General features: G+C 45.3%; 42 protein-coding genes (1 of these 42 only partly in view). 37 read left to right on the forward strand and 5 right to left on the reverse strand.

All coding sequences use genetic code 11. The annotated features are described in order from the left end of the window. The 17 genes from BUB85_RS01415 to BUB85_RS21355 form a co-directional block, all read left to right on the forward strand. On the forward strand, positions 1-183 hold the end of the coding sequence (locus tag BUB85_RS01415; RefSeq protein ID WP_084533870.1) for a VOC family protein. Its footprint begins 267 nt before the window's first position; 183 of the gene's 450 nt are visible here — the last part of the coding sequence; its start codon lies beyond the left edge, outside the window; it ends in the stop codon at positions 181-183. 400 nt (positions 184-583) lie between these two features. After that, positions 584-802, forward strand: coding sequence for a hypothetical protein (locus tag BUB85_RS01420; protein ID WP_073104066.1), 219 nt, complete (start codon positions 584-586; stop codon positions 800-802). A 521-nt stretch (positions 803-1,323) separates the two neighbouring features. Then, a complete protein-coding gene (locus BUB85_RS01425; RefSeq protein ID WP_073104067.1) occupies positions 1,324-3,306 on the forward strand; it encodes an ATP-dependent DNA helicase in 1,983 nt (660 codons plus the stop codon). Positions 3,307-3,478: 172 nt separating this feature from the next. Further along, positions 3,479-4,603, forward strand: a complete 1,125-nt coding sequence (locus BUB85_RS01430; RefSeq protein WP_073104068.1) for a tyrosine-type recombinase/integrase — start codon at positions 3,479-3,481, stop codon at positions 4,601-4,603. A 6-nt stretch (positions 4,604-4,609) separates the two neighbouring features. After that, positions 4,610-6,370: a tyrosine-type recombinase/integrase gene (locus BUB85_RS01435; protein ID WP_073104070.1), complete on the forward strand. Its 1,761-nt coding sequence runs from the start codon at positions 4,610-4,612 to the stop codon at positions 6,368-6,370. Continuing rightward, on the forward strand, positions 6,360-7,877 hold the full coding sequence (locus BUB85_RS01440) for a tyrosine-type recombinase/integrase (protein WP_073104072.1): 1,518 nt from the start codon (positions 6,360-6,362) through the stop codon (positions 7,875-7,877). Before BUB85_RS01435 ends, BUB85_RS01440 begins: the two co-directional genes overlap by 11 nt. After that, a complete protein-coding gene (locus BUB85_RS01445) occupies positions 7,843-8,226 on the forward strand; it encodes a DUF6262 family protein (RefSeq protein WP_073104081.1) in 384 nt (127 codons plus the stop codon). Before BUB85_RS01440 ends, BUB85_RS01445 begins: the two co-directional genes overlap by 35 nt. Before the next feature lie 154 nt (positions 8,227-8,380). After that, positions 8,381-8,662, forward strand: coding sequence for an ATP-binding cassette domain-containing protein (locus BUB85_RS01450; protein WP_330392198.1), 282 nt, complete (start codon positions 8,381-8,383; stop codon positions 8,660-8,662). A gap of 12 nt (positions 8,663-8,674) precedes the next feature. Continuing rightward, positions 8,675-10,468, forward strand: coding sequence for a peptidoglycan DD-metalloendopeptidase family protein (locus BUB85_RS21940; RefSeq protein ID WP_242945307.1), 1,794 nt, complete (start codon positions 8,675-8,677; stop codon positions 10,466-10,468). Next, on the forward strand, positions 10,359-10,754 hold the full coding sequence (locus BUB85_RS01465) for a YbaN family protein (protein ID WP_242945316.1): 396 nt from the start codon (positions 10,359-10,361) through the stop codon (positions 10,752-10,754). Before BUB85_RS21940 ends, BUB85_RS01465 begins: the two co-directional genes overlap by 110 nt. Next, positions 10,751-11,185, forward strand: coding sequence for a nitrous oxide-stimulated promoter family protein (locus BUB85_RS01470; RefSeq protein WP_242945309.1), 435 nt, complete (start codon positions 10,751-10,753; stop codon positions 11,183-11,185). The genes BUB85_RS01465 and BUB85_RS01470 overlap by 4 nt, the downstream gene beginning before the upstream one ends. Continuing rightward, positions 11,182-13,017 carry an ABC transporter ATP-binding protein/permease gene (locus tag BUB85_RS01475; protein ID WP_084533871.1) on the forward strand — a complete coding sequence of 612 codons (1,836 nt, stop codon included), beginning with the start codon at positions 11,182-11,184 and terminating at the stop codon, positions 13,015-13,017. Before BUB85_RS01470 ends, BUB85_RS01475 begins: the two co-directional genes overlap by 4 nt. Continuing rightward, the gene (locus tag BUB85_RS01480; RefSeq protein ID WP_073104085.1) at positions 13,014-14,744 is read left to right on the forward strand and encodes an amino acid ABC transporter ATP-binding/permease protein; all 1,731 of its coding nucleotides are present in this window, start codon (positions 13,014-13,016) and stop codon (positions 14,742-14,744) included. Before BUB85_RS01475 ends, BUB85_RS01480 begins: the two co-directional genes overlap by 4 nt. Before the next feature lie 335 nt (positions 14,745-15,079). Beyond that, positions 15,080-15,397 carry a helix-turn-helix transcriptional regulator gene (locus BUB85_RS01485; protein ID WP_073104087.1) on the forward strand — a complete coding sequence of 106 codons (318 nt, stop codon included), beginning with the start codon at positions 15,080-15,082 and terminating at the stop codon, positions 15,395-15,397. A gap of 3 nt (positions 15,398-15,400) precedes the next feature. Next, complete coding sequence (locus BUB85_RS01490; protein ID WP_073104089.1) at positions 15,401-15,979, forward strand: cytochrome P450 family protein; 579 nt, start codon at positions 15,401-15,403, stop codon at positions 15,977-15,979. A 244-nt stretch (positions 15,980-16,223) separates the two neighbouring features. Next, on the forward strand, positions 16,224-16,769 hold the full coding sequence (locus BUB85_RS01495) for an ABC transporter permease (RefSeq protein ID WP_143160642.1): 546 nt from the start codon (positions 16,224-16,226) through the stop codon (positions 16,767-16,769). After that, positions 16,766-16,924 carry a hypothetical protein gene (locus tag BUB85_RS21355; protein ID WP_159434600.1) on the forward strand — a complete coding sequence of 53 codons (159 nt, stop codon included), beginning with the start codon at positions 16,766-16,768 and terminating at the stop codon, positions 16,922-16,924. Before BUB85_RS01495 ends, BUB85_RS21355 begins: the two co-directional genes overlap by 4 nt. Before the next feature lie 172 nt (positions 16,925-17,096). Here the strand turns inward: BUB85_RS21355 and BUB85_RS01500 are convergent, their stop codons facing one another. From BUB85_RS01500 to BUB85_RS01510, 3 genes are all read right to left on the reverse strand, one after another. After that, positions 17,097-17,717 carry a DUF1269 domain-containing protein gene (locus BUB85_RS01500; RefSeq protein WP_073104093.1) on the reverse strand — a complete coding sequence of 207 codons (621 nt, stop codon included), beginning with the start codon at positions 17,715-17,717 and terminating at the stop codon, positions 17,097-17,099. A 39-nt stretch (positions 17,718-17,756) separates the two neighbouring features. Next, positions 17,757-18,335 carry a hypothetical protein gene (locus BUB85_RS01505; RefSeq protein ID WP_073104095.1) on the reverse strand — a complete coding sequence of 193 codons (579 nt, stop codon included), beginning with the start codon at positions 18,333-18,335 and terminating at the stop codon, positions 17,757-17,759. Positions 18,336-18,515: 180 nt separating this feature from the next. Further along, complete coding sequence (locus BUB85_RS01510; protein ID WP_073104107.1) at positions 18,516-19,082, reverse strand: TetR/AcrR family transcriptional regulator; 567 nt, start codon at positions 19,080-19,082, stop codon at positions 18,516-18,518. 316 nt (positions 19,083-19,398) lie between these two features. Here BUB85_RS01510 and BUB85_RS01515 point away from each other — a divergent pair, with 316 nt between their 5' ends. Beyond that, the gene (locus BUB85_RS01515; protein ID WP_073104109.1) at positions 19,399-20,091 is read left to right on the forward strand and encodes a flavodoxin family protein; all 693 of its coding nucleotides are present in this window, start codon (positions 19,399-19,401) and stop codon (positions 20,089-20,091) included. 57 nt (positions 20,092-20,148) lie between these two features. On the opposite strand, the gene BUB85_RS01520 is transcribed toward BUB85_RS01515, so the two are convergent. Together BUB85_RS01520 and BUB85_RS01525 are read right to left on the reverse strand one after the other, a co-directional pair. Then, positions 20,149-21,783 carry a GGDEF domain-containing protein gene (locus BUB85_RS01520; RefSeq protein WP_073104110.1) on the reverse strand — a complete coding sequence of 545 codons (1,635 nt, stop codon included), beginning with the start codon at positions 21,781-21,783 and terminating at the stop codon, positions 20,149-20,151. 119 nt (positions 21,784-21,902) lie between these two features. Beyond that, positions 21,903-22,751, reverse strand: a complete 849-nt coding sequence (locus BUB85_RS01525; protein WP_073104112.1) for a tocopherol cyclase family protein — start codon at positions 22,749-22,751, stop codon at positions 21,903-21,905. 12 nt (positions 22,752-22,763) lie between these two features. Here BUB85_RS01525 and BUB85_RS21360 point away from each other — a divergent pair, with 12 nt between their 5' ends. From BUB85_RS21360 to BUB85_RS01615, 19 genes are all read left to right on the forward strand, one after another. Then, a complete protein-coding gene (locus tag BUB85_RS21360) occupies positions 22,764-22,937 on the forward strand; it encodes a hypothetical protein (RefSeq protein WP_159434601.1) in 174 nt (57 codons plus the stop codon). A 123-nt stretch (positions 22,938-23,060) separates the two neighbouring features. After that, complete coding sequence (locus BUB85_RS01530; RefSeq protein ID WP_073104114.1) at positions 23,061-23,969, forward strand: LysR family transcriptional regulator; 909 nt, start codon at positions 23,061-23,063, stop codon at positions 23,967-23,969. Between the two features lie 315 nt (positions 23,970-24,284). Further along, positions 24,285-26,060, forward strand: a complete 1,776-nt coding sequence (locus tag BUB85_RS01535) for an ABC transporter ATP-binding protein (RefSeq protein WP_073104115.1) — start codon at positions 24,285-24,287, stop codon at positions 26,058-26,060. A 2-nt stretch (positions 26,061-26,062) separates the two neighbouring features. Further along, complete coding sequence (locus BUB85_RS01540; RefSeq protein WP_073104198.1) at positions 26,063-27,793, forward strand: ABC transporter ATP-binding protein; 1,731 nt, start codon at positions 26,063-26,065, stop codon at positions 27,791-27,793. A 178-nt stretch (positions 27,794-27,971) separates the two neighbouring features. Continuing rightward, entirely contained in the window at positions 27,972-28,592 is a 621-nt protein-coding gene (locus BUB85_RS01545) for a TetR/AcrR family transcriptional regulator (RefSeq protein ID WP_073104116.1), read from the forward strand. Between the two features lie 124 nt (positions 28,593-28,716). Beyond that, entirely contained in the window at positions 28,717-30,462 is a 1,746-nt protein-coding gene (locus BUB85_RS01550; protein ID WP_073104117.1) for an ABC transporter ATP-binding protein, read from the forward strand. Positions 30,463-30,485: 23 nt separating this feature from the next. Next, on the forward strand, positions 30,486-32,213 hold the full coding sequence (locus BUB85_RS01555; RefSeq protein ID WP_073104118.1) for an ABC transporter ATP-binding protein: 1,728 nt from the start codon (positions 30,486-30,488) through the stop codon (positions 32,211-32,213). 143 nt (positions 32,214-32,356) lie between these two features. Further along, on the forward strand, positions 32,357-33,523 hold the full coding sequence (locus BUB85_RS01560; protein ID WP_073104119.1) for an alanine dehydrogenase: 1,167 nt from the start codon (positions 32,357-32,359) through the stop codon (positions 33,521-33,523). A gap of 79 nt (positions 33,524-33,602) precedes the next feature. Then, complete coding sequence (locus BUB85_RS01565; RefSeq protein ID WP_073104123.1) at positions 33,603-35,003, forward strand: Na+/H+ antiporter NhaC family protein; 1,401 nt, start codon at positions 33,603-33,605, stop codon at positions 35,001-35,003. A 330-nt stretch (positions 35,004-35,333) separates the two neighbouring features. Continuing rightward, positions 35,334-35,951 carry a TetR/AcrR family transcriptional regulator gene (locus BUB85_RS01575; protein WP_073104125.1) on the forward strand — a complete coding sequence of 206 codons (618 nt, stop codon included), beginning with the start codon at positions 35,334-35,336 and terminating at the stop codon, positions 35,949-35,951. A 212-nt stretch (positions 35,952-36,163) separates the two neighbouring features. Further along, positions 36,164-37,906 carry an ABC transporter ATP-binding protein gene (locus BUB85_RS01580; RefSeq protein ID WP_073104126.1) on the forward strand — a complete coding sequence of 581 codons (1,743 nt, stop codon included), beginning with the start codon at positions 36,164-36,166 and terminating at the stop codon, positions 37,904-37,906. Next, complete coding sequence (locus BUB85_RS01585; protein ID WP_073104127.1) at positions 37,906-39,651, forward strand: ABC transporter ATP-binding protein; 1,746 nt, start codon at positions 37,906-37,908, stop codon at positions 39,649-39,651. The genes BUB85_RS01580 and BUB85_RS01585 overlap by 1 nt, the downstream gene beginning before the upstream one ends. Positions 39,652-39,836: 185 nt before the next feature. Further along, positions 39,837-40,553, forward strand: coding sequence for an ABC transporter ATP-binding protein (locus tag BUB85_RS01590; protein WP_073104128.1), 717 nt, complete (start codon positions 39,837-39,839; stop codon positions 40,551-40,553). Next, complete coding sequence (locus BUB85_RS01595; RefSeq protein WP_073104129.1) at positions 40,543-42,132, forward strand: hypothetical protein; 1,590 nt, start codon at positions 40,543-40,545, stop codon at positions 42,130-42,132. The genes BUB85_RS01590 and BUB85_RS01595 overlap by 11 nt, the downstream gene beginning before the upstream one ends. A 136-nt stretch (positions 42,133-42,268) precedes the next feature. Beyond that, positions 42,269-42,634 carry a hypothetical protein gene (locus tag BUB85_RS01600; protein ID WP_073104130.1) on the forward strand — a complete coding sequence of 122 codons (366 nt, stop codon included), beginning with the start codon at positions 42,269-42,271 and terminating at the stop codon, positions 42,632-42,634. Positions 42,635-42,771: 137 nt separating this feature from the next. Further along, a complete protein-coding gene (locus tag BUB85_RS01605) occupies positions 42,772-43,761 on the forward strand; it encodes an FUSC family protein (protein WP_073104131.1) in 990 nt (329 codons plus the stop codon). 19 nt (positions 43,762-43,780) lie between these two features. Then, on the forward strand, positions 43,781-44,704 hold the full coding sequence (locus BUB85_RS01610; protein ID WP_073104133.1) for a dipeptidase: 924 nt from the start codon (positions 43,781-43,783) through the stop codon (positions 44,702-44,704). A gap of 60 nt (positions 44,705-44,764) precedes the next feature. After that, a complete protein-coding gene (locus BUB85_RS21365) occupies positions 44,765-44,908 on the forward strand; it encodes a hypothetical protein (protein WP_159434602.1) in 144 nt (47 codons plus the stop codon). A 321-nt stretch (positions 44,909-45,229) separates the two neighbouring features. Next, positions 45,230-46,072 (forward strand): Rpn family recombination-promoting nuclease/putative transposase, encoded by an 843-nt coding sequence (locus BUB85_RS01615; RefSeq protein WP_073104135.1) that lies wholly within the window; start codon positions 45,230-45,232, stop codon positions 46,070-46,072. Positions 46,073-46,132 lie beyond the last annotated feature (60 nt).

Here is a 46,132-nt window from a genome sequence, read left to right on the forward strand (position 1 = left end):
AGCAACATGTTCTTAAGTGCATCCTATAAAGAGTACGACAAGGCAAAAAAGGTATTTGATTTCTTAAAGCAGGATGGTGAGGTAGATGTTCCTTTCACACAGACGGGTGTGGATAAATATTATGGAATATTGGAAGATAAGTTTCATGTGCAGTGGATTATTAATGCACAGTTGAATTACTGACGCACAGGGCATACCAGATAAGGTTCTGTGACGCCAGAAGCGCTGCAGATACTTCAGAAGAATAGGAATTTAAGATGTATATTTAAAAAAATGAAAATAATATTAAGTGGGACAGTAGCTAATCATGAAAAACAGGCTGCTGTTTTTTTGTGAGAAAAAACGAAGGAGATCATGAAATGACAGACATTTCGACCAGTACATTTTGTGAGAGTGGAGGACAAAAATTTCTTCACAAGAGAGCAGTGTATTTGTATAATAAGAAATTCCTCCATTCGGAGGAATAGAGAATAAAAATGCCCGCGTTTGCGGGCATAGCAACAGTAAACGATCCATAGTAAGTGATAAAGTGGATCAAAATTGAATGTTATTCAACAACTTGCACAGCAGGATAGAAAAAGCGATGGAAGATATGAATGCTCTTTTAAACTGCATGGGAAACCCGCAGCTTTTACATATCCTGCTGACAGCGGATAGGAAAATGCAGGAGATCCTTCTTTTACGGATGCAGGGATATCAGAGCAAAGAGATCGACGCAATGACAGGGCCTTCAGAACAGACTCTCTATACAAGACTGAACCGCCTGAAGAAAAAAATAAAAAAATTGTTAGAAAGTGAATAAAAAAGACGAAATTAAACGGCTATATTTATATAAGGGAGATTTTTCTTCCTTCGCTCCTTGATAACTTCATACCAGCATTATAGGTACGTTCCCATAAGTCGTAGCGTGACAGCATAAACGCCAGGACAGACGAAACCAGCAGGATGTACGGTTTTGTCTTGAGCGATTTTTTATAGCTGTGAATAAGCCCTGGCAGGCTTTTCGCCATGAGGATGCGTGGGAGATAATGATACGTTTACTAGCTATAGAGCAGAAGATGGACATTGGGTTGTAATCAGCAAGACCCTTTGGAAATCTGCGAATGACATCTGGCCGGATGTCTGCCTGTAATGTTCCCAATAGAAACATTGTAAAGGTTTTCGGGGGTGCGGGGTCAAATACGGAACCAAAAGTAGTAGAAAAAGAAATTAATAGAAATCAATAGAAATGTGTTGTTGATATCAGATACATGCGGCCGTGGGGAACCATGGCCGCATTGCTGTGATATCAACTCCATAACTGGAACAAAAAAGGATGAGCGTATGTTTTATCGAAAAGAATATGAGAAAAAAGCGCATAGGGAAATTGATTGTGTTTTCAGGGAACTTCTTCCCCAGCATGGATTATGCGTAAGAGAAGCACAGATCCGGTTAAGCCACCAGATGCTGGATACCCTGTTGGGAAATAAAATTGCACTCTGCGATGCCGGGGTAGGCATTGGAAAGACCTATGCGTATCTGACAGCCTGTCTCATTATGAAAAAGTATGCAGCTGCTATCGGCCGGTTTTCTCCTTATGACCACCGGCCGATGACCATATCAACCTCAAGTATTGCATTACAAAAAGCGATCCTGCAGGAATACCTGCCGTTTTTGTCGAAGATATTGCTAGAGGCCGGAATCATACAGCAGCCGATTCAAGCGGTACTGCGGAAGGGAAAAGAGCATTTTGTCTGCGACAGCCGATTGGAATTCCGCTTGCAGGCAATTGCGCATAAAGAAAAGAACGCGCAGCAAAAAGATGCAGTCCTGAAATTAAAGGAAACCTATGACATGGACAGCATCCACGGACTGAGCAGCTTTGACCGCAGACAAGTATGTGTTCCGAAGTTCTGCCCGTCAGACTGTCCGGGGCGAAAGGACTGCCGCTATCAGAACTATTTAAAGAGGGCAATGGGCAGTGACATCTGTTTCCAGATCTGCAACCATAATTACCTGTTGGCAGATGCCGTCCACAGATCCAAAGACTATAAAGCATTGCTGTCAGATTACCGGGCATTGGTGGTAGATGAATCCCACAAGCTTCCGGAGGCCGCAAGACAGATGTATGGAAAATCCCTATGTGTTTCGGATATTGAAGAGATTGCAAGGAATCTGGACAAGGAGTTTCAAAGAAAAGCAGCAAAGAGATTAAGGGAAAGCTGCCATGCTTTTCTGGATACTTTTAAGAATGAAACAATAGATGAAAAAATAAAAAAGCGAAAACCAGAAGAACCTCCTACGCTCCTTTCCGGACAGCAGCGGGAGGCCCTTTCAAATTTTCTTACACAGCTTGGGAAGATTCAGGGAGAACTGGCAGGGGACAGCCCCCGGTGGGTGCAGAACCGGCTGGAAGAGGCCGGGCAGGTATTGGCAGCTTTCTTTGCACAGGACAAGTACTATATTTTATATGTGGAGCGGGACAAGGATCAGTACCCGATCTTCTGTGCAATCAGCCGGACGATTCCGAAGCGGTTAAAAGAGACGCTATGGGAGCAGGGCTTCCCGGCTATTTTGACCAGCGGCACTTTAAAGGCAGGAAATGGATTCGAACGGACCCGCCAGGTCACAGGACTTCTGGAAGAAGCAAGGGTGCAGGAATATGTGGCGGAATCGCCCTTCCATTATAAAGAAAATTGTCTTTTATATTTACCCAAGACTTTAAAGCCAATGAAAAAAGACAGCCCCTTAGAGGTGAAGATGATAGCAGAACATATAAAACGGCTGATACAGGCGACCTATGGACATACATTGGTGCTGTTTACCTCCTATGCACTGATGGGAAATGTGCGCAGACAGCTCCAGGAGGATCTGCCGTTTCCATTCCTGGAGGTATGGCGGCACTCGCAGGAAGAGATCCACCGATTCAAGACACTTAAGAATGCAGTCCTGTTCTCAGCGGGTTCCTGCTGGGAGGGTGTGGATTTCCCGGGGGATATCGTATCCTCTCTGATTCTGGTAAAGCTGCCCTTTGCGGTCCCTGACCCGGTTGGGGAGGCAGAGAAGGAGCAGTACGGACATCTGGAGGAGTATATCCGGGAGATCATTGTGCCGGATATGCAAAAGAAGCTCCGACAGGGATTCGGACGGGCAATCCGGACAGAACAGGACACCTGCGTGGTATCAATCCTGGATTACCGTGCGCTGCCGGGGGGCAGGTATCATCAAGACGTCTTGTGTGCGCTGCCATCATGCCAGATGGCTGGTTCCTTGGAAGAGGTGGAGCGCTTCATCCGCAGCCGGAAAGGAACGGAATACTATATGTAAAAGCAGCTATTTAAGAGTTGTTGGTAGTGCTTTGAACAGACCGTAAAGGGAAGACAATGTTTGGTGAGATTTAAGGGCTTATTTTACACGAATTGTTGGTATTTGTGAATAGATATCCGGGCATGAGTTGGGTATACTGTCTATGACGTCAGAGGAAAGGAGTGGGAGCAGGATGAGGAATTATAGAGTCGGTATGGCAAAAGACGCCTCCACAAAGTATTATTTTATCCGGAATACGGATACGATGAAGATCGAAGTGCTCCCCACGAAATATCTGACGCACATGACAAGGGCGAACCGTTCTCCCAATACGATCCGAAGAAGTGCTTTCGCCATCTGTTATTATCTGGGCTATATGGAGGAAAAGCAGATGGCATTGGAAGATGTCTATGCACTGGACTACGAAAAGCAGTATGAGCACTTTACGGAATATCTGAACTGGCTAAGATCCGGAAACCATAAAGAGAATAAAGTGAAATTACCAGACAATGGAACCTGCAACGCATACTTAAAGGATGTGTTCCGGTTCTATCTTTTTATGGAAATGCAGGAGGCACCGGACACTCAGCTATCGGTATTAGCGTATAACCAGATCACAATCGCAAATGCGGCAGGGGTCAAAAGGACCCTGCGTTCCAAATCATTCAAGGGATATTTGAGGGAAGAAGAACGGAAGGTCAGGGCAGCCGAGAAGTGTGAGATCGTGACGATCCTGGAAGCATGTACGAACTGCCGCGACCAGGTACTGATCCTTTTGACCTCCGAGCTGGGTTTTCGGATCGGGGAAATACTCGGTATTGATTATACAAGAGATATCGATTATGAGAGCCATGAGGTCAAGGTGGATTTCCGGGATGACAATGAGAATGATGCCAGAGCAAAAAATGCGGAGGAACGAAGGGGGAAGATCAGCATGGATACCTTTGACTTTCTGCTGTACTACCTGTCCGAATATTGGGATGTGATCCAGAAACAAAACTACCTGTTTGTCAACATCCAGGGCGAAACAAAAGGAAGACCAATGAAAGTGGACAGCGTTTACGATATGTTCGAACGGATGGAGAAAAAGACCGGGATCCGGATCACCCCGCATATGCTGCGGAGGTATTATGCGAATACCAGGTGGGACGCGGACTGGCCGCTGGAGATGATCAGCCAGGCACTTGGACATAAGCATCTGGATACGACGGTACGCTACTTAAATGTCATGGATGACAAGCTAAAAGCAGCAAGCCAGGAATTCTATAATAGATATTCCAGCCTTTACGGTGTGCAAAAGCTGCTGGAAGGGAAGTGATAAAAGATGCCAGCCTACCGTTTACAGCCAAAGGAACGAAAGGAAGCTTTACTGCAGGACCAAAAGGAGCTGCGGAAACAGTTAGGCCGGGAGATTGATTCCTGTATGGAAATAAAGAGTACACACAGGAATAAAGCAAAAAAAATTTTAGCGGACATGGAAGTCTGGCATATAGCAGACATTGACTATGAGGTCAGGTCCGCTTATGAAGATTACCTGACACGGGAAACTTCGATGCAAGCAGTCACAGTCAGAGCGTATGTAAGAGGGTTAGACCAGATGAAACGCCATGCCCTCCGGGAGCAGATGCAGACGTTAAAAGGAAAAAGGGATGCTCTGGAAAATCTGGATAAGCAGATCCTATTCCTGCCCTACCACCCGGAACAGGAAATCGCAAGCCAGTTCGAACGGTTCGTCTATCCGGAAAGCCTGGTATGGGATTTTAGGCAGGATGCTTCAGGAATCTTAAAAATACAGATCTTTGATGTGCTGCATGCGCTGTTAAGAAGTGGGATGAATACCTCTATAAGAAATGGGAAGCTCGAAGCATTAAAAACACTCTATGCGTTCTGTATCAGGGAGCAGGTGCGTGATCTGGAAGGTCTGGAACAAAAGCATATCGCAAGATTCCAGGCAGGCATTGCACAGAAACAAAAACAGGCAACGGCCATGCAGGTATTGGATCAGAGCAGAAAGATCTTATTTATGGGATCAAAAGAGATCAACTGGAATGCGAATGTCTGGTATCTGGAACGCTTTCATTTTGAAAAGACAAGAACGAACCCGACAAATCCTGTCAGGACGTTTTCATTCCTTGAAGTAGCGCACAGGCAGAATAAAAGATATCTGCAGCAGTACATGAAATATTGCCTGGGCGTCACACATCTGGCAGTAAGTGTCATCCAAATTGAACTTATTTTAGTACGAAATTTCATAGTATGGCTGGAACAGAAAGAAGTGCATAATGTCTGCTGTGTTGCCGAAGCTACAATCGAACGGTATTTTAAAAAGCAAGAGCAGTTGGATATAAAAGAAGCGGCATTTAACAGGAAGGTCACAAGCATCCTACATTTTTTTGATTACTTGAAAGTTCGTGGTTTTATTACAAAGATCCCCCTTTGTGCACAATATTATAGGAAGAAAGAGATCCTAAAGCACCATGACCGATGTGTCGGGGTTGATGTATATACAGAGCTCCTTGGGAAACTTCAATTTTTCCCGGAAAATCTGCGGCTCATGTTCCTGCATCTGTGGGGAATCGGCCTGCGTGCCAGCGAGGTCTGCAGCCTGAAAGGAAATGCTTATTCTATACAGGGCAGGGATGCCTGGATACAGGTATATCAGATAAAAATGCAGAATTATAAGCGGATCCCGATACCCTGGGCATTATACAGGCTGATGAAGGTCTATCTGGAAAAGTACCAGATCGGTCCGGAGGCATATGTGTTTCAGAACAGAAAAGGCGGTGCATATTGCTATACCACCTTTCGGAAGAACATGTTGAAATGCTGTGAAGAACGTCAGATTGCAGATGGAGGGTACCTGTTCAAATCTCATGATTATAGGCATACGGTGGCAACGATGTACTATGACAATGACGCATCCATTCAGAGTGTTAGGGATTATCTGGGACATGACCATGAGGAAATGACGCGACAATATGTTGACTATATGCCGAAAAAGATAGCAAAAGCGAGTGAAGAATACTTCAGCAAAAAAAATAACAGCTTGGCTGTTGGAATAAAGAGGTGCAAACGTGGAACATAAAATTCATTTGAAGCAGATGGAATCTTATCAGCATGCAAGTGAAATGGCAAAGAAACGAATGGGAAGAGATCCGTGCTTTGACTTAAGCCTGCTGCCAACAGAGGTCATGCAGGACGAAATGCGGACCTATATCATACAACGCAGCGAGGGACTGTCAGCGGAAAATTTATACATTGAAAATCGATTTTATCATCATCTCTGCCAGCTTATAAAGGAAAAGGGCAGGCATCTGAATAGTTTTCGAGATTGGGGAAGGGAAATGTGGGTGCGGCAGATGAAAGGATGGATGCTGAAACAGGGACTTTCGTTAACACTCAGAGAAAAAGGATATCGTGGGGAAGAGAGGATAGGCAATGCACCGACGATCCGATATATAAACAGACTTTTCAATTTTTTGGAACTGAATAACGGACAGGATGAAACAGACAAGGATATATGGGATTTAGGAAGGCTTGATATTGAACTCCGGGTGGATTTGACCAGAACGTGCAGGACCCTTCGTTTTACTAAGATCGTGCAGTCCGATATTCGCCAAGAACTAAAAAAAGCAATCTTTTTTCACCTGAAAACAGAAGCTCTTGGATGTGTGCAAAAAGAAATGACCGCAATGCGCAGATTTTCAAAATATCTCTCGGAGAAATACCCTAAAATAGAATCTTGCACAGACCTGGACAGAAGGATATTTGAGGAATATCTGATCTATTTGAAAACGGAAGATACCGGAGTAAAACAGTTTCGGGCGGAGCTGACAAGGCTCAGAGCTTTATTGGAAACAATCGGGACTATATACCAATACCCGAAGCTTCGCACCATGATACTGAACCGTGATATTCCGCCGACACAACGGGCAGAATTTAAAACATACTCGGATGCAGAACTAAAGAGGCTGAATGCTTTTATTGTGAAAGCAGACGAACAAACTGCACGGCTTATGATCATACATCAAATGCTGGGCACCAGAATTTCAGATACACTTACGCTGGCAATGGACTGTCTGTCAGAGAAAGACGGTACACCCATCATTCGAATAAAACAGATGAAAACACACACTTATGAAAAACCGATCAGTCAGGAACTGGCAGCCCTAATAAGGAAAGCAATCCAATATACAAAAGAACGATACAAGGAGAGCGAATACCTATTTGTGAGTGAAAATAATCCACTGAAACCCTTACAATATGGAACCTTACAGACGCGGATCATGCGGCTTATTAATAAAGAAGATATCCGGGACGATCATGGAAACCTGTTCGGATTCGGCACTCATATGTACCGCCACCATTATGGCGTGAAACTGACGGAGATGCATCTGGATGACTGGACGATTGCAAGACTTCTCGGACACAGCAGTTTGAAGAATGTAAAATATTATCGGAAAATGAGCAACCAGATGCTGGCAGATGAAACCCGGAGAGTGCGGAATATGATCTCAGAGATGATACTCGCAAATTTAGATGGGTGGGGTGAAGAATATGAGCAAATACGACAAGATGATAACCTTAAATAAAAAAACGAGCGAGGAAAAGATTAATAAAGCAGTAGGGGCCATCCATAAAATGCTGGAGGAAGGAGAGAAGGTGACAGTTCCAAAGCTGATCAATAAAACAGGATTATCACGAGGATTTTTTTATAAGAATTTGATTGTCCGCAGAGAAGTAGACCGTGCCTTAGAACAACAAGTAGGCATGATCGACCCGAAACGCTATATTGGAGATATGGTGCTGAAAAGAAGGATTGAATTGCTGGAACAGCAGATGAAAGAACTGCAAAGGGAAAAAGAGGAATTGATAAAAAAGAATCGGAAACTGGAACAGGCACTGAATCGGAAAGATTTGACGATGATTAAAAATTTATAATGAAGATGAAAATAAACTACAAACAGCTAGGCGAGCGGTGAAAGCAAGCCTGGCTTTTGTAGTTGGACTATATAGAAAAAGATGACAGAAAGCACTCGTTTGTATACCGTTAGAGCCAGTGAAATCAAGGCATACCGGGAGGGTGCCCCATTTTATGGATGAGCCGACCACCTATCTGGATATCCGCTATCAGATCGAGATTCTGGAACTGATAAAAAAGCTGAACCGGGAATATGGCATCACGATCATCATGGTGCTGCATGACATCAACCAGGCGATTCATTTTTCAGACCGTGTGATCGGTCTTTCGGAAGGCAAGATAATCGTGGAGGGCAGCCCGTCTGAGGTGATCTCTACGGAGAGCATCCAAAAGCTCTATGGAATTAAACTGAACGTAGCGACAGTGGAAGGACAGAAATTTGTCCTGACGGTGTAGAAGGGATTACATATGAAACACAAAAAAAGAATACGGCCGATGGCACTGGCTCTTGCAATGTCGATGGTGCTGTCAAACCAGGCGTTTGCAGCGGAACTTCCGGATATGACAAGAGTCATTACCGTGTTGCAGGAAACTCCGGCAGACTTTGAACTGCGAACGGGATATCAACTCGCATCAGGATGGCATTATGTCCTGGATGGCGAGTGTGTGCAGGTGTACGAAGATGAGACACCTGTCATTGAAGCTGATGAGGTGGAAGATGAAACTCCTGTGGATAACCAGACACCAGCAAGTGACGAAACAACGGTTGAAGAGCCGGCACCGGCAGATGGTGACACGACCGAAGATAAACAGCCGCATACAGGCAAAGATGAAAGCAGTGAAGATACACAGACACCTGAGAATGGAGATATGGAAGAAGACACACAGAAGCCGGCGGACGAAAATACAGAAACAAAGAATCAGACGTCTACAGAGAGTGAAGCAAGTGGGACACCGTCTGATAGTGAGAATGAACCGACAGACGATTCAGAGGAGCAGGAGAGTGCAGAAGCATCCTATCTGACCTCGGAACAGTTTTCCAATATTGCAGAGCGGATTCAGTACAATGTGACAGTGCCGATCGAAGGGCTGCCATCATTCATCACACAGGAGATGGTGGTGGGCGCATTAAAGGCACAGGATGAGAGTGGTTTCCCGGCATCGGTTACTATTGCACAGATCATTCAGGAATCAGGGTTCGGATCATACGGTCCGGGTGGCGAGGACGGCAAAGGTTTGTCTTATCTGGCATACCAGTACTGCAACTTGTTTGGAATCAAGGGAACCGGCAGTGCAGGCAGTGTGAGCATGAGCACTGGCGAGATGACAGGCACAGGGGCATCCTATACCATCAATGCTGGCTTTCGTGCTTATCACACTTACACGGAGTGCATCATGGATCGAACAGAGTTACTGCAGAAAGTCTACAGCGATCTGACAGAAGGCACAAGTGACGCAAATACATTTGCCGTACAGATCGGGAAACGTTGGGCAACGGATATCTCCTACGGACAGCATTTAATTCAACAGATGGAAAAATATGATTTGTATCGGCTGGATGACCTGACGCTCATGGATTTTAATTCCATGATTGGACGATTTGCAAATCCGTGCCCGGGAGCTACGATTTCCAGCACGTTCGGCTATCGTGATTTTGACCATAGTGTGCATAAGGGACTGGATCTGGGAACCGGAAGTGAGAACCTTCCAACCTATGCGGCAGAAGCAGGAACCGTTGTCACAGCGGGATGGAGTGACAGTGCCGGCAATTGGATTGTCATAGACCATGGAAACGGATTAGTTACAAAATACATGCATCATGCGGAGATCTATGTGCAGACAGGAGATCATGTGGAAAAAGGACAGCAGATTGGGCTCAGTGGAACAACTGGAAATTCCTCAGGAAATCATCTTCATTTTCAGGTGGAAGAAGATGGAACCGCAGTAGATCCGATGCCTTATCTGTATGCAGAGACTACGACACTTGCAATGAGTCAGACAGCAAAAGAAGCATCTGCAGCCTGGTCCAAGTCAAAGTCTCTTTCAAATGGAACTAAAAAACTGACAACACAGACCGTACAGACACCTCGTCTGCTGGCTGAATTAAGAGAGGTACAACATGAAAAGAAATCCGTTAAAAGTCTTGTGGGTGGTGCTGGGATTTTTGAGTCTGGCACTGGGCAGTATTGGAATTGTATTGCCAATACTGCCAACCGTTCCGTTCTATATGCTGACAGCCTTCTGCTTTGCAAAAAGTTCTGAGAAGCTGCACACCTGGTTCGTGAATACAAAAGTGTATAAAAAGCATTTGCAGAGCTTTGTGGAGAAAAAAGCGATGACCATGAAAACAAAGCTGACAATTGTGGGAACTGTAACAGTGGTTATGGCTCTTGGCTTTGTTATGATGAGCCGGGTTCCGGTAGGGCGAATCTGTATTGCAATTGTGTGGGTTTGCCATCTGCTGTATTTCTTCTTCCGTGTAAAGACGCTGAAACCGGAGGATGCACGCACTGTGAAGGAGCCACAGAATATTGTGACAGAAGAATGAAAGAGAGTAGAAAAATCAATCATAGTATGACCGCGAAGAAAACATCAGCGGTTGACAGGAAAAGAAAAAGAGAAGAGCGGGTGGTGGAGGAGATGATTGTATTATATTGTCAGAAGAACCATCCGGCAGAGGACAGAGCCACAGATCGCGGGACAGGCAGCGGTCAAAGGCTCTGCCCCGTCTGTCAGAAGCTCCGGGACTATGCGGTAGCCAGAAGTGAGCATTGCCCTTTTATGGAGCAGAAGACATTTTGTGCAAACTGTAAGGTACATTGTTATAAACCGGAAATGAGGGAGCAGATTCGTAAGGTCATGAAGTTTTCAGGACCGCGGATGCTCTTTTACCATCCTGGGATGGCTCTCTGGCATGTCGTGTGCAGCTTGCGGGAAAAGAACAAAATGAAGGCGAAAGAGAAGGAAACGAATACATGATTAAAAAGAGACTGGTGGGGCTGTTGTCCCATGCAAAAAAATACATAGTCTACAATGTGCTCTGGCAGTGGATGGCGCTGCTTGCCCAGGTGATCGTGGTGTTCACGATCACTGGGCTGCTGCAGAAGACCATACAGGGAACGGCAGGGGCCACGACAATCTACGGCTCAGCGGCGGTCATTGCCTGTGCGATGGCGTTGCGGTATGTATGCGATAAGATGGCATCAAGAGCATCTTATGCAGCGAGTGTGGACGTGAAACGGATTTTGAGAGAGAAGATTTATGATAAACTGCTCCGTCTTGGAGCGGCGTACAGAGAAAAGACATCCACGTCCGAGGTCATACAGCTAAGCACAGAAGGAGTGGAACAGTTAGAGACCTATTTTGGAAAATACCTGCCGCAGTTGTTTTACAGTCTGCTGGCTCCGCTCACGCTGTTTGTCATTCTAGCATTTGTCAATGTCAAAGCCAGTGTGGTGCTGTTGATCTGTGTGCCACTGATACCGATATCCATTATGGCAGTTCAAAAGTTTGCCAAGAAACTTCTGAATAAATACTGGGGCATCTACACGAATCTTGGAGACAGCTTTCTGGAGAATCTGCAGGGACTGACAACACTGAAAATCTATCAGGCAGATGAGAAGAAAGCGGAGGAAATGGATGAGGAGTCACAGCATTTCCGCAAAATCACCATGAAAGTCCTGACCATGCAGCTTAATTCTACCAGTGTAATGGATATTATTGCCTATGGCGGAGCAGCGGTCGGGATGATTGTCGCGCTGACAGAATTTGGCAAGGGAAATATCACGCTGGCGGGAACGCTGACGATTGTTCTTCTGGCTTCGGAATTTTTCATCCCGCTGCGAATGCTTGGCTCCTTCTTTCATATTGCAATGAACGGAATGGCAGCCAGTGACAAGATCTTTGCATTGTTAGACCTTCCAGAGCAGGAAGAAAAAAAAGGAGAGATTGTGGGAGAGAGCATCGATGCATCGATGGAGCAGGTACATTTCTGCTATGAAACAGACCGCGAGATCCTAAAAGGTGTGGACTTGTCCTGCCCAGCAGGTACGTTTACTGCATTGGTGGGAACCTCCGGCTGCGGAAAAAGCACGATTGCAGGAATCCTGATGGGAAGAAATCGAGGTTACAGCGGAACAATTACCATCAATGGACAGCCGCTTTCGGAAATTAACGAAAGCAGCCTGATGTCACACGTAACACTGGTAACCCATAACAGCTATCTCTTCCAGGGACAGGTGGCAGACAATCTGCGAATGGGAAAACCGGACGCCACAGACGAGGAACTCTGGGCAGTGCTTAAAAAGGTGAATTTGGACGGCTTCTTAAAGAGTCAGCAGGGACTTGAGACCACGGTGCAGGAAAAAGGCGGAAATTTCTCCGGCGGACAGTGTCAGAGACTGGCGATTGCAAGGGCACTTCTTCACGATACACCGATGTATATCTTTGACGAGGCGACCTCGAATATTGATGTGGAAAGTGAAGAACTGATTATGAATGTAATTCATGAACTTGCAAAGACAAGAACTGTCATTATGATTTCCCATCGTCTGGCAAATGTGGTGCAGGCAGATCGGATCTATATGTTAAAGGACGGCAGGATCATGGAACAGGGGAAACATGAGGAACTGATGCGTGCAGAGGGCGCATATTATGAGCTGTACCAGTATCAGAGCGGCATGGAGCAGTATGCGGCAAAGCAGCCGGAGAAGTTTCAGGACCAGAACGAGGATATGCAGCCGGAAATGAAGATACACACAGATAGAGAGAAGCAACAGGACACAGAAGTGAGAAAGGTGGTGAGCGCATGAGCAAGGAGACAGAAAACAGACGCAGTGGATTTCAGATCATGAAATCTCTGATCACACTCGTAAAACCACTTCTTCCGGTGATGTGTGTGGCGGTATTCTTTGGAGTCATCGGCTATCTGTGTGCAATCTTTCTCACCATACTGGCAGGGTACGGAATCATTCATACCTTTCTGGAAAATATGGGAGTGACCGTGATGTTCGCAGGCGGTGGACCGCTGCTTAGCATGAGCCTGCGCCGCCTGTTTCTCCTGCTGGTGGTACTGGCAGTGTGCCGGGGGATTTTCCATTATGCGGAGCAGTACTGTAATCATTTTATTGCATTCAAGCTGCTGGCAATCATCCGAAATAAAGTGTTTGCGGCACTGAGAAAGCTGTGTCCGGCAAAGCTGGAGGGCAGACAAAAGGGGAATCTGATTTCCATTATTACAACGGATATTGAGCTGCTGGAAGTGTTCTACGCACATACCATTTCGCCCATTGCCATTGCAGTTGTCACCTCGGTGATTATGACCATTTTCATTGGACATTACTCCGTATGGGCAGGCGTGATTGCGCTGTTGGGATACCTGGTGGTCGGTGTTGTCATTCCACTGATGAACGGGCGTGACGGCGGTGAGAAGGGCATGAATTTCCGAAATGCTTTTGGCGCTATGAACAGCTTTATGCTGGATTCCCTGCGTGGACTGGATGAGACGATCCAGTATGGCAAGGGGCAGGAGCGAAAAGAAGCAATCACCGGACGTTCCAGACAACTGGGAGTGATTCAGGAAGATTTGAGTCGGCTGGAGGGCGAGCAGAGATCTTTCACGAATCTGGTGGTACTGCTGTTTTCCTTTGCTGTATTGTTCCTGATGATTTTTCAATACCAAAATGGGAATGTGGATTTTATGGATCTGGTACTGGCGGTGATTTCGATGATGGGCTCCTTTGGACCGGTAATCGCACTGTCCAATTTGTCCAATAACCTGAATCAGACACTGGCAAGTGGAGAACGTGTGTTGTCTATTTTGGAGGAGGAGCCGTTAGTGGAAGAAATTGCAGATGACAAAACCAGTGATTATCAGGGAGACAAAGCATTTCTCGGGGCAGGCGCAGAGCATGTTACATTTGCCTATGATGAGGAAAAGATTCTGGAGGATTATTCGCTGCAGATTGAGCCGGGAAAGATCACAGGCATTCATGGCAGCAGCGGCTCCGGGAAATCGACCTTGTTAAAACTGCTTATGAGGTTCTGGAATGTGGACGATGGTAAGGTTCTGGTATCCGGCAGTGATGTGCAGGAAATACCAACGAAACGCCTACGGGATACAGAAAGTTATGTGACACAGGAAACACATCTGTTCCATGATTCGATTGCGAACAATATTGCGGTGGGGAAGCCGGGAGCAGGCAGGGAAGAGGTGATAGAGGCGGCGAAGAAAGCTTCGATCCATGATTTTATCATGAGTCTGCCAAACGGGTATGACACGGAAGTAGGAGAGCTGGGAGATACACTGTCTGGAGGGGAGAAGCAGCGAATTGGAATCGCGCGGGCATTTTTACACGATGCGCCCTTACTGCTCATGGATGAGCCAACCAGTAATCTGGATTCATTAAATGAGGGGATCATCTTGAAATCGCTGAAAGAAGCGTGTGAGAGAAAGACAGTTGTGTTGGTGTCTCACAGAAAATCCACCATGAATGTGGCGGATGTTGTGTGGGAGATGGAGAGCGGCAGGATCTCGTAGAATTGTAAATGAAATAGTGCAAAAAGATTGTAATACAAAAAGTCTTTTTTTGCACTATTTTTTTCTGTTATTAAAAAAATGTTGTATATGAGTGTTACTTTAAAAATCTTTTATTCAATGCGGGTGAACTCTTTTGGTTTGTAATAAAGTCTGTCTAATACCCGTTTTATAGTATTACCGGGGTTGCGAAAAATAGAAGCAGTTCATAAGTTCTTTTTGATGATTTATTTGAAAACAATGAGGGTATACTAAAAAGATAAAAGTGATTATAATGTTTAATAAAATTGACAAAAATGTAATAAAAGTATATTATATTAAACATAAGAGGTGAACACATGAGTAAAAAATCAGTGGCAATTATGCCAGATACACAAAAAAATTTAGAAGTAATGGGAGAACAGATCAAGTTGGCCAGACTGCGTCGAAATCTTTCGACAGAATTAGTTGCGGAAAGAGCTGGAATCAGCCGGGGTACCTTGTGGTCCGTAGAAAAAGGAGCGCCAACGGTGGCAATTGGAACCTATGCAGCAGTATTACACGTATTGGGTGGTTTGGACAAAGAGTTTACTCTAATTGCAAAAGATGATGAATTTGGAAGAAGGCTTCAAGATCTGAATTTGCCAACACGAAAAAGAGCAAAAAGGAGTGAATAATAGATGGGTCATGTGAATGAAATATATGTGTATGAAAATTGGAAAGCAGATACTCCCACGCTTATGGGAACATTATATGTGGATGGCGGAAGAGGAAAGCAGGTAGTATCTTTTGCATATGCGGACGAGTGGATAAATGATTTGACCAATACGGCTAAATTAGACCCAGATCTGGGGATTTTTAAGGGGCGTCAGTATGTGCAGTCAGAAAAGTCAATGTTTGGCGTTTTTTCAGATTCATGTCCTGACAGATGGGGACGTCTTCTCATGAAGAGACGTGAAGCACTTCTTGCAAAAAAGGAAGAGAGAAAACCAAAAACACTCACGGAAATTGATTTTTTGTTAGGCGTTTATGATGAGACAAGAATGGGTGGGCTAAGATTTTCAACAGAAAAGGGAGGCTTATTTTTATCAAATGATAGAGAACTAGCAACGCCTCCATGGACAACTCTGCGCAAGTTAGAATCAGCGTCGTTGGCATTTGAGAAGAATGATGATGGAATGGAAGAGAAATGGTTAAAGCAACTGATAGCCCCAGGATCTTCATTAGGCGGAGCAAGACCCAAAGCATCATCTAATTGACTTTGGACTGGCATTGTCAGTGTCAAAATTATATGATTTGACGGAGTCGCAGGCAGTGGAAGCGTTAAATGAAATAAAAAATGTCGTAGAGTGTAATTGGAAAAGGCTTGCGCAGCAATATGGATTGAGCCGAAGCGAGATAGAAGATATGTCCCCGGCGTTTGATATGGCATTTAAGTCGTAAGTACTATATCAAATTCTATCATGGAATGCTGCACAAAAGGTGATAAGTGATATTGTGGCAATGAATAATAATATAAGTCTAGGCGACAAGATATCATACAAGATTCAAGATAAGGATGGGGGTGAAGTTAAACTGGAAGTAGTTGGAATCCATTCAGATGGAGATGAGTTCAATGGAAATGCACAGGGATATGCAGAGTCTATGAGCCAGGAAAATCTGATTTTTGTTCCTATGGGATATCTTACATCGCTGGCTTCGGGTGATTCTATTAATCAGATCAGCGGGCGAAGAAAACAGTTCGGGATTCTGCTTTCTATGGGCGAGTCAAAAGGAAGTGTGATAGCACAGCTCCTGTTTGAATTGTTGATACCATTTGTAATCAGCATTCCGCTGGGGATAATAGGAACCAAAGTCGTATTGTCAAAGATCCCAATTCCTGATCTGATTTTGCAGTATATAGGCAGTCAGCCGGGATTTGGCAGCCGTGATTTGATATTTGCACTGGTTATGGGGGTTATCATGATATTATGTGCAGTTGTTATGATATCCATCATGATTTTTACGAAATCACCAAAAGATTTAGTAAGGGGGCGAGACGCTATATGAGTAATATACTGGAAGTAAAAGCATTGACTTTTAAATACAAAGGAAAAGATTCTATTTCGGTATTAGATAATATGAACGATGTTTTTTCGTCGGGAAAGCTATATGCGATACTGGGTTCATCCGGAAGTGGAAAAAGCACGTATAATTGTTTTTAAGAATTGCACATGAGGATGAGAAGTGCGTCATATTGGTCACGCACTCGAAACAATTAGCAAGCAGAGCGGATGTTGTGGTTCATATAAGAAAGAATTCAGTATAAATGGATATATAGGGTAAGTAATCCCCCCGCTTCAAGTACAAGAGAGTACGAAGCGAGGGGATTAAACTTTATTTATTAAGTTCGCGTTTCAGCGTGTCAAAATTTCCGGCTATCTTTGCACGGATTTCTTCGTATTTGGCCTTACTTTTATCGGCTTTTTCCTGCCGAAGTGCAGCCCTGGCCTGCTTTTCCATTTCCTTTTGCGTTTTTTTGGCTGCGTCAAGTTCTGTTTGGATTTCAGCTGCATCATACCGGGTAATTGCAGCATTGTATTTTTCAAACTTACTGTCTATTGCGGCGTTGCCTTCCTCTTGGGCAAGGGCGAGAATCGCCACTGTTCCATCGGTCAGATCTGCGGAAACCTTTTCCAGCATGGAGCCGTTTTTTGCGATATCGCCCGAATCAGCAACGGCACCTGCAAGGCTGCCAATGCCTGCCCCCAACAAAACGCCAAGGGGACCTCCGAGAATACCTACAAAGCTGCCGATTAGTCCGCCCGTCATAGTGTCATCTGTGGACTCAATTCCGGTGTCAAAAGATTCGCAAGTGGTAAGTTCATTTCTTTCTCTCTTCACAAGAACAGCCTGCGATACGAGAAAACTCGTGCCGCTCAAATCGCGTTTGAGTTCTGAAAAAGCCTGATAAGCCTCGCTTTCAACCGAGAATGTTGCCATAATAATATTTTCCATGATGGTTTTCCTTTCTGTGTTTTTATTGTCGTTTTCTGACTACTGCTTTTTTCCACGCTTCAAAGCGGCTTCTACTTTAACCTTGTGCTCGTTAAGCCGCTGTTTCATTGCTTCTGTGGCATTCACTTTTCTTTCTTTGTTCTCTGCTTTTTTTATTTCTTTCATTTTCGTGCGGTATTCCCTGTCAGCAGCTTTGGCTGCCTCTTCCAGTTCAGTACATATGGCTGCAGCAGCCGTGTCCACCGCCACTTCTGTAAAAGCAGCTTCCATGACTGTGGAAATAACCGTGTCGGTAATTTCCGTAATGACCGCCTCAACCTCCGGCCCCTGAATAGCTTCATTGATAACGCCCTGCTGCAAATTGCCGCACAAAATTGTATCGGGAATGTCGTTGCCATCGGTATCGATGAATACCGTGTCAAAATAGCCATCACCAATCGTATCAATGGCAATGGTATCTGCATTGCCATCGCCAGTCACATCAAGAATGGCAATGTCAGCCACCTTGTCGCCGGTGATGTCAAACAGGATTGTGTCCTTCTCTGCGGTCCTAACGAGTGACGATTTGAGGTCACGATCCTTGCGTACAGCTTTTTTGATTTCCTTCATAGAATACATTGTAGTCTACCTCCTGTTATAGTTATATTTGATAATTTTCTTGAATCCGAATTGTCGGTATTGCACATCCTCGTTGTCTTAACTTGACTGAAGTATAGTTTATAAAAAGACAAAAAAATACGGACAAATAAAGTAGTGTGTGGAAATCTGTAACACCTGGCTTCATTTGTCCGTATTTTTTTATTCCTTTTTCAATTTAGCCGCATTCGCAAGAGCAAGTTCGGTAGTTCCCTGCATAACGGCTGTGGCTCTGTCAATCATTGCATTAGGGTCGTCTTTCATTCCGTCACGAACCCATCTGACCAGAAATCCGGCCAATGCAGACGCAGACAGGCTTGCAATGAGATTGAGGTCAGAATCCTTAACCTCCATATTTCCCAGCTTGGCACGTATAGATTTTGGTATCATCTGCATACCAATCTCATATGCAGTCTGTTCCAGCTTGGTATCATCAATCGAACGGTAAATATGTAATACTGCAGTTTTATTTTTCAGCAACTCATTTGCAAGTGCTTTATGCGCCTCTGGCCATTCCACATCTGTGGGAAATGTTTCTTTGATGCGCTCAAGGTCGGCTTTGAACAAGTCATCGATAAGTGCATAAATATCTTGATAATAGTAATAGAAGGTCTTTCTGTTAATGCCGCAATCATCAACAATATCTTTTACTGTGATTTGGCTCAGAGGTCTATCATTCAAAAGCTTCATGAAGGAGGTGCAGATTGCCTGCTTTGTGAACTTGGTCATAGCAAATTTCTCCTTTGTATATTATTTCAAGGATATTATATCAAAAACTTCGCATTGCGACAATAAAATATCTTCTGTCAACCCATCAGGGGAATTTCCCTCAGAGAAAAAATGTGCCAAAGTTATAGATTGCGGAAGGAAGAGTTCTTGACTATTATCAGCGGATAAAAATATAATAGAAATAGATACTTTTTGCAGTATATCTGAATCGGAGGAGCAAAATGCAGAGCATTTTGCGAGGATGTTTCTTGTCCGAAGGGCAGGAAGATAGAGATTCAGAGGATTTTCAGTTTACATAAAGGAGGCAAAAGATAGAATGAAAATAACAATAATCCATGGACAGAGCCACAAAGGCTCCACGTATCATGTTGCCAGATTGCTTGCAGAAAAGCTAGGAGGGGAGATAACAGAGTTTTTTCTCCCGCGGGATTTTGATAAATTCTGTGTTGGGTGTACGAACTGTTTTTCAAAGAAGGAGTCACTCTGCCCGCACTATGAGCAGCTTTTGCCGATTACAAAGGCTATGGATGATGCAGACGTGCTGATTCTGGCAAGCCCGGTGTATGTATTTCATGCAACGGGGTCAATGAAAGCGTTTCTGGACCATTATGGTTATCGCTGGATGGTGCACAGACCGAGCGGAGCGATGTTCAAAAAACAGGCAGTCTGTATTTCAACGGCAGCAGGCGGCGGGATGCGCTCAACAAACAAAGATATGGCCCACAGCCTGTTTTTCTGGGGCGTTGCAAAGGTGTATCAATATGGTGTTGGCGTGCAGGAAACGGCTTTCGAGCGTGTGGACGAGAAGATCAAGGCAAAAATAGACAAAAAAACGACAGCACTTGCAAAGAAAATAAAAGTAAGAAAGCAGCGGCAGGTACAGCCGGGCATTCGGACGAAAGGTTTTTTCTTTATAATGCATCTTTTGCAGCGAAACGGGTTTAATCCGCCAGACCGCGACTACTGGATAGAGCAGGGGTGGACGAAGAATGTGCGTCCGTGGAAGTAAGAGGATATGGCACTTATCTATATTCTTTATCATTAAAAAATGACAAAGAATATAGAATTAAGAAACAGGGGACAGCTGCTTTATAGTGCGCTTGTTCTCATACATACGTGCATCAGCAAGTTCAATGGTGCGGTTTAAGTCACTCTGCGTTTCGCTGGTATCACACACGCCGATGGCGTAACTCAGCGTGGCGGGCAAAGAACTGTCGTAATTGTACGCTTCGGTGGCCTGCTCCAGTGCGCGCACCATTTCGTCGGCCTTTCCGGAGGGCAGACCATCACAGAACACCCAAAATTCGTCACCGCCCACGCGGTAGCACTTTCCAACGGATAAGAACACACGGTTCAACACGTCACCAAACGCATGAATCAACTGATCACCCGCACCGTGGCCGTAGAGATCGTTTGTTGCCTTTAAGTTATTCAGATCCATGAAAAATGCTGTGCGTACAGTTTCCCCACACCACGCGTTCTTGTCCAGCTCAAACGCCGCACGTGAGTAACAGTGCGAAAGTGGGTCCTGCAATGCCAGCGTCTTGTAATAGGATTCCCGCACAGCCTCTGCACTGTGCCGCATGAGTAAGCGGACAAATTGATACATTTGATATAACAAATAAGACAAAATACCAATTTTCAGGAAAAACACATTGTTTTCTCCGACTTCACACAAGAACAAAGTAAGGTCAATCGCACCGGTCAGTGCAATTAGTCCCCCGAAATAAAGTCCACGATTACTCTTTTTACGGATAAGGCCATATACAAGACAGGTAATCACCGCTAAAATTCCCGCAATCTGTACTGCCTGTGTCATCGGCAAAAGCCGTCGCAATTCTATGCCACTGAGCAGCGATATTGCCAACTCCGCTATTGCAACAGTTGCGCCGACTCCTGCAATGAGCCTTAGCAGTTTCCCGCGCCAATCTTCCAACTCCCAGCCAAATAGAGCCAGCAGTGGGGGACCAACCATAGCAAAGGACAGCATGTCCACCAGATAGACGATCCGTGCGTTAGAGGCAAGGTATACGATGCTATAGCTTTCGCACATGAAATATAGTCCGCAGTTAATCGCCAAAAAGCCGCGCAGCAGCATTTTGTATAGGTCAATCCCCTTGCGGGCCATCAGTGAGAGGCCCAGCAGAATCAGCCCACTGAGCAGAATCAGCGTGTTGAGTACAAGAGCCGGAATATCCCGCAGCAGTTGTTGTTTAAGGAAAACCGCCTCATTGGCGATGATCAGTTCAGGCATTGAAACGTGGGTCAGTCCGCTTGCAGGCACGGTGACACGAATTTCCAGATGCCCATCGTTCACTTTCTGCGGCAGGGGGATATGCGTGAAATAGTTGCCCAACGAATACGTCTGCGGTTCAACGTGGTAAAGGACCTCCCCGTCAAGGAAAATCGTCATAAACGTGTGATTGGCCTGCAAAATCAGCGATGGAGTTGTTCGACCGGAAAAGGCGTAATTCAGCGTGAATTGCAGCTGTGTTTCACCCGTCACATCAAAATAGTCAGGAAGGGCAATTTTTGTACGCTGACCGTCGCTGATCAGCTCGCCATCTTGAACGAGCACAATCTGCTCATCGACTGCCTTGGGAAGTGCTGTCGCCTCCCGATTGGAGATGGAAAGCCAGAGCATGGCCAGATACATAACAAGTATGGAGAAGATAAACACAATACACGCTTTTTTTTTCATAGGAGCCTCTTTTCCAGATGATTTCACAATCTGTTTTATCAGTATTTTCCACCATGATGGAATTATCTTACCATATCCAAATTGAAAAATCTATGATAGGGAGGATCCTTTTTGGTGGATCAGGTGGGGATAGCCGGTACGAACTCAAAAGCAGCATGTGCACTATGCAGGTCGATCACCGGCGTGCCATGATTCCAAAGGCACACATGTACACAGGTATTGGTATTTTCACGTATGGTTCCAGACATCTGTCCATTTACGGGGGCACGTAAAGGATGGCTGTTAGCTGGTGATTTCATAGTAATCTTAAGAAGAAGCTTTCCCTGGGAAAGGCAGATCTGTTTGGAATCTGCCTTGTGGATACGGACATGGCGGTAGGTGGCAAGGCGGTACTCGTGACCTTTATATAGGATGGCGCAGATGCAGCCTGTAAAATTGATACTGTAAATTGGTATATGGGCAATAGACACCATGATAGAGCAGGGTTCCGAAAAATCATTGCACTGTAACCAGATATAGGAGCTTGGAAAAGAAGTACCGCTGTCCTTCTCAATATATCCGGTACCATCGTTAAAGCCGTGTATCTGACCATCTATTTTTAAACTGCCGCTGAGACTATGGGCCATGCTGATGACACCGTGGCGGCATTCCATAGGAAGATACCGGAAAGGTCCCATGATGTCTGAGCAGAGAGGTGCAAGCTTCCCATATTCAATTCTGCCACGGATACCAGGCAGATCAATCGTGCAGCCGGAATATGAGAAAAGACAGTTTCCAGCATGGATACCATGGTTGTCTATTGTCAAGTTGGGCACAGGAAACTGCCGTGCCCCGCAGTTTCCAATCATCTGAATAAATGGACCGCTCTCGGCTCTTCCCGGTATAAATGCAATCATCTCGTTTCCCGCCTGGTGTTTAAAATACCAGCCTTCAAATCCCTTGTTCGATTTCCTCCACAAATGTTTCATATCACTACCTCCATGGCAGGTAGTATTGACCGTTTCAAGCAGAATCATGCCGGGAGTGGAGTATTTCTGGATGATGCAATCAAAAGCCGGCTGACTCCGTTGTCTGATCTGGCTCATGATTCGAAGTGGAAAGAAAAATATCAGGTTATTGATGCCAGAGCGTTAATTGTGGTATGGTATACGTGACAACAATAGCAGCAACAGATAAAAGTCCGCGAGCGAGATGAAGCAGAGCGGAATGGAACGAAACTGTGGAGAAAAACTTAGGGGCAATCTTTGGTTTCCCACTTATATCAGGAGGCACGTAAATTGACATTACAACAGTTAAAATATATTGTCACAGTCGCGGAATGCGGTACAATCAGTGAGGCAGCGAAGCGGCTGTTCATATCACAGCCAAGTCTTACCAATGCAATCAAGGACATTGAGGAGGAGATGCAGCTCGCGATCTTTCATAGAAGCAGCAGAGGGGTTGTTGTTTCCAACGAAGGGGATGAATTTTTGGCTTACGCAAGACAGGTTCTGGAACAGGCTGATCTTTTGGAGGCGAAATTCAAGCACACGGACAGAAAAACTCCCAGATTTTCGGTGTCATCCCAGCATTACTCGTTTGCTGTAAATGCATTTGTGGATGTTATACGCGAGTTTGATGCAAATTCTTATGATTTTACATTGAGAGAGACGCAGACATTTGAGATCATTGAAGATGTGAGTCATCTGAAAAGCGAGATCGGTATTCTGTATACGTCCGAAAAAAACGAAGAAGTTTTGAAGAAGCTGATAAAAGCGAATGGACTGCAGTTTGAAAAATTATTCACGGCCAATCCACATGTATTTATCAGTTCCACGCATCCGCTGGCGGGGAAAAAGACGATCACAATGGAGGATCTGGAGGATTTCCCGTATTTGTCGTTCGAACAGGGAGATTATAATTCTTTCTATTTTTCAGAAGAAATTCTAAGTACTCTGGACCGGAGGAAAAATATTAAAGTACGCGACAGGGCAACACTGTTCAATCTGTTGGTAGGGCTGGATGGGTACACCGTCAGTTCTGGTGTGATCAGCAAAGAACTGAACGGAGAAACGATTATAGCCAGGCCGCTTCAGGTAGATGAAAGCATGGAAATCGGAATTATCACGCAAAAGAATATGCCGCTGTCTGCGTATGGAAAGTGCTACATTGAAGCATTGTATCAATATGTTTCTGATTTGAGATAGCTATATACTGTGAGCAACATCTCTGGTGAGAAACGGTGAAGTTGATTTTTGTATCATTCGAGAGATTTTATATTTGACAGCGAATGAAAAGATGATATAATGGTTAGTGGACACTAACTACTGAACGGATTCAAAGACTAAGAGCAGAATCAGGAGTTAGCCTGGCTAATAATGACGGCTGAGTGTGGCGGGAGAAAGAGCCCGCCATATATTTCACACAGCAGTTAGCTGAAACTAACACAAGAAAGGAGAGAGTAACATACAAATAAAAAATAACAGGATTGCAAATATCCGCTTAATGGAGGCGAATGTAAAATGAAAAAAGAAAGTTCTTTGCAGAAATTATTTGATTATGCGGGAAACTACAGGTATTTGACGATATTCTCATGGATATTGTCCGTTATCAGCGCATGGATTGCACTGGTTCCGTTTTATTACATATGGAAAATTGTGGATGAAGTATTGCAGGTGTTACCGGATTTTGGTAAAGCAGTGCATCTGAGTCGGTATGGCTGGAGCGCGGTAGGGTTTGCCCTGCTGTCAATGCTCATTTATATATGCGCTCTGATGTGCTCTCATATTGCCGCCTTCCGTGTGCAGGCAAATATGCGGTCGCAGACGATGCGGCATATCATAACACTTCCGATGGGGTTTATGGATGGAATCGGGAGCGGGAAAATCCGTAAAATCGTCAATGAATCCAGTGAGGCCACGGAAACGTATCTGGCGCATCAGTTGCCAGACCGTGCAGGCGCAATGGCAACACCGGTGGGACTGCTGGTTCTTCTGCTGGTATTTGACTGGCGTCTGGGTCTGTTAAGTCTGGTCCCTGTCGTGATCGCATTTTTAATTATGGGAAGTATGACGGGAAATGAGATGAAGGAAAAGATGGCACAGTATCAGAACTCCCTGGAGGAGATGTCGAATGAAGCAGTGGAATACGTGCGCGGCGTGCCTGTCGTAAAGACATTTGGTCAGTCGGTATTCTCCTTCAAGCGATTCAAAGAAGCCATCGACAGTTATGAAAAATGGGTCATTTCCTACACGAAGGATCTGCGTCTGCCGATGGTCATGTATACGACAATGATCAATGCGGTCTTTGCGGTATTGATCGCAGCTGCGTTTTTGTTTACAGCGAATGGCATTACCAATACGTTTTTACTGAACCTGATTTTTTATATTATGATTACACCGATCATCACGGTCACTTTGAACAAAATTATGTTTTCCAGCGAAAATGCAATGATTGTAGAAGATGCGATAGCAAGGATTGACAGTGTGATGTCGATAAAGCCGTTGGAAGAAACAGAGACGCCGCAGTCTCCGAAAGGAACTTCCATTACACTGGAACAGGTTTCCTTCCGATATCAGGATGCCGCAAAGGATGCAGTTCATAAGGTGTCGCTTTGTATAAAGGAGGGAGAGCATGTGGCGTTTGTCGGCCCGTCCGGCGGAGGAAAAACAACACTGGCCAGCCTGATCGCGAGATTCTGGGATGCGTCAGAAGGAAAGATCTGTATCGGCGGAGTCGATGTGAGGCAGATTGCGAGCAGAGAACTTATGAATACAGTGTCCTTCGTATTCCAGGACAGCAAACTCCTGAAGATGTCTATTCTGGACAATGTCCGAATGGGAAAACCGGATGCATCCAAAGCTGAGGTACTACAGGCATTAACAGATGCGGGATGTGACGATATTCTTGCCAAGATGCCGGAAGGCGTCGATACCATAATTGGAAGCCGCGGAACGTATGTGTCCGGTGGTGAGGCGCAGCGGATTTCAATTGCAAGAGCCATGCTGAAAAATGCACCGATTCTGATTTTGGATGAGGCAACGGCATTTGCGGATCCGGATAATGAAGCAAAGGTGCAGGAGGCATTTGCAAGGTTATCCAAAGGAAAGACGGTCATTATGATTGCGCACCGATTATCAACGATCACGGGTACCGACCGGATCTACGTACTGAAGGACGGGCGGATTGAGGAGCAGGGCAGTCACGATGCGCTGGAAAAACAGGCAGGACTGTATGCGCATATGTGGACAGAATATAACAAATCAGCAAACTGGAAAGTAGGAGGTGCATTATCATGAGTATAAATGAACGATTACAGCATAAGTATGCTCTGTCAAAACAGGGTGCATCGGATATGATGAAAGCATTTGTCAGTGTCACATGCTCCGACATTGTACTAATGTTTCCAGTCGGGCTGCTGTACTATTTGATCAGAGATTTCCTGAACAATTCTATAACGGGAAAACGCATTCCGTTTTATGTGGCCGGATGCATCATTTGTCTGGCACTGATCATCATTACAACGTATATCCAATATAATGCAACATTTTTTGCAACGTATGTAGAAAGTGGAGTCCGAAGAACGACTTTGGCGGAGAAATTAAGAAAGCTGCCGTTATCTTTCTTTGGGAAAAAGGATCTTGCAGATCTGACCAGCACGATCATGGCAGACTGTGCGACACTGGAGACAGCGTCGTCCCACTGGATACCGGAATTGGTGGGTGCAATGATTTCAACCTGCCTGATTGCTGTTTCACTGTTTTTCGTTGACTGGAGGATGGCCATTGCAGCACTTTGGGTACTGCCGGTGGCATTTGTGATCGTGCTGTCTGCATCGAAGGTCATGAACCGATCCGGCAAGAAGCATATGAAACTGAAGATGGACTGTGCAGACGGAATACAGGAATGCCTGGAAACGGTGAGAGATCTGAAGGCCAATAATGCACAGTCTGCCTACATGAACGGATTAGAAACAAAAATCCGGGCGGTAGAAAAGCATGCAATTGTAAATGAACTGATAACGGCTGTCTTTGTCTCCGCAGCACAGATGATTCTGAAATTGGGGATTGCAACGGTCGCGCTTGTGGGAGGGATTCTGCTGGTAAACAAAAGTCTGGATGTAGTTACATTCTTTATGTTTCTTTTGCTGGTATCCAGACTATATGATCCGATGCAGATTTCTCTGCAGAATCTGGCTGCGATTATTGCAGCGGAGGTTCCGTGCGGGCGCATGGACGAGATCTTATCACACGAGGTGCAGACCGGAAGGGAGACCCTTACGAACCAGGGCTGCGATGTGACGTTTGAACGGGTTGGATTTACGTATAATGCGGACGAAACGGTTCTGAAAGAAGTGTCATTTACCGCAAAACAAGGTGAGGTCACGGCACTGATCGGACCATCCGGCGGAGGAAAAACTACGGTATCAAGGCTTGCAGCACGTTTCTGGGATGCGAATCAGGGAAGGATTAAGATTGGTGGTATGGAAGTATCAGAAACCGATCCGGAGACATTGATGTCATTGTATGCAATTGTGTTTCAGGATGTGACGTTGTTCAATAATACCGTGATGGAGAACATTCGAATCGGAAGGAAGGACGCGACGGACGCAGAAGTAATTGCAGCCGCAAAACTGGCGCATTGTGATGAATTTGCGGAGAAGCTGCCCGAAAAATGGAACACGATGATCGGAGAAAACGGATCGGAATTATCCGGAGGAGAAAGACAGCGGATATCAATTGCAAGGGCGTTTTTAAAGGATGCACCGATTATCCTGTTGGACGAGGCGACCACATCGCTGGATGTGGACAATGAGACACTGATTCAGGAGGCGTTATCAAAATTGATTCAGAACAAGACCGTTCTGATTATCGCGCACCGGATGCGGACTGTTGCGAACGCAGATAAGATCGTCGTATTAAAAGACGGCATCGTGGCAGAGCAGGGGAGTCCGGAGGAACTGATCCGGAAAAATGGAATCTATCAGCATATGATCCAGATGCAGTTAAAGGCGGAAGCGTGGAAAATCTAGTGTGCTGACATGATGCAAAGCTGCCACGGAAGAGCTAAGTACAGGAATGTGACAATACCGCTTCTAATGACAACAATTCTCAACAAAGCCAAAGCTTATTGACAGAAAGAATAGACGGAGATAAAATAACCATGTTATTAAATAACGTGGTTATTTTATTGCGGAAAAGGAGACAAGAATGCGACCAACAAATGAGAAGCTTGCTTCGGATATTCTGGAAGCAGGGAAACAGGAATTTTTGTCCAAGGGCTTTAAGGGGGCAAATCTGAGAAATATAGCGTCTTCTCTAGGCGTTACGACCGGGGCAATCTATCGCTATTATACAGACAAAGAAGAAATATTTTCAACACTGGTAGAAGAACCAGCCCATACATTAACAGAGAAATACAGGACCCTCCAGAAAGAATTTTCAGCGAGACCGTTAGAGGAGCAGCTGTCAGGCCTTCCAGAGATATCAGAATCAGGGCATGATTGGATGATGGAACACATCTATAATCATTATGAGGCGTTCAAACTGATTATTTGCTGCTCCACAGGGACACAGTATGAGCATTACATGGAAACGCTGGCAGAGATTGAGACCAATTCCGGAATTCTTTTGATGGAACGGATGGAGGCGGCAGGGATGAAGTTTCGACATATTGACGAGGATATGGTACATATGCTGTCAAGTGCATTATTCAGCGGCATTTTCGAGACGGTACGCCATGACATGCCAAGAGAAAAAGCATTTGCTTATATGGATGGAATCCGGGAATTTTATTCCGCAGGGTGGTTTCAAATTTTAGGGATATCCTGATATCTGGAATATCCCTTTTCTTCTGATTGCAGGTTAGCAAAATCTAACTGAGGTTGGGAGTATCAAAAAGCATGTAACCAGATTTCTCTGGATACAAATAATAGATAAAGGAGTGAACAAATTTATGAAAGAAAAAAAGAAAGAGTCACCATTTTCCCGGCTTTGGAGCTGGGCGAAAGATTATCATGGCGGTTTTTACGGCTCTGTCCTGCTGGCAATGCTGGGAGTGGGGGGAAGTATGGTCGCCTATTTCAGTGTTGCGGCGATGATTCGCATCCTGCTGACCGGAGGCGGGTTAGGCGCGTGCATGCACTGGTGTCTGCTGATGCTGATTGGATATGTGGCAAAGTCCCTTTGTTCTGCTGCTTCCACAGCGTTGTCTCACCGAGCGACTTACCATGCACTCAGAGATTTGAGAAAACAGCTTTTGGCGAAATTATCCCGTGTACCCATGGGAACCATTCTGGATACGCCGTCGGGACAGTATAAGACCACGATTGTAGACCGGGTGGAGGGGATGGAGCCAACATTGGCACATCTGATCCCGGAGATGACATCCAATCTGCTGATTCCGATTTTTATCGCAGTCTATATATTCTGCATTGACTGGAGAATGGGACTGGCGTCTCTTGCGACAACCGTAATCGGAATGATTGCCGCATCCCAGAGCGCAAAGACTTATGCTGTTAAATGGGACGGTGCAGTGGCTGTGGGACGGAAAATGGCCAATGCCATTGTGGAATACATCGGCGGAATCCAGATTGTAAAGGCATTTAGCCAGTCGGCGGGATCCTATCGCAGATATGCAGATGCGGTGGAGGAGAATGCGGTCTACTATAAGAACTGGATGAAAGAAAATCAGAAATTCATGTGTATTATGCAGACAGTCACACCGTCCGTTCTGCTGGTGGTACTGCCAGTTGGTCTGCTTCTCTGGTCTCAAGGAGGTTTAAGTGCTGCTGATTTTATGACAGTGATTGTGTTGTCACTGGGGTTTACAGGACCATTTCTTGCGGCCATGTCTTTTGTGGATGAGCTTGCGGTGGTCGGAACCAATGTAGATGAGATTAACGATATTCTGGAAGCCCGGGAACTGGAGCGCCCAGAGAAAAAAGTGACATTAAAAGACCGGATGATTCAACTGGAGCAGGTTTCATTTACCTATGGAAAAGAGGATGAGAAGGTGCTGAGCGATGTCAGTCTGACAATCAGGCCACAGACGGTCACCGCGCTGGTTGGCCCGTCCGGTTCCGGAAAATCCACCATTGCCAAGCTGATTGCCGGCCTGTGGGATGTGAGCGGTGGTTCGATTCTGATGGGAGGATGCGATATTCGGGATATTCCATTGGATCAGCTGAATCAGCAGATTGCATATGTCTCACAGGACAATTATCTGTTTAACCGTACCGTGCGTGACAACATCCGTATGGGACGTCTTGACGCATCGGACAGGGAAGTGGAGGCAGTGGCGAAGGCTGCTGGCTGTGACTCCTTTATCCGGGCGCTGGATCAGGGGTATGACACAGTGTGCGGCTCCGGCGGCGGACATCTCTCCGGCGGAGAAAAGCAGCGGATTTCCATTGCGAGAGCCATGCTAAAGGACGCACCGATCGTAATATTAGACGAGGCAACAGCCAGCGTGGATCCAGAAAATGAAGCTGTCATTCAAAAGGCGATCCTTGCACTGACAAAAGGAAAGACATTGATTGTCATTGCACACCGTCTGTCTACCATCGCAGATGCAGACTGTATTGTAGTGGTGAGTAAAGGAAAAATTGTGGCACAGGGAACGCAAAAGGAACTTTTGGAAAGCTGTCCGTTGTATGCCCGGATGTGGCAGGCACATATCGGCACAAAAGATGCAGCGTAGATCGTTCCAGGGAGGGATAGAGAATGTTTGGTGTATTAAAAAAGATTTTTGGATTTGCAGGCAGCAAAAAGAAGCTGCTGACGAAAGCGATGGTGATTTCTTTCTGTGGAGCCGTTTTTTCGGCAATGCAGTTTGGGGCGCTGATGCTTGCGCTGGATCAGGTGCTCTCCGGGCAGCAGGCAGGAATGCTGCCGGTGATAGCTATTCTGCTGATATCGGTACTTGGGCGGATACTCTGTTTTTATTATTCTGTGAATGAAGAGACGGAGGTAGGCTATTTTATGGTGGCGGAGAAGCGGATACATATCGGTGACAGACTACGTTATATTCCGATGGGGTATTTCAACGATAACAGTCTGGGAAATATCACTGCGGTGGTCACGACCACACTTTCCGAGGTGGAGAACTCCGCGTCCCGGTGTCTGGTCATGGTTGTTGGTGGTTTTTTAAATACCTTTGCACTTTGCCTTGCTCTTACGGTGGCAGACTGGCGTATGGGTCTGATAGGTATCTGTGGAATTCTGGTGTATTTGTGGGCAACGGAGATGTCTCAGAAGGCAACTTCAAAGACCGGCCCGGGAAGACAGACAGCACAGATCAATCTGGTGGAAGCAGTGTTGGAATACATACAGGGGATGAGTGTAGTAAAGTCCTATGGTTTGGAGAAGGACAATGATCAGATGGCAGCAAGAACCATCGAGGAAAGCTGCAAAAAAACACTGTCACTGGAAGCATCTATCACACCGTGGATGGCAGTGCGTCAATTGGTGATCCGTGGATTTTCCGTGATCATGGTGGTGTGCTCTCTGGTATTTTACAGCGGGGGAACCATGTTGTTATCTCGTTGTCTGCTGATGCTGATTGCTTCATTTATCCTGTACCAGGAACTGGAAAGTGCCGGAAACATGTCGGATACGCTTCAGATGTTGGGAGCTTCCATCGATAAGGCTAATTCCATCGATGATACTCCGGTCATGGACATTGACGGGAAAGAACTTGCGCCAAAGGATGCGGGAATTACATTTGAAAATGTGACGTTCTCCTACGGGGACCGGCGGATACTGGATGGTGTCAGCTTTGCAATACCGGAGAAAACGACAACGGCTGTGGTGGGCCCTTCCGGTGGAGGAAAGACCACACTCTGCAATCTGACAGCCAGATTCTGGGATGTGGAAAGTGGAACAATCCGTCTCGGTGGACGGGATATTACCGATTATAAGCTGGACAGTCTGATGAAGAATATCTCCATGGTATTTCAGGATGTCTATCTGTTTCAGGACACCATCGAAAACAATATCAAATTTGGAAAACCCGATGCCTCCCATGCACAGGTGGTGGAGGCAGCAAAAGCGGCCTGCTGTCATGAATTTATAATGGAGTTGCCAAATGGGTATGATACCGTGGTGGGAGAAGCCGGCGGAAGTCTCTCCGGCGGAGAAAAGCAAAGAATCTCTATTGCGAGAGCCATGCTGAAGGATGCACCGATCATTATTTTAGACGAGGCAACTGCAAGCGTGGATCCGGAGAATGAAGCGGAACTTCAGGCGGCCATCGATGCCCTGACGCATGACAAGACTATCATTATGATTGCCCACAGGCTGAAAACCGTGCGCAGCGCAGATCAGATTCTGGTGTTGAGCGGCGGACAGATTGTGCAGAGAGGAACCCATGCGGAACTGATCCGGCAGGAAGGCCTGTACGCTGATTTTATTGGCGAGAGGAAAGAAGCGATAGGGTGGAAATTAGCATAGATGAAAGGTACGAAGACTCCCCGGTTTATCTGGGGAGTTTTTTCGGGCATTTTCAAAGTATATCTATCTTGCGGTGAAGTGCTAAACCATGTATAATAAGAAAGCGTTTATAATACGAAATAAAAAAAGAAGAGGGTAATAAGATGAAAGCAGGTATATTAAAGGACATCAAAGTAGGAGAAAACCGTGTGATTGCGACGCCAGTAGAGGTGGCAAGCCTTATTGCAGACGGACATGAAGTTCTTGTGCAGAAAGGGGCGGGTGTCACCGCTGGATTTCCGGATGAAAAATACGCACAGGCTGGTGCAAAAATGGTGGACACTGCGGAGGAAATCTATGGCACATGTGATTTCGTTGCAAAGGTAAAAGAGTTTGAACCATCAGAATTTGGTCTGCTCAGGGAGAATCAGATTGTATACACATGCATTCACCCGGCTGCACATCCGGAAGAGGTTCAGGCACTTTTAGACAAGAAGGTAATCGCGTTCACAGCGGAGGATTCTCATAGATATGGTTCGCCAAACTGTGAAGCTGCCGGAAAACAGGGTGCTTTGATGGGACTGGAGTCCATGCTTACAATCAATGGCGGAAAAGGAAAGTTTGTCAGTGGTCTCGGTGCTGCACCTGGAATGAAGGTTTTGATTCTGGGCGGCGGGATTGTCGGTCAGGCGGCGTTGACAGTACTGCATGCGCTGGGAGCCTGGGTGACAGTTGCGGATATTAATATCGGAACGCTGCGTACTCTGCAGAATCAGTATCAGCAGACCATCAATACCATGATCTCAAACAGAGAAAATATCCGACAGATTCTGCCGGAGACAGATATGCTGCTGAACTGCGTCAAATGGCCAAAAGGAAACACCGAATATCTGGTCACAAAAGAAATGGTCAGAAGCATGGAACCGGGATCTGTTATTGTTGATATCAGCAATGATGACCAGGGAGCGATCGAGACCTTCCATGAGACCACGCATGAGAATCCAAGATATGTGGAGGAAGGTGTTGTACATTACTGCGTAAGCAATATTCCAGGAGCAATCGCGAACTCGACATCGGTGGCATACGCGGCATCTGTACTTCCTCATTTTACCAGTATTTTGAAGAATGGTGTGGAAGAAGCCTGTGCAAGAGACGGATTTTTAAGAAGAAGTCTTACGACCTATAAGGGATATCTTACCCACGAGGAGACAAGTGCACTTCAGAACCGTCCGTGGATCAGACCGGAGCAGATTCTTGGAATTGCGGACAGAGAACTGGATCAGGCACCGCCGGCAACGGTTACACGCTCAGAAAATTTTATAAAACGATAAGAAGAGTGAATGAAAATCACGTAAAATTACGGGAAGAGAGAACTAAAAATTACATGAAGTTTTAGGAAGAGGGAATGAAATGGAAACAATGGGATTTATCTCGGTGATACCGGCAATCATTGCAATTGTATTGTCGTTTGCCACTAAGAACACAGTAGTAGCGCTGGCAATAGCCTGCATAGCGGGAACACTTCTGGCAGGACAGGGGCCAATGGGGTTTCCGACACTTTTAAAAGAGAGTCTTGGCACAACAAGCTTTGCGTGGGTTATGCTTTTGAATACATTTATCGGAATTTTGGTGGCATATTTCCAGAAGACGGGAGCAATTCAGGGATTTTCACAGAAAGTCCATGAAAGAAATCTAAGCCGCAGGGGCGCGCAGCTCATGGCGTGGGTGCTTGGAATGTTTATTTACTTCAGCGATTCCTTCAGCCCGCTGTTCGTCGGCTCGGTTATGAGGAGCATCACAGACAAAGCAAAGGTATCCAGAGAAAAGCTGGCCTACATTGCTGATTCGACCTCCGCACCGGTCAGCGTACTTATGCCGATTACCGGCTGGGCAGCTTATTTGATGGGACTTGCAGTCGGCGTAGGATGCATAACGACGGATAAAGAAGCATCTGCACTGTTTTTAAAAGCAATTCCGTTTAACTTTTATCCTATTTTTGCGGTCGCTTTTGTAGGGTTGCTGGCGTCTGGAATTGTCAAAGATTTCGGACCGATGAAAAAAGCGGAAAAAAGAGCCATGGAAGAGGGGAAAGTTCTTCGTGACGGTGCCAACCCACTGATTGGAAAAGAATTGACGGAGATGGAGGCTTATGAGGGAATCAAGCCAAGAGTATTCCTGAACTTTATTATGCCGGTTCTGATGATCGTCAGCATTGCGCTCGGCACCTACATAGCACTCAGCTCTGCGAAGACGATGGAAGCATTTTTGTTTGTCATTATTTTTATGACTGTCAGCATGCTGATCCAGGGCATTCCATTTAAAGAGGTCATGAATACGATGACAGATGGTGTAAAGGGAGCAATTCCGGCCGTTATGCTGCTGGCACTTGCCTATTCTGTAAATGCATTGAGCTCACAGATGGGAACAGCCGGTTATATTATTAATCTGACAGAGGGATTTTTAAAACCACATCTGCTGCCGGCAATTATTTTTCTTGTGTCCGCAGTTATGGCGTTCGCGACAGGTTCATCCTGGGGAACGTTTGCAATCTGTATGCCGATCGCACTTCCGCTGGCATTCAGTTTTACAGGAAATACACTGACCACTCTGGTCATTGCAAGCTTTGCGGCAGTGGCAGGCGGTGGCGTATTTGGTGATCATTGCTCGCCGTTATCGGATACGACAGTACTTTCTTCGACCGGAGCAGCGGCGGATCATATTGATCATGTTAAGACACAGCTGCCATATGCCCTGGTTTGTGGAGGACTGGCACTTGTGGCATATTTGATCGTAGGATATGTATTTGTATAACCCTGCAGAGGATGTCTAGGAATAGCAGTAAAGTGGATGGATTTCGCGTATCCGTGTTACTGAAAAGATAGAAAGATTACATGGGAGAGCCGGAAAGCTGTAAATCAGTTTCCGGCTCTTATTTTATGCTGAAAATGAGCCGAAAGCCATCACATGGTACGGATATCACCTGGAGAATATCCGTCACCGGACGTCAATTGCAGCGAGAGGGTGCGGAAGCAGATATTGAGGGTAATTCTCATTACGCGGAAAAACATTGACAGCAGGAGAAATGTTATATAGACTGATAATTGAATTATCGATAATTCAATTATCAATTGGAGGAAGAAAATGGCAAAGCCGGATAAATCAATCGACCCAAGGATTCTTGATTGCGCAAAGCAGGAATTTTTAGAAAAGGGGTTTGAAAAAGCATCCCTGCAGAATATTTGCAAAAATGCAGAAGTGACAACAGGGGCACTGTACAAGAGATTCAAAGGAAAAGAGGAGCTGTTCTGTACGATCGTGGAGCCGACCATTGCAGCGATTTATGAGATGGTTCAGAGCAGATCGGTGGAAAATCTCAGCCTGCTCAGTGATGAAGAACTGATTGGGAGCTGGAAGATGAAGGAAGAGAATGTGATGTCTTATTTTCAATTCTTTTACCAGCACAAGGATGGGTTTGTTATGCTTTTAAAACACTCAGCAGGGACAAAGCATCAGGAATTTCACCATGAACTGGTGGCGTTGATGGGTGACCACACAATACGCTACTATAAAGAAGGATATCAGCGCGGCTTGTTCCAGAGAAAAATCAGCGAGGTGGAATTTCATGTCCTTCTATCAGCATTCTGGGAGACGGTTTACGAGCCGTTCATCCATGATATGCCATGGGCAGAGATTGAAAGCCATGTGAGACTGATCTGCAAATATTTTGACTGGCTCAGCGTTCTGGATATCAAACAATAGAATGACAGCTGGATACAGATGTACAGTGCAGGGGAACAAAAAAATATGCCTGGAAACCAGGTATTATTTTTTAAACGCGGGTTAGAGAAAACTAACAAAAACGGCAGACAATTAAGAATAAGGTGGATTTATTAAGGTACATTTATTTATGAACGGAGACAAATAAGGAATAGAGTGTCCGCTTTACACACAACAAACAGGAAGGAGTGCATATGTTTAAGAAAGTTTTTGAATATGCAGGAGAATACAAAGCATATACGTATCGTGCCATTGTATACATTCTGCTGGGGATTGCATTTAGTATTATCCCCTATTTCTGTGTTTATAAGATTGTAAATGCATTGCTGCAGAATCAGGAAATTACGATGCCGTATTTGACGGCATTGATTGGAACAGCACTGATCTCTTTACTGCTGTATGCAGTATTGAATGTAAAAGGATTACAGCAATCCCACATAGCGGCATATAATACCCTGAAAAATCTGAGAATATCTCTTCAGGGGAAATTGGAGAAACTACCATTGGGAACGATTGAGGAGGTCGGAACCGGGTCGATCAAAAAAATGTTTATTGATGACATTGAGACACTGGAACTGCTGCTTGCCCATGCAATACCGGAGGGAATCGGTAACCTGTGTGTCCCCGTCGTAATCTATATCGTGCTGTTCGCGGTTGACTGGAAGCTTGCGCTGCTGTCCATGGCGACACTTCCGCTCGGAATACTGGCGATGGCGATTATGTTTGCAATCGGAAATAAGGATATGAACCACTATTACATGGCAGCACAGAAAATGAACAACACAATCATCGAGTATGTCAATGGAATGGAGGTTGTGAAAGTATTTAACCGGGATGGAGAATCTTACGAGAAATATGAAAACAGTGTGACGAACTACCGCGATTTCACACTGGCGTGGTTCAAGGCGTGCTGGCCCTGGATGGCGATATACAGCAGTCTGATTCCATGTATTGCATTCCTGACACTGCCGGTCGGCGCGTATCTGGTTTTACAGGGGTACTCCACGCTCAGCAATCTCGTTCTGGTATTGTGCCTGACCTTTGCAATCGGAGGCCCGATTCTTCATGCGCTGTCCTTTGCTGGAAAATTTCCGCAGCTGATCTATAAGATTGAAGAACTTGAGAAAATGATGGGGGCAGCACCGCTGAAACAGTCGGAAGAGGGCTTTCACGGAAAAGATTATACAATCGATTTCCATCAGGTTTCGTTTGCCTATAAAGAGGAAGAGGTGATCCATCAGATTTCGCTGCATATTAACCCGGGGACGATGAACGCATTTGTAGGAGAGTCTGGCAGCGGAAAGTCCACCCTGGCAAAACTTCTGGTACATTTCTATGACGTAGGGCAGGGCAGTGTCAGTATTGGAGGGCAGAATATCGCGGAGATGAGCATCGAAGCACTGGGTGACCAGATTTCCTATGTGTCGCAGGAACAGTTTCTTTTTAACATGAGTTTGCTGGAGAACATCCGGCTGGGAAAGAAGAACGCGACGGATGCAGAGGTATTAGAAGCTGCACACAAAGCCCAGTGTGATGAATTTCTGAACAGGATTGAGGGAGGAATCATGGCAATGGCAGGCGACAGCGGAAAGCAGCTGTCGGGAGGAGAAAGGCAGCGCATTTCACTGGCGAGAGCAATCCTCAAGGACGCACCGATCATCGTGCTCGATGAGGCCACAGCTTTCATGGATCCGGAGAATGAAGAAAAGATGAACCAGGCGATTGCCGAGGTGATCAAGGATAAAACAGTCATTGTGATTGCACACAGGCTTCATTCAATTGTAAATGCAGACTGCATCTTTGTATTAAAGAATGGCAGATTGGACGCATCGGGGACCCATCAGGAATTGCTGGAAGAATCCGGGGAGTACAACAAATTATGGAAGATCGCTGAAACAAGCGCAAACTGGCATGTGAGCACAGGAGGTGAGCAATAATGTTACGGTTAATAAATAAAATCATAGCGCTTTCAGGAAAGTATAAATGGAGGATCTATGTGGCATTTGTATTTTCATTTGTCAAATCCATGCTGCTGAAGGCACCGGTGTGTTTGTCATTTCTGGCGTTGAACCGGTTTCTGGAGCGCAGGATGACACCCGGATACTGTGTGACACTGTTCGGCATGATGGCAGCGTCTGTTATATTACAGATTATTTTTCAGAATATTGCCGACAGACTGCAGAGCGGAGCCGGTTATCTGATGTTTGCGGATCTGAGAAACGAACTGGGCGTTCATCTGCGCAGAATGCCGATGGGGTATTTTACGGAGGGGAACATAGGGAAGATCAGCTCGGTGCTCTCGACAGACATGGTGTTTGTAGAGGAAAACTGTATGACGGCCATAGCCGGCCTGATGAGTGACATCTTTGCAGAGATCATCATGATTCTGTTTATGTATTATATCAATCCGGTTCTGGGTGTGGCAGCCACAATTATAGCTGCCGGAATGCTGCTTGTCGGAAAGGGAATGGAAAAGGAAACACTGGCGGATTCGGTCACACGGCAGGAGCAAAGCGAAAATCTGACGGAGGCCGTGCTTGATTTTGCAGAGGGAATGGGAATCATCAAGACCTACAATCTGCTGGGAAAAGAGTCAAAGGAACTGAGCGGAAATTTCCAGAAAAGCTGTGATACGAACATTGGTTTTGAGGAGAATCATGCTCCATGGCAGAGATGGATGGGAATCGCATATGGAATTGGTACGGTGGCCACACTGGTATCAGGGTACGCAATGTTTGCAAACCATATGATATCATTGGGATATTTCATCGGGCTGCTGCTTTTTCTCTTCGATCTCTATAGTCCGATGAAGGTGCTTTATTCGCAGTTGGCGAGACTGACGGTCATGAACAGCTGTGTAGACCGCATGCAGGAGGTCTTTGAAGAGATGGAGCTTCCGAACGACGGAACCAGGAAAATTTCAGAGAGCAAAACGCATGCAGGAAATGAAATTGAATTTAAAAATGTAGACTTTTCTTATGGCAAAAAACAGGTGCTGGATCAAATCAGCTTTGCTGTAAAACCAGATACGATGACGGCACTCGTAGGACCATCCGGCAGCGGAAAAAGTACAATTGCCAGCCTGATCACCAGATTCTGGGATGTGACAGGTGGAACCGTAAAAGTCAGAGGTGTGGATATTCGTGAGGTACCGCTGGCAGAACTGATGGATCAGATTAGTATGGTATTTCAGAGAGTGTATCTGTTTGAGGACACGATTTACAACAACATCTGTATTGGAAGACCCGACGCCACGGAGGAAGAAGTGGCAGAGGCGGCCAAAAAAGCAAGATGCTATGATTTTATCATGAATCTGCCGGATGGATTTCAGACGGTGGTGGGCGAGGGAGGATCCTCACTTTCGGGTGGGGAGAAGCAGCGGATTTCTATTGCACGCTGTATCCTGAAGGACGCGCCGATTGTCATATTAGACGAAGCCACGGCCAGTGTGGATGTGGACAATGAAAGCTACATTCAGGAAGCAATATCCGAATTGTGCAGGGGAAAGACATTGTTGGTTATAGCCCACCGGCTGAATACCATCGCAAATGCGGATCATATTCTGGTCATCGAAAACGGCCGCATTGTCCAGCGCGGAACACACGATGAACTGGTACAATGTGAGGGCGTTTACCGGAACTTTGTAAATGTCCGGACGCGTATGAAAGGCTGGAGTGCCTGATGTGTGCCAGACGTTCACGAACAAACAGTTACCTCACAGTTAACAAATCGGGATAAAATCAACCACGCCTCTATTGTATTTCCACGGCCGAAAAGGTATAGTGAAAATACAATAGAGGTGTTTGTATTTGCAAAAAAAGGCGGTAAAAAGGCAAAGTGAAATAAAAAGTCAGGGAGGCAGTTGTGATGCTGGAAATCAGGAATTTTTCAAAGACATATCAGAAGGGGAAACGTGCGGCAGATCATATTGATCTGACCGTTGAGGATGGTGACATCTATGGCTTTATCGGACATAACGGTGCCGGAAAGAGTACAACAATCCGGGCAATTGTGGGAGTGCTTGAGTTTGAGGAGGGAGACATCCGAATCGACGGGCACTCGGTAAAGACAGAACCGATGGCGTGCAAGAAGGTGACGGCATATATTCCAGACAATCCGGATCTGTATGAGCATCTGACCGGAATACAGTATCTGAACTTTGTTGCAGACATTTTCGGAATCGACGGGAAGGTCCGGGAGGAACGGATCAAAAAGTACGGCGATTTATTTGAAATTACATCGGCACTTGGAGATTTGATTTCCTCATATTCGCACGGGATGAAGCAGAAGGTGGCGATTATCTCGGCTCTGATCCATGAGCCGAAGCTGATGGTGCTTGACGAACCGTTTGTGGGGCTGGATCCGAAGGCGGCACTGGATCTGAAAAATGTGATGAAAGAGCTCTGTGCAGGGGGCAGCTGTATTTTCTTTTCAACGCATGTGCTGGAGGTCGCGCAGAAACTGTGCAACAAGATTGCCATCATCAAGCAGGGGAAAATCGTTGCGGCAGGTACCATGGAAGAGCTGATCAAGGACCAGACTCTGGAGGATGTTTTTATGGAGGTGGTGGAAGATGCCAGGTAAATTGTTCACGCTGCTTTTGGCGCAATATAAGAATCAGTCATCGCTGAATGTGCTTCGTCACGAGACAGACACAAAGAAAAAACACCGCATGATGGGTGTTTATGCGGGGATGGCAATCGTCTTTGTCATGATGGTGGGATACAGCTTTGCAATTGCGTATGGGTACGGATATCTGAAGATGGCGTATGTGATTCCGGGGTATTCACTGGCAATCAGTTCCATCATTGCACTTGTGTTCACCTTTGTGAAAACGAACGGATTTCTGTTTGCGTTTAAGGATTATGATATGGTGATGGCACTTCCGGTGTCAACGAAGACGGTGATTACGGCGAAGTTTCTTTATATGTATATCAATAATCTGATTTTCAGTCTGTGTGTGATGATTCCAATGTGCGCCGGTTATGCAATCTGGGAGAGACCGGGGGTTCGGACCTGGTTGATCTGGCTGATTGGAGCATGTTTTGCGCCACTGATTCCGATGTCGCTGGCAGCACTTGCCGGAGCATTGATTGCAGCGATTGGCTCCCGGTTCCGGTTCAAGGTCTTTGTGCAGGTGGTGCTGACGCTTCTGCTCCTTGCGGCGGCATTCAGTCTGAACTTTATTTTTACCGGTGCCGGGAGTAATGCGGAATTTTTCCAGAGAATGGAAAATCTGGGAGAATTGCTGGAGGCACAGATTCATAAGCTGTATCCGGTGTCTGTGATATTTGACCGGGCCGTGAATGAGAGCAGTGTACTTTATCTGCTGCTGTTCCTTTTGTTGTCATTCGGTATATACGTATTGTTTGTATCTATCGTAGCTGTCAAATACAAAGCCATCAATACGGCACTGATGACGGGCAGCAGCCATTCGAATTATAAAGTGAGTAAGATGGAGTCTCGTTCGATGATGCACGCATTGGTCCGGAAAGAATGGAAACGGTTTACATCCTCTGTTATCTATCTGACGAATGTTGGGATGGGTGTACTTCTGGCGGTTAGCGGTTCCGTTATCTGTGTGTTTATTGGAATTGACAAAGTGCTGGCGAGTATGGAAATCGGCGGAATGCAGCAGGGATTTCTCTATGCGGCTCCATTTGCAGTCGCGATGATGCTTACCATGACCTGTACGACCTCTGTATCCTGGTCGCTGGAAGGGAAAAATCTGTGGATCGTGAAGAGTCTTCCAATTGAGGAAAGCATGATTTTTAAAAGCAAGATGGCATTTAATCTGCTGCTTCTTGTTCCGGCAGCTCTTGTCTGTGATATTTGTTTCGCGATTTCGCTGAAATTAAATATTGTGATGACACTGCTGTATTTGGTTGTACTGTTTGCGGCAGTCGTATTTTCAACGACCTTCGGAATGTGGGCCGGAAAGAAATTTGCGAATTTTGAGTGGGAAAATGAGGTGGAGATTATCAAACAGGGGCTGGCATCCATGCTTGGCATTTTTGTAAATATGCTGTTGGAAATCGCACTGGCGGTGGCAGCCTTTTTCTTGAGTACGCTGATAGACGGGAGGATTGTAATGGCTCTTTTTGCGGCGGTATTAGGTTTCATGAGCGTGTTGTTCTATCGAAGTGTGTGCTCTTTTTCGTAGAGATAGACCTGAGATTCATAAAAAGTAAAATCTTAAGAAATCTTAAACGAAATCGTGACAAAAAAACAATATATGCCGGATATACTTGTCGTATGGAATAGAAAATTGCAGATGAATTGTGATGGAGGATGAGTGTATGATGGCAGGAACAGCGGAGATATCAAGACAGACAATAGCAGGATATATATCTGGTTATTTTGCGCAGGCAGTCCGTGAACTTAATCTGAGACAGAATGGGAACGTAGGCGGCAGCGAAAAGATGTGGTTCCAGACAATGAATGCAGACCGTATAACCTATTATAGAATACCGGAAGAGATTCGTGCAGTGGAGCTAAGACGTGCATTTAACTGTAATCTTGTGGTACAGCATTATAATAGAACAAAAAAGATGATTCTCTATGTTCCGGCCTGCTGGGAAGGAACGATACAGATGACGTCAAAGCAGCAGATAAGTATTGATGAAAGTTTTGAGTTTTTACGTTTTACGATACGGTGCAAGTAAATGAATGATCTGCGAGAAAGTATCTGAGAACAGAAAAATTAATAAATTGTTTATTGCATCCATCTAAATCTCACGGTATAATTGCTTCTTGTATCTATAGAATCAGACATCGGTATAAGAAAGACAAGAGGAGAAGTATGGATTCAAAAAAGATAAAGGGCCTGATAACGGAGCTGCTGAAAAAACTGCCCGTATTTTTGTTTTGCGTGCTGTTTATCAATGGTTATAATAGATTGTGCGGAACGGAAAACAGTATCGTCGGAGTCGTACTGCTCATGGGAATTTTGATTTTAGTGGGAAGTGATCTCGGGTTTGATGCACGGCAGGCATCTGTCAGCATTGTCGTATTGTTCGCTGTGCTGGCATTTGCGCCAAAGCTTTCGCTGATCAACCCATTACTGGGACTTTTAATCAATGTGGCGGCATTGACGACAATTTTGTTTTTATCAGGGCATGATTTGTCTCAAAGCGGCAGCCTTCCCTTTACAATGGGATACATTATGCTGCAGGGCTATGATGTTTCCGGTCTGTTATTTCAAAAACGCTGGATCAGTCTGTTAGCCGGAGGAATCTTTATTGCGATTCTTTATTATATGGTACATAAGGGAAAGGTTCACAAAAGAGGCATAAAGGAGTTGTTCAAAGAAAATCAGCTCGGGTCTACGAGAACACAATGGTATATCAGGCTGGTTACGACACTTAGTATTGTTATGCTGGTGGGCGAACTGGTGCATTTCCCAAAGACCATGTGGATCAGCCTGACGGTGCTCTCGCTGAGCACGCCACTGGCAGCCGAGTACAGAGACCGCATGATATGGCGCGTTCCGGCGACAATCATTGGCAGTGTGGTGGTATTTACAGCGTTCGAGATGTTTGTCCCGACACAGTATCAGGTGATGGTGATATTGCTGGCCGGATTTTTATCAATGTTTATCACTTCTTATTTTATCAAGACGATTTACAACTCCTTCAGTGCATTGATTACAGCCGTGCTTTTGTTCCCGGCAGACCAGGCCGTCGGGATCCGGGTGGTGGCGAATCTGATAGGAGTAGCAGTGGCCACAGTCAGCGTGGTGGTGTTTTCGAAGATTTTTCAAAATGTGGGGGACGTAGCACAGCATTATTGAGATAAAAGAGGAGCAGACTATGCAGTTATTTGATTTACATTGTGATTCCATCGTGAATTTCAGAAAAGAGAATGAGGATTTTCTGTGTAAAGACACACAATTTTCTCTTTCCGATCTGAAGCAGTTCAAGCGGATATGTCAGACCATGGCGGTTTTTATTCCGGATACGATCCGGGGGGAGGCTGCACTCCGGTACTTTCAGGAGCATAAGGAATATCTGGATCTGCTTCTGCGCAAACAGTCGCAGCTTGCATCTAAGGCAACAAGTGCAGCGGAGATCGAAGCCATTACAGACACTGGAAAATGTGCGGTCCTGCTTGCGGTAGAAAGCGGTGCGGCATTGGCGGGTAGACTGGAAAATGTGGATTATCTGTATGAATGTGGTGTGCGGATGATGACGCTGGTGTGGAATGGGGAAAATGAACTTGGTTCCGGACATGACACAGATCACGGACTCACAGAATTTGGGCGCCGGGCAATCCGGCGTATGGAAAAAACCGGAATGCTTGTGGATGTCTCACATCTGAATGACAGGGGCTTCGATGAAGTGTGCGAGGTGGCGAAAAAACCGTTTATCGCAACGCATTCCAATGTGCGTGCCGTCTGTCCGCATAAGAGGAATCTGACAGATGTCCAGTTTCAGGAAATTGTAAGGAGAAAAGGTCTGGTAGGCGTGAATCTCTTCCGTAACTTTCTGTCGGAGGATCATAAGGATGATCTGGACAGCATGTATCGTCATGTGGACCATATGCTGGAGCTTGGAGGAAAAGACGTGATCGCCTGCGGAAGTGATTTTGACGGCGCGGAGATCGACGAAAAACTTGATTCCCCTGCAAAGTTTGCGGCATCCGGGGACTACCTGCTTACAAAAGGAATCCCGGAACAGATTATAAATAAAATGTTTTATGAGAATGCACTGGATTTCTTTTATAAGAATATTTAGGAAGAGATGAGCGAGTGGAAAAGCATACTGTGACTACAGCTTTCACATGACTGTCTCTGAGTGGAAGGAACCAGAGAGCAGATAGAACAGATAAAAGCGCAGGGAATTACTTCCTTTAAAGCATATACGGCCTATAAGGACGGAATCGGCGTGGATGATCCCTACTTTTTCACAAAAAAAGTGGGGGCGGAAATTCTCTTCTGAAAGGCAGCGAAACTGCCGGATGTTCACGAACAAGTAGAAAAGGAGATTGTCAAAATCATGTTGACAATCCCCTTAAAATAATGATATGGTAAATTCAGAAATTCTAGTCAGGAAATTTTTTATTTCCATAGAATTTCCAGTAAGCAAAAGATGCTTACATATCTGAAAAATCACGGCGTTATCTGCCAGATATTTCAAAACTTTTGTAACTGAATAGCGGAAGCAGAGAAGTGAAAATGTGGGTTGCTTTTTGACTGGAGTTCTTTATAATAAAAGTATCGATATAGTCTCTTTTCTGCACAAAAAGAAAGGAGAAACTATATGGGAAAAGCAAATGATACGCTGAATATGTATTTATCAGACCCGGTGCGGTATGCGGATGTGGTCAATCATGGATTATTTTTGGGGGATGATGTGATTGATCCGAAGTATTTAGGTGAACTTGACAGTGTGGAAAAGAATCCGGACAGTCAAAGAGTCAGGGATCTCAAGAAAAAGTATAAAAATCAAGCCATATTTCTTATTATTGGTGTAGAAAATCAAGAGAATATTCATTATGCGATGGCGCTTCGAGGGTTGATCTATGATACATTATCCTATCAGGAGCAACTCAGGGGGATTCAAAAACATCATGAGGAAGAGAAGGATTTACAAGGCGATGAGTGGCTGGGGCGGTTTGGTAAAGATGACAAACTTATTCCGGTTATCACAGTGGTATTATATTATGGAAATAAACCGTGGGACGCATCCTTGGATCTGTATGGTATGATAGAGATACCGGAAGTACTAAAAGCATATCAGCCAATGATGCTGAATTATAAACTAAATTTGCTTGAAGTGGCTAAAATTCATGATTTGGATACCTATGGTGATGAGTTGAAGATGGTGTTTGGATTTGTAAAGTACCAACGGGACAAGAAAGCATTAAGAGAATTTGTGGAAGAAAATCAGGATTTGTTTTCAAGTGTACCGCTAGAGACATGCAGGACAATAGAGGTGCTGACTAATGCGAAAGAAATCACAAAATACATAGAAAAGGATGAGGATGATAAGGAGGCGATTAATATGTGCGAAGCATTACAGGGGATGCGGGAAGATGCAAAAATTGAAGGAAAGATTGAAGGAAAGATTGAAAACAATGCTGACGCATTCTCGTTACTTTAGTTGTGAGTTAGTCAGCATAAAATAATTAGGTGCCTTCCGGCACTTGAGGATTTTATTCAT

This window comes from Hespellia stercorisuis DSM 15480, assembly GCF_900142165.1.
In the GTDB taxonomy this organism is placed as follows: Bacteria; Bacillota; Clostridia; order Lachnospirales; family Lachnospiraceae; genus Hespellia; species Hespellia stercorisuis.

What these genes read in the sequence shown, in the direction of transcription:
- BUB85_RS01585 (WP_073104127.1), top strand. Translation starts at nt 37,906, where the DNA reads ATGTTACGGTTAATAAATAAAATCATAGCGCTTTCAGGAAAGTATAAA.
- BUB85_RS01565 (WP_073104123.1), top strand. Translation starts at nt 33,603, where the DNA reads ATGGAAACAATGGGATTTATCTCGGTGATACCGGCAATCATTGCAATT.
- BUB85_RS01495 (WP_143160642.1), top strand. Translation starts at nt 16,224, where the DNA reads ATGAATAATAATATAAGTCTAGGCGACAAGATATCATACAAGATTCAA.
- BUB85_RS21360 (WP_159434601.1), top strand. Translation starts at nt 22,764, where the DNA reads ATGGCAGGTAGTATTGACCGTTTCAAGCAGAATCATGCCGGGAGTGGA.
- BUB85_RS01600 (WP_073104130.1), top strand. Translation starts at nt 42,269, where the DNA reads ATGATGGCAGGAACAGCGGAGATATCAAGACAGACAATAGCAGGATAT.
- BUB85_RS01475 (WP_084533871.1), top strand. Translation starts at nt 11,182, where the DNA reads ATGATTAAAAAGAGACTGGTGGGGCTGTTGTCCCATGCAAAAAAATAC.
- BUB85_RS01535 (WP_073104115.1), top strand. Translation starts at nt 24,285, where the DNA reads ATGAAAAAAGAAAGTTCTTTGCAGAAATTATTTGATTATGCGGGAAAC.
- BUB85_RS01510 (WP_073104107.1), bottom strand. Translation starts at nt 19,082, where the DNA reads ATGACCAAGTTCACAAAGCAGGCAATCTGCACCTCCTTCATGAAGCTT.
- BUB85_RS21940 (WP_242945307.1), top strand. Translation starts at nt 8,675, where the DNA reads ATGAAACACAAAAAAAGAATACGGCCGATGGCACTGGCTCTTGCAATG.
- BUB85_RS01605 (WP_073104131.1), top strand. Translation starts at nt 42,772, where the DNA reads ATGGATTCAAAAAAGATAAAGGGCCTGATAACGGAGCTGCTGAAAAAA.
- BUB85_RS01430 (WP_073104068.1), top strand. Translation starts at nt 3,479, where the DNA reads ATGAGGAATTATAGAGTCGGTATGGCAAAAGACGCCTCCACAAAGTAT.
- BUB85_RS01545 (WP_073104116.1), top strand. Translation starts at nt 27,972, where the DNA reads ATGCGACCAACAAATGAGAAGCTTGCTTCGGATATTCTGGAAGCAGGG.
- BUB85_RS01525 (WP_073104112.1), bottom strand. Translation starts at nt 22,751, where the DNA reads ATGAAACATTTGTGGAGGAAATCGAACAAGGGATTTGAAGGCTGGTAT.
- BUB85_RS01550 (WP_073104117.1), top strand. Translation starts at nt 28,717, where the DNA reads ATGAAAGAAAAAAAGAAAGAGTCACCATTTTCCCGGCTTTGGAGCTGG.
- BUB85_RS01470 (WP_242945309.1), top strand. Translation starts at nt 10,751, where the DNA reads ATGAAAGAGAGTAGAAAAATCAATCATAGTATGACCGCGAAGAAAACA.
- BUB85_RS01590 (WP_073104128.1), top strand. Translation starts at nt 39,837, where the DNA reads ATGCTGGAAATCAGGAATTTTTCAAAGACATATCAGAAGGGGAAACGT.
- BUB85_RS01505 (WP_073104095.1), bottom strand. Translation starts at nt 18,335, where the DNA reads ATGTATTCTATGAAGGAAATCAAAAAAGCTGTACGCAAGGATCGTGAC.
- BUB85_RS01445 (WP_073104081.1), top strand. Translation starts at nt 7,843, where the DNA reads ATGAGCAAATACGACAAGATGATAACCTTAAATAAAAAAACGAGCGAG.
- BUB85_RS01420 (WP_073104066.1), top strand. Translation starts at nt 584, where the DNA reads ATGGAAGATATGAATGCTCTTTTAAACTGCATGGGAAACCCGCAGCTT.
- BUB85_RS01485 (WP_073104087.1), top strand. Translation starts at nt 15,080, where the DNA reads ATGAGTAAAAAATCAGTGGCAATTATGCCAGATACACAAAAAAATTTA.
- BUB85_RS21355 (WP_159434600.1), top strand. Translation starts at nt 16,766, where the DNA reads ATGAGTAATATACTGGAAGTAAAAGCATTGACTTTTAAATACAAAGGA.
- BUB85_RS01515 (WP_073104109.1), top strand. Translation starts at nt 19,399, where the DNA reads ATGAAAATAACAATAATCCATGGACAGAGCCACAAAGGCTCCACGTAT.
- BUB85_RS01555 (WP_073104118.1), top strand. Translation starts at nt 30,486, where the DNA reads ATGTTTGGTGTATTAAAAAAGATTTTTGGATTTGCAGGCAGCAAAAAG.
- BUB85_RS01425 (WP_073104067.1), top strand. Translation starts at nt 1,324, where the DNA reads ATGTTTTATCGAAAAGAATATGAGAAAAAAGCGCATAGGGAAATTGAT.
- BUB85_RS01480 (WP_073104085.1), top strand. Translation starts at nt 13,014, where the DNA reads ATGAGCAAGGAGACAGAAAACAGACGCAGTGGATTTCAGATCATGAAA.
- BUB85_RS01610 (WP_073104133.1), top strand. Translation starts at nt 43,781, where the DNA reads ATGCAGTTATTTGATTTACATTGTGATTCCATCGTGAATTTCAGAAAA.
- BUB85_RS01615 (WP_073104135.1), top strand. Translation starts at nt 45,230, where the DNA reads ATGGGAAAAGCAAATGATACGCTGAATATGTATTTATCAGACCCGGTG.
- BUB85_RS01490 (WP_073104089.1), top strand. Translation starts at nt 15,401, where the DNA reads ATGGGTCATGTGAATGAAATATATGTGTATGAAAATTGGAAAGCAGAT.
- BUB85_RS01580 (WP_073104126.1), top strand. Translation starts at nt 36,164, where the DNA reads ATGTTTAAGAAAGTTTTTGAATATGCAGGAGAATACAAAGCATATACG.
- BUB85_RS01435 (WP_073104070.1), top strand. Translation starts at nt 4,610, where the DNA reads ATGCCAGCCTACCGTTTACAGCCAAAGGAACGAAAGGAAGCTTTACTG.
- BUB85_RS01450 (WP_330392198.1), top strand. Translation starts at nt 8,381, where the DNA reads ATGGATGAGCCGACCACCTATCTGGATATCCGCTATCAGATCGAGATT.
- BUB85_RS01560 (WP_073104119.1), top strand. Translation starts at nt 32,357, where the DNA reads ATGAAAGCAGGTATATTAAAGGACATCAAAGTAGGAGAAAACCGTGTG.
- BUB85_RS01575 (WP_073104125.1), top strand. Translation starts at nt 35,334, where the DNA reads ATGGCAAAGCCGGATAAATCAATCGACCCAAGGATTCTTGATTGCGCA.
- BUB85_RS01520 (WP_073104110.1), bottom strand. Translation starts at nt 21,783, where the DNA reads ATGAAAAAAAAAGCGTGTATTGTGTTTATCTTCTCCATACTTGTTATG.
- BUB85_RS01500 (WP_073104093.1), bottom strand. Translation starts at nt 17,717, where the DNA reads ATGGAAAATATTATTATGGCAACATTCTCGGTTGAAAGCGAGGCTTAT.
- BUB85_RS01595 (WP_073104129.1), top strand. Translation starts at nt 40,543, where the DNA reads ATGCCAGGTAAATTGTTCACGCTGCTTTTGGCGCAATATAAGAATCAG.